General features: G+C 66.1%; 57 protein-coding genes and 2 pseudogenes (1 of these 59 only partly in view). 27 read left to right on the top strand and 32 right to left on the bottom strand.

Annotated features, from left to right (window positions below; translation table 11 throughout):
* Window positions 1-227: 227 nt before the first annotated feature.
* Window positions 228-962 carry an SDR family oxidoreductase gene (locus tag EYZ64_RS01570; protein ID WP_135451569.1) on the bottom strand — a complete coding sequence of 245 codons (735 nt, stop codon included), beginning with the start codon at window positions 960-962 and terminating at the stop codon, window positions 228-230.
* Window positions 963-979: 17 nt separating this feature from the next.
* Window positions 980-1756, bottom strand: a complete 777-nt coding sequence (locus EYZ64_RS01565) for an SDR family oxidoreductase (protein WP_135451568.1) — start codon at window positions 1754-1756, stop codon at window positions 980-982.
* A 156-nt stretch (window positions 1757-1912) separates the two neighbouring features.
* Here EYZ64_RS01565 and EYZ64_RS01560 point away from each other — a divergent pair, with 156 nt between their 5' ends.
* Window positions 1913-2797 carry a helix-turn-helix domain-containing protein gene (locus EYZ64_RS01560; RefSeq protein ID WP_135451567.1) on the top strand — a complete coding sequence of 295 codons (885 nt, stop codon included), beginning with the start codon at window positions 1913-1915 and terminating at the stop codon, window positions 2795-2797.
* Here EYZ64_RS01560 and EYZ64_RS01555 read toward each other — a convergent pair.
* A complete protein-coding gene (locus tag EYZ64_RS01555) occupies window positions 2786-3214 on the bottom strand; it encodes an ester cyclase (RefSeq protein WP_135451566.1) in 429 nt (142 codons plus the stop codon). The two genes, EYZ64_RS01560 and EYZ64_RS01555, sit on opposite strands and share 12 nt — an antisense overlap.
* A 56-nt stretch (window positions 3215-3270) precedes the next feature.
* On the opposite strand from EYZ64_RS01555, the gene EYZ64_RS01550 reads away from it, so the two are divergent.
* Window positions 3271-3765 carry a MarR family winged helix-turn-helix transcriptional regulator gene (locus tag EYZ64_RS01550; protein ID WP_286174558.1) on the top strand — a complete coding sequence of 165 codons (495 nt, stop codon included), beginning with the start codon at window positions 3271-3273 and terminating at the stop codon, window positions 3763-3765.
* Here the strand turns inward: EYZ64_RS01550 and EYZ64_RS01545 are convergent.
* From EYZ64_RS01545 to EYZ64_RS01530, 4 genes are all read right to left on the bottom strand, one after another.
* On the bottom strand, window positions 3756-4697 hold the full coding sequence (locus EYZ64_RS01545; RefSeq protein WP_135451565.1) for an NADP-dependent oxidoreductase: 942 nt from the start codon (window positions 4695-4697) through the stop codon (window positions 3756-3758). The genes EYZ64_RS01550 and EYZ64_RS01545 overlap by 10 nt on opposite strands.
* Complete coding sequence (locus EYZ64_RS01540) at window positions 4697-5245, bottom strand: NAD(P)-binding domain-containing protein (RefSeq protein WP_135451564.1); 549 nt, start codon at window positions 5243-5245, stop codon at window positions 4697-4699. The genes EYZ64_RS01545 and EYZ64_RS01540 overlap by 1 nt, the downstream gene beginning before the upstream one ends.
* Window positions 5246-5370: 125 nt before the next feature.
* Entirely contained in the window at window positions 5371-6303 is a 933-nt protein-coding gene (locus EYZ64_RS01535) for an NADP-dependent oxidoreductase (protein ID WP_210115444.1), read from the bottom strand.
* Between the two features lie 19 nt (window positions 6304-6322).
* On the bottom strand, window positions 6323-6658 hold the full coding sequence (locus tag EYZ64_RS01530) for a cupin domain-containing protein (RefSeq protein WP_502702921.1): 336 nt from the start codon (window positions 6656-6658) through the stop codon (window positions 6323-6325).
* 198 nt (window positions 6659-6856) lie between these two features.
* Between EYZ64_RS01530 and EYZ64_RS01525 the strand changes: the two are divergent.
* A pseudogene (locus EYZ64_RS01525) lies at window positions 6857-7555 on the top strand (LysR substrate-binding domain-containing protein); the annotation flags it as partial.
* Window positions 7556-7577: 22 nt separating this feature from the next.
* On the opposite strand, the gene EYZ64_RS01520 reads toward EYZ64_RS01525, so the two are convergent.
* From EYZ64_RS01520 to EYZ64_RS01510, 3 genes are all read right to left on the bottom strand, one after another.
* A complete protein-coding gene (locus EYZ64_RS01520; protein ID WP_135451562.1) occupies window positions 7578-8423 on the bottom strand; it encodes a patatin-like phospholipase family protein in 846 nt (281 codons plus the stop codon).
* A gap of 165 nt (window positions 8424-8588) precedes the next feature.
* Window positions 8589-9533, bottom strand: a complete 945-nt coding sequence (locus EYZ64_RS01515) for an SDR family NAD(P)-dependent oxidoreductase (RefSeq protein ID WP_135451561.1) — start codon at window positions 9531-9533, stop codon at window positions 8589-8591.
* A gap of 96 nt (window positions 9534-9629) precedes the next feature.
* Entirely contained in the window at window positions 9630-10310 is a 681-nt protein-coding gene (locus EYZ64_RS01510; protein ID WP_135451560.1) for an HD domain-containing protein, read from the bottom strand.
* Between the two features lie 130 nt (window positions 10311-10440).
* Between EYZ64_RS01510 and EYZ64_RS01505 the strand changes: the two genes are divergently transcribed.
* On the top strand, window positions 10441-11433 hold the full coding sequence (locus EYZ64_RS01505) for a GlxA family transcriptional regulator (RefSeq protein WP_135451559.1): 993 nt from the start codon (window positions 10441-10443) through the stop codon (window positions 11431-11433).
* A 44-nt stretch (window positions 11434-11477) separates the two neighbouring features.
* On the opposite strand, the pseudogene EYZ64_RS01500 reads toward EYZ64_RS01505, so the two are convergent.
* The 5 genes and pseudogenes from EYZ64_RS01500 to EYZ64_RS01480 form a co-directional block, all read right to left on the bottom strand.
* Window positions 11478-11669: pseudogene (locus EYZ64_RS01500) on the bottom strand (mycothiol transferase); the annotation flags it as partial.
* Between the two features lie 63 nt (window positions 11670-11732).
* Window positions 11733-12995: a formyl-CoA transferase gene (gene frc, locus EYZ64_RS01495; protein ID WP_135451558.1), complete on the bottom strand. Its 1263-nt coding sequence runs from the start codon at window positions 12993-12995 to the stop codon at window positions 11733-11735.
* A gap of 31 nt (window positions 12996-13026) precedes the next feature.
* Window positions 13027-14754 carry an oxalyl-CoA decarboxylase gene (gene oxc / locus EYZ64_RS01490; RefSeq protein ID WP_135451557.1) on the bottom strand — a complete coding sequence of 576 codons (1728 nt, stop codon included), beginning with the start codon at window positions 14752-14754 and terminating at the stop codon, window positions 13027-13029.
* 34 nt (window positions 14755-14788) lie between these two features.
* Complete coding sequence (locus EYZ64_RS01485; RefSeq protein ID WP_286174556.1) at window positions 14789-16351, bottom strand: FadD7 family fatty acid--CoA ligase; 1563 nt, start codon at window positions 16349-16351, stop codon at window positions 14789-14791.
* 62 nt (window positions 16352-16413) lie between these two features.
* Complete coding sequence (locus tag EYZ64_RS01480; protein WP_286174554.1) at window positions 16414-16647, bottom strand: hypothetical protein; 234 nt, start codon at window positions 16645-16647, stop codon at window positions 16414-16416.
* 231 nt (window positions 16648-16878) lie between these two features.
* Between EYZ64_RS01480 and EYZ64_RS01475 the strand changes: the two genes are divergently transcribed.
* Together EYZ64_RS01475 and EYZ64_RS01470 are read left to right on the top strand one after the other, a co-directional pair.
* Complete coding sequence (locus EYZ64_RS01475) at window positions 16879-17115, top strand: hypothetical protein (protein ID WP_135451555.1); 237 nt, start codon at window positions 16879-16881, stop codon at window positions 17113-17115.
* 137 nt (window positions 17116-17252) lie between these two features.
* The gene (locus EYZ64_RS01470; RefSeq protein ID WP_135451554.1) at window positions 17253-17516 is read left to right on the top strand and encodes a hypothetical protein; all 264 of its coding nucleotides are present in this window, start codon (window positions 17253-17255) and stop codon (window positions 17514-17516) included.
* Window positions 17517-17556: 40 nt separating this feature from the next.
* Here the strand turns inward: EYZ64_RS01470 and EYZ64_RS01465 are convergent, their stop codons facing one another.
* Together EYZ64_RS01465 and EYZ64_RS01460 are read right to left on the bottom strand one after the other, a co-directional pair.
* Window positions 17557-17943 carry a LytR/AlgR family response regulator transcription factor gene (locus tag EYZ64_RS01465; protein WP_135451553.1) on the bottom strand — a complete coding sequence of 129 codons (387 nt, stop codon included), beginning with the start codon at window positions 17941-17943 and terminating at the stop codon, window positions 17557-17559.
* Window positions 17944-18007: 64 nt separating this feature from the next.
* Window positions 18008-18709, bottom strand: a complete 702-nt coding sequence (locus EYZ64_RS01460) for a response regulator transcription factor (protein WP_135451552.1) — start codon at window positions 18707-18709, stop codon at window positions 18008-18010.
* Window positions 18710-18955: 246 nt separating this feature from the next.
* Between EYZ64_RS01460 and EYZ64_RS01455 the strand changes: the two genes are divergently transcribed.
* Together EYZ64_RS01455 and EYZ64_RS01450 are read left to right on the top strand one after the other, a co-directional pair.
* Window positions 18956-20521 carry a sensor histidine kinase gene (locus tag EYZ64_RS01455; RefSeq protein WP_135451551.1) on the top strand — a complete coding sequence of 522 codons (1566 nt, stop codon included), beginning with the start codon at window positions 18956-18958 and terminating at the stop codon, window positions 20519-20521.
* A gap of 105 nt (window positions 20522-20626) precedes the next feature.
* Complete coding sequence (locus EYZ64_RS01450) at window positions 20627-21418, top strand: YoaK family protein (RefSeq protein ID WP_135451550.1); 792 nt, start codon at window positions 20627-20629, stop codon at window positions 21416-21418.
* Between the two features lie 466 nt (window positions 21419-21884).
* On the opposite strand, the gene EYZ64_RS01440 is transcribed toward EYZ64_RS01450, so the two are convergent.
* Together EYZ64_RS01440 and EYZ64_RS01435 are read right to left on the bottom strand one after the other, a co-directional pair.
* A complete protein-coding gene (locus tag EYZ64_RS01440) occupies window positions 21885-23303 on the bottom strand; it encodes a WS/DGAT/MGAT family O-acyltransferase (protein WP_135451548.1) in 1419 nt (472 codons plus the stop codon).
* 26 nt (window positions 23304-23329) lie between these two features.
* Window positions 23330-24553 (bottom strand): alpha/beta hydrolase, encoded by a 1224-nt coding sequence (locus EYZ64_RS01435; RefSeq protein ID WP_135451547.1) that lies wholly within the window; start codon window positions 24551-24553, stop codon window positions 23330-23332.
* 125 nt (window positions 24554-24678) lie between these two features.
* On the opposite strand from EYZ64_RS01435, the gene EYZ64_RS01430 reads away from it, so the two are divergent.
* On the top strand, window positions 24679-26841 hold the full coding sequence (locus EYZ64_RS01430) for an acyl-CoA dehydrogenase family protein (protein ID WP_135451546.1): 2163 nt from the start codon (window positions 24679-24681) through the stop codon (window positions 26839-26841).
* A gap of 100 nt (window positions 26842-26941) precedes the next feature.
* On the opposite strand, the gene EYZ64_RS01425 is transcribed toward EYZ64_RS01430, so the two are convergent.
* Together EYZ64_RS01425 and EYZ64_RS01420 are read right to left on the bottom strand one after the other, a co-directional pair.
* Window positions 26942-27754 carry an SDR family oxidoreductase gene (locus tag EYZ64_RS01425; protein WP_286174552.1) on the bottom strand — a complete coding sequence of 271 codons (813 nt, stop codon included), beginning with the start codon at window positions 27752-27754 and terminating at the stop codon, window positions 26942-26944.
* Window positions 27709-28536, bottom strand: coding sequence for a MerR family transcriptional regulator (locus tag EYZ64_RS01420; protein WP_135451545.1), 828 nt, complete (start codon window positions 28534-28536; stop codon window positions 27709-27711). The genes EYZ64_RS01425 and EYZ64_RS01420 overlap by 46 nt, the downstream gene beginning before the upstream one ends.
* A gap of 89 nt (window positions 28537-28625) precedes the next feature.
* Between EYZ64_RS01420 and EYZ64_RS01415 the strand changes: the two genes are divergently transcribed.
* Together EYZ64_RS01415 and EYZ64_RS01410 are read left to right on the top strand one after the other, a co-directional pair.
* On the top strand, window positions 28626-28988 hold the full coding sequence (locus EYZ64_RS01415) for a nuclear transport factor 2 family protein (RefSeq protein WP_210115443.1): 363 nt from the start codon (window positions 28626-28628) through the stop codon (window positions 28986-28988).
* 132 nt (window positions 28989-29120) lie between these two features.
* Entirely contained in the window at window positions 29121-30017 is an 897-nt protein-coding gene (locus EYZ64_RS01410) for an alpha/beta hydrolase (protein WP_167857667.1), read from the top strand.
* Here EYZ64_RS01410 and EYZ64_RS01405 read toward each other — a convergent pair.
* Both EYZ64_RS01405 and EYZ64_RS01400 read right to left on the bottom strand, forming a co-directional pair.
* Window positions 29997-30242, bottom strand: coding sequence for a hypothetical protein (locus EYZ64_RS01405; RefSeq protein WP_135451543.1), 246 nt, complete (start codon window positions 30240-30242; stop codon window positions 29997-29999). The genes EYZ64_RS01410 and EYZ64_RS01405 overlap by 21 nt on opposite strands.
* 51 nt (window positions 30243-30293) lie before the next feature.
* Window positions 30294-31829, bottom strand: a complete 1536-nt coding sequence (locus EYZ64_RS01400) for an APC family permease (protein WP_135451542.1) — start codon at window positions 31827-31829, stop codon at window positions 30294-30296.
* Between the two features lie 184 nt (window positions 31830-32013).
* On the opposite strand from EYZ64_RS01400, the gene EYZ64_RS01395 reads away from it, so the two are divergent.
* From EYZ64_RS01395 to EYZ64_RS01340, 11 genes are all read left to right on the top strand, one after another.
* Complete coding sequence (locus EYZ64_RS01395) at window positions 32014-33294, top strand: class-III pyridoxal-phosphate-dependent aminotransferase (protein WP_065505053.1); 1281 nt, start codon at window positions 32014-32016, stop codon at window positions 33292-33294.
* On the top strand, window positions 33291-34838 hold the full coding sequence (locus tag EYZ64_RS01390) for an aldehyde dehydrogenase family protein (RefSeq protein WP_135451541.1): 1548 nt from the start codon (window positions 33291-33293) through the stop codon (window positions 34836-34838). The genes EYZ64_RS01395 and EYZ64_RS01390 overlap by 4 nt, the downstream gene beginning before the upstream one ends.
* A 4-nt stretch (window positions 34839-34842) precedes the next feature.
* Entirely contained in the window at window positions 34843-35448 is a 606-nt protein-coding gene (locus tag EYZ64_RS01385) for a BMC domain-containing protein (protein WP_064933762.1), read from the top strand.
* Window positions 35445-35957 carry a hypothetical protein gene (locus EYZ64_RS01380; RefSeq protein ID WP_064933760.1) on the top strand — a complete coding sequence of 171 codons (513 nt, stop codon included), beginning with the start codon at window positions 35445-35447 and terminating at the stop codon, window positions 35955-35957. The genes EYZ64_RS01385 and EYZ64_RS01380 overlap by 4 nt, the downstream gene beginning before the upstream one ends.
* Window positions 35954-36217, top strand: a complete 264-nt coding sequence (locus EYZ64_RS01375) for a EutN/CcmL family microcompartment protein (RefSeq protein ID WP_064933758.1) — start codon at window positions 35954-35956, stop codon at window positions 36215-36217. Before EYZ64_RS01380 ends, EYZ64_RS01375 begins: the two co-directional genes overlap by 4 nt.
* A gap of 12 nt (window positions 36218-36229) precedes the next feature.
* Window positions 36230-36511, top strand: coding sequence for a BMC domain-containing protein (locus EYZ64_RS01370; protein WP_044514625.1), 282 nt, complete (start codon window positions 36230-36232; stop codon window positions 36509-36511).
* 2 nt (window positions 36512-36513) lie between these two features.
* On the top strand, window positions 36514-37176 hold the full coding sequence (locus EYZ64_RS01365) for a microcompartment protein (RefSeq protein ID WP_135451540.1): 663 nt from the start codon (window positions 36514-36516) through the stop codon (window positions 37174-37176).
* Window positions 37177-37239: 63 nt separating this feature from the next.
* Window positions 37240-38235 (top strand): phosphotransferase enzyme family protein, encoded by a 996-nt coding sequence (locus EYZ64_RS01360; protein WP_167857666.1) that lies wholly within the window; start codon window positions 37240-37242, stop codon window positions 38233-38235.
* Between the two features lie 19 nt (window positions 38236-38254).
* A complete protein-coding gene (fabG, locus tag EYZ64_RS01355; protein WP_135451538.1) occupies window positions 38255-39034 on the top strand; it encodes a 3-oxoacyl-ACP reductase FabG in 780 nt (259 codons plus the stop codon).
* Window positions 39035-39083: 49 nt separating this feature from the next.
* Window positions 39084-39851, top strand: coding sequence for a GntR family transcriptional regulator (locus EYZ64_RS01350; protein WP_135451537.1), 768 nt, complete (start codon window positions 39084-39086; stop codon window positions 39849-39851).
* Between the two features lie 1346 nt (window positions 39852-41197).
* On the top strand, window positions 41198-41644 hold the full coding sequence (locus tag EYZ64_RS01340; protein ID WP_135451535.1) for a DoxX family protein: 447 nt from the start codon (window positions 41198-41200) through the stop codon (window positions 41642-41644).
* A gap of 60 nt (window positions 41645-41704) precedes the next feature.
* Here EYZ64_RS01340 and EYZ64_RS31915 read toward each other — a convergent pair whose 3' ends face one another.
* On the bottom strand, window positions 41705-41869 hold the full coding sequence (locus tag EYZ64_RS31915; protein WP_167857665.1) for a hypothetical protein: 165 nt from the start codon (window positions 41867-41869) through the stop codon (window positions 41705-41707).
* A gap of 34 nt (window positions 41870-41903) precedes the next feature.
* On the opposite strand from EYZ64_RS31915, the gene EYZ64_RS01335 reads away from it, so the two are divergent.
* Window positions 41904-42635 (top strand): Crp/Fnr family transcriptional regulator, encoded by a 732-nt coding sequence (locus EYZ64_RS01335; protein WP_135459720.1) that lies wholly within the window; start codon window positions 41904-41906, stop codon window positions 42633-42635.
* 8 nt (window positions 42636-42643) lie between these two features.
* Here EYZ64_RS01335 and EYZ64_RS01330 read toward each other — a convergent pair whose 3' ends face one another.
* Window positions 42644-43186, bottom strand: coding sequence for a MarR family winged helix-turn-helix transcriptional regulator (locus EYZ64_RS01330; protein ID WP_286174547.1), 543 nt, complete (start codon window positions 43184-43186; stop codon window positions 42644-42646).
* An 80-nt stretch (window positions 43187-43266) separates the two neighbouring features.
* Here EYZ64_RS01330 and EYZ64_RS01325 point away from each other — a divergent pair, with 80 nt between their 5' ends.
* A complete protein-coding gene (locus tag EYZ64_RS01325; RefSeq protein ID WP_135451534.1) occupies window positions 43267-43992 on the top strand; it encodes an SDR family NAD(P)-dependent oxidoreductase in 726 nt (241 codons plus the stop codon).
* Between the two features lie 35 nt (window positions 43993-44027).
* Here EYZ64_RS01325 and EYZ64_RS01320 read toward each other — a convergent pair whose 3' ends face one another.
* From EYZ64_RS01320 to EYZ64_RS01300, 5 genes are all read right to left on the bottom strand, one after another.
* Window positions 44028-45176 (bottom strand): MFS transporter, encoded by a 1149-nt coding sequence (locus EYZ64_RS01320; RefSeq protein WP_353653657.1) that lies wholly within the window; start codon window positions 45174-45176, stop codon window positions 44028-44030.
* Window positions 45173-46450, bottom strand: coding sequence for an amidohydrolase family protein (locus tag EYZ64_RS01315; protein ID WP_135451533.1), 1278 nt, complete (start codon window positions 46448-46450; stop codon window positions 45173-45175). Before EYZ64_RS01315 ends, EYZ64_RS01320 begins: the two co-directional genes overlap by 4 nt.
* Complete coding sequence (locus EYZ64_RS01310; RefSeq protein ID WP_135451532.1) at window positions 46444-47556, bottom strand: CoA transferase; 1113 nt, start codon at window positions 47554-47556, stop codon at window positions 46444-46446. The genes EYZ64_RS01315 and EYZ64_RS01310 overlap by 7 nt, the downstream gene beginning before the upstream one ends.
* Window positions 47556-48461 carry a hotdog family protein gene (locus tag EYZ64_RS01305; RefSeq protein ID WP_286175240.1) on the bottom strand — a complete coding sequence of 302 codons (906 nt, stop codon included), beginning with the start codon at window positions 48459-48461 and terminating at the stop codon, window positions 47556-47558. The genes EYZ64_RS01310 and EYZ64_RS01305 overlap by 1 nt, the downstream gene beginning before the upstream one ends.
* A gap of 115 nt (window positions 48462-48576) precedes the next feature.
* Window positions 48577-49143 (bottom strand): TetR/AcrR family transcriptional regulator, encoded by a 567-nt coding sequence (locus tag EYZ64_RS01300; RefSeq protein WP_135451530.1) that lies wholly within the window; start codon window positions 49141-49143, stop codon window positions 48577-48579.
* A 135-nt stretch (window positions 49144-49278) separates the two neighbouring features.
* Between EYZ64_RS01300 and EYZ64_RS01295 the strand changes: the two genes are divergently transcribed.
* Both EYZ64_RS01295 and EYZ64_RS01290 read left to right on the top strand, forming a co-directional pair.
* Window positions 49279-50532 carry an NADH:flavin oxidoreductase/NADH oxidase family protein gene (locus EYZ64_RS01295; RefSeq protein WP_135451529.1) on the top strand — a complete coding sequence of 418 codons (1254 nt, stop codon included), beginning with the start codon at window positions 49279-49281 and terminating at the stop codon, window positions 50530-50532.
* Window positions 50529-50957, top strand: coding sequence for a nitroreductase/quinone reductase family protein (locus EYZ64_RS01290; protein WP_135451528.1), 429 nt, complete (start codon window positions 50529-50531; stop codon window positions 50955-50957). The genes EYZ64_RS01295 and EYZ64_RS01290 overlap by 4 nt, the downstream gene beginning before the upstream one ends.
* Window positions 50958-50962: 5 nt before the next feature.
* Here the strand turns inward: EYZ64_RS01290 and EYZ64_RS01285 are convergent, their stop codons facing one another.
* Both EYZ64_RS01285 and fadD4 read right to left on the bottom strand, forming a co-directional pair.
* A complete protein-coding gene (locus EYZ64_RS01285; RefSeq protein WP_502703000.1) occupies window positions 50963-51856 on the bottom strand; it encodes an enoyl-CoA hydratase/isomerase family protein in 894 nt (297 codons plus the stop codon).
* A gap of 5 nt (window positions 51857-51861) precedes the next feature.
* Window positions 51862-53382, bottom strand: coding sequence for a fatty-acid--CoA ligase FadD4 (gene fadD4 / locus EYZ64_RS01280; protein WP_135451526.1), 1521 nt, complete (start codon window positions 53380-53382; stop codon window positions 51862-51864).
* Window positions 53383-53607: 225 nt separating this feature from the next.
* On the opposite strand from fadD4, the gene EYZ64_RS01275 reads away from it, so the two are divergent.
* Window positions 53608-55352, top strand: partial view of an ATP-binding protein gene (locus EYZ64_RS01275; protein ID WP_135451525.1) — the 5' portion only. The gene runs 907 nt beyond the window's last position; 1745 of the gene's 2652 nt are visible here — the first part of the coding sequence; it begins with the start codon at window positions 53608-53610; its stop codon lies beyond the right edge, outside the window.

The raw sequence follows: 55352 nt of genomic DNA, 5'->3' as shown, positions 1-55352 counted from the left end.
AAGGTGTCCTCGGGTGGGTGCAGCGTTGGAGCGGTGGAATCCCGGCCACCGCGAGGGCCAGACCGCAGCCTAAAGGCTCGGGCTTGACGACAGGAAATCGAGGTTCGCCGGACAGGCGAAATGGCGGCGCGGACGTACGGCCCGCGCCCAACTCCCCGCGCCACATGCTGCACACCACGGTGCTCGGCGACGAACCGATCCAATAGGAGCGCGCATAACCTGCACGTTCAATGCGTGCTGGCGGCCGGCCGCACGATGATCTCGTTGACGTCCACCGTCGGGGGTTGCCCGATCGCGAATGCGATGGCATCGGCGATAGCGGAGGCGGGAATGGCCAGGGCGCGGTAGGTACGCATGGCCTCACGGGCCGCCGAGTCTGAGATCGATTCGGCGAGTTCGGATTCGGTAACACCCGGGGAGATCACGCTGACCCTGATGGCCCCGGACTGTTCTTTGCGCAGCCCTTCGGAGATGGCCCAGACCGCGAACTTGGTCGCGGAGTAGACGGCCGCGGTCGGTTCCACTTCGTGGGCGCCGATGGAAGCCACATTGACAATGTGACCGCTGCCCTGGACCTGCATCACGGGCAGCGCCGCGCTGATGCCATGAAGTACACCGCGGATGTTCACATCGATCATCCGGTTCCACTCGTCGACCTTGTTTTCGGCCAGCGCCGACAGCGGCATGACGCCCGCGTTGTTGATCATGACGTCCACGCCGCCGTAGGTGCTGACCGCGCCACCGACGAACTGCTGAACGTCGGCGGCATCGGTGACATCCAGCCGGCGAGACGATGCGGTGCCTCCGGCGGTCTCGATACGCGCGGCCAGGGCGTCGAGCCGTTCGGTGCGGCGGGCGCCCAGGAAGAGCCGGTGACCGTCCTCGGCGAGGCGCAGTGCCGTGGCTTCGCCGATTCCGCTGCTGGCTCCGGTGATCAGGACTGTCTTCGGGTTGTTGGTCATGGTGGTGTTCTCTCGGGTCAGACGGCTTGCTGGGTGGGCAGGATGGTGATTTCGGTGAGGTTGACGTGCCGGGGTACCGAGGCGATGAAGGCGACCGTTTCGGCGACGTCGGCGGCACTGAGCACGTCGATGTCGTTGATGAGGTCGGCCATCAACCGGCTGGCGTCGGGGTCGGTCACATGGTCCGGCAGTTCGGTATCCACCATCCCCGGTTCGATGGTCGAGACGCGCACCATCTTGCGGCCGAGCTCGACGCGCAACAGCCGGGTCAGCTGGCTGATGTACGCCTTGGTCCCGGAGTAGACGGAGAACTTCTCCAGCACGCGGGTCGCCGCGATCGACGACGTGGTGATGAGGTCGGCCGGTTTGCCGTGAGCGGCTGAATCGATCAGCTGCGGGACGAATGCCCCGATGACATTCATGACGCCGGTGATGTTGAGGTCGATCTGACGTTGCCATTCATCGAACCTGACGTCTTCGACGGGCGAGATCAGTTGAACCCCAGCGTTATTGAATACCAGGTCGACCGGGCCGAACTGGTCGGCGATCTGTTGGGCAGCCGCGTTGACCGCCGTGCGATCGGTGACGTCGAGCGGCACCGCGAGTGCGGTGCCCCCGGCGTTCGTGATGCGCGCCGCCAGCGCGTCGAGCTTGTCTGCCCGGCGCGCCGCGATGGCCACCTTGGCGCCCAAAGACGCCAACCGAAATGCGGTGGCTTCGCCGATACCGCTGGAGGCTCCGGTGACGACGGCGACGCGGCCGGACAGCGGGGTGGCGGTGATGACTGTGGACATGTGCTTCGGTCCCTTCGGAAATGCGTGGATGTGTACATCCGAGACAACAGCTCCGAGGGTTGTTGTTGGGGGCACAGGCTGGCCCGAAGTACCGGGGGACAAGTTGGGCCACCATAAAGCACCGCCGACGGGTGCACGGCGCGGCAGACTGCTGATATGAGCGACCGGAGACCCACCGAGCTGGCGGAGTTCCTCAGCGCCCGACGCGCCCAGCTCAGCCCGCAAGATGTCGGCCTGGACGGGCCTGCCCAGCGACGCCGGGTACCGGGTCTGCGCCGCGAGGAGCTGGCCAGGCTCGCCGGCGTCAGTGTCGACTACTACACCCGCCTGGAGCAAGGCCGCAGCCGCAGCGCATCCGCCGATGTGCTCGACGCGTTGGCCGCTGCGCTGCGGCTCAACGACGCCGAACGCCAGCATCTTCATCTGATTGCCAAACCACAACCGGCGCAAAGGAAACGCCGATCGAGGCCACAATCGGTTGACCCGGCGACGCTGCGCCTATTGGAGCTTTTCGACCAGGTGTCATCTCCGGCGTTCGTACTGGGCCGGCGGCTGGATGTGCTGGCGCACAACCGTTTGGCGGGTGCGCTCATCACCGAGTTTCGTGAACTTCCTGCCCCATTGCGCAATCAGGCACGATTCGTGTTCTTCGACCCGCACGCGCGGGAGTTGTATGCGGACTGGGACGAGGTGGCCACCGATACCGTGGCGATGCTGCGCCTGGACGCCGGCCGCTACCCCGATGACGAGAAGCTGTCGGCGCTGGTCGGTGAGCTGTCCATCCGGTCGGTGGAATTCCGCAAGTGGTGGTCGAACCACAACGTGGAACGCCGCACCACCGGGACGAAGGCCTACCACCATCCGCTGGTCGGCGACCTCACCGTCAGATATCAGGCGCTCAATCCATCGGGCGACCCCGATCAGATCCTCATCGTGTACACGACCGAACCCGGATCACCCGACGAGACGTCGCTACGACTACTTGCCAACTGGCACGACGGTGAGCGTCACGTCCAGCCGGCCCCCCACTCAGGTCGGTAACTGCCCGAGCTGCTGCAGGACCGAATACAAGTTGGCTACACCCCAGTGGTCGCTGATCTTGCCGTCACGCACGCGCATGGCGTCGACCGTCTCGAACTGGATGCGCTTGCCGGTAGGGGCGATGCCGAGAAAGTCGCCATCATGGGTGCCGTGGTAGACCTTGTAGGTGGTGACGATGTCGCCGTCAGCGGTTTGCCAGTGGATCTCGGGACGAAAATCGCTGAACGCCCCCCGCAGCCGCTTGTAGAGCACCAGCACCCCGGCCTTGTCGGCAGTGGTGCCGGGTTGCGGCGTGTGGTCGACGAAATCATCGGCGAACAGTTCCTCGAAGAGGACGAAATCGCCTTGGCCCTGAACCTGTTCGGTGTTGCGGCGAACCACCGCCTTGATGGCCTCGGAAGTATCGGGATCGGTCATTGATGGCGGCCTTTCTGTTGCTGCTGATATGGGAAGTGCCCTGCTAGCGTGTTGCTGTGGTGAGAAGGTCAGGGTGGCTCACTAAACGAGAAGCACGGATCTGGCAGTCCTACCGAGATGTTCGGCGGGAGTTGCAGGCGGCGTTCCACCTCCAACTGTCGCGGCAGGAAGGCATCTCGGCGGCCGACTACGCCGTGATGGTGCCGTTGTCGGACGCCCCGGACGGGCAATTGCGGACCAAGGACCTCGGTATCGCCCTGGGATGGGACCGCAGTCGCACCTCGCATCAGGTCACGCGAATGGTCAAGCGGGGCTTGGTTGCTCGCGAACTCTACGCAGACGACGCTCGCGGTTCGATCGTTCGGCTCACACCCGCGGGCAAGGCTGCCATCGAACACGCCGCACCCAACCATGTGGCACTGGTCCGGCGACTGTTCTTCGACCCGATCTCCGACGACGAACTCGACACGTTGGGTGTGGTGCTGGACCGCATGCTGGTGGCGATCCGCCAATACACGACCGACGACACCGACACTGAGCGTCATATCTGACGGTCGCCCGGCCCGATCCGAAGAACGCGTTTGCCGCTCACGTGGCGGGTACCGACATCGCGGTAAGCCTGGCGGACCTGTTCGGTGGTGAGGTCGTAGACCGCCGCGATCGGCACCGTGATGTCGCCCGTCGCGACCAGGCCTGCGAGTTCTGCCCAGATATCCGGAGTGTCGGCCTCCTCCTGGGCTTCGGAATGCACCCCGAACCGCTCGACCGCTTCCTGATCGATGAGCGTGTTGATGCGTTCGGGTTCAACGCCGAGGCCAATGGCAAGCGAGACATTGCCCGACCCGAAAGTGTCGATGAAGCCGTCGACACCGTTGGGGGCCAACTCACGAAGCCGGTCGGGCAATCCCGACCCGTACCGGACGGGCACGATTCCCAGCGAGGACAGGAGGTCGACGTTGGCTTCCCCGCAGGTGCCGATGACCTCGGCGCCACGCAACCTGGCCAACTGGGCTGCGTAGATCCCGACACCGCCGGCCGCGGCGGACACCACCACGGTCTCACCCGGCTGCGGGTTTACCGCGGCGACCGATGCCCATGCCGTGGCACCGGCGCCGGCGATGGTCGCGGCCGCCTCCCAGGACAGCCCGGCAGGTTTGGGCGCGACTCGATCGACACCGAGCCCGACGTATTCGGCCTGCGCCTGCCGCGGCGCGAACCCGATGACCTCGTCACCGACCACGAATTCGTCAACCCCGTCGCCGATCTCGGCGATGAACCCGGCGAAATCGTTGCCCTGCCCTTCGGGGAAGTGGGCCGGCCAGATATCGGCGAACCGGCCCTCGCGAATACCGATCTCACCCGGGTTGGTGGCCGCGGTTACCACAGCCACCACCACCTGCCCCAGACCTGCGGTGGGACGGGGAACCTCGATCACCTCGAGGACATCTGGTCCGCCGTAACGAGCGAACCGCACCGCCCTCATCACAGCCGGCCCGGCTGCGCGTAGCGGTAGAAGAACGGCCCGGACGTGGCCGCCAACGCGCGAGTCAGGCCGGAGCTGTCCTCGAGGAGGCGCGCCCCGGGATCCAACGGGCCCACATACACCGGCTCAAAACCGGCATCGACGCTGAGTTGCTCGGCACAGGACCGGGCGCCGTCATCGGCGGCGTACAGGTTGCTCGGCGCCACCCGCTGCTCGCCGATCCGATCGTAGAGACTGGCGAAATTGGTCGAAAACGCCTTGGCGGTCGGACCACCGATGATCGACTGAATCTGATGCGACAACGACGGAAAGTCGCCGTGACGGTCGGTGTAGATGTTGCACGCATCGATGGTGAGTTGACCCGCCAGCCCGGCCACCGCACCCAGAGCCTCCGAAATCTGGGCTGCCGCAACCGCAACCACAACGACATCGGCATCGGCGGCATCGCCACCTTCCCGCCCGAAGGCGCGCACCTGGTGGCCGTGGGCACTCCACAACCGGGCCAGTCCCCCACCCACGTGCCCTCTGCCGATCACGGCGATCTCCACGGAATCGACAATACCCAGACTTCGCAAGATTGGTGACGTATCAGCAAAATGTTGCGCGTTGGCCTCTCCGTGGGCAGATACCGTGCTCAGTGACTTCTCGCGCGTCCGCACACTCCTGCGAGGACTCAGCCCATCGATGCCCCGTCAACCACCCTGATGATCGTCTTGCCCGCGACGCGTTGTGCCGGATCGAATGCTGACACCGCATCCGCGAGCGGAACTACCGCACCGACGGACGGCCGCAGTCGGCCCTTGCGGAGCTTGCGCTCCAGCGCGGCGAGTTGCGTGCGGTCGGGCTCGACGACGAAGAAGACCGCTCGAGCGTCGGCCGGCTGAACCCGCGGCGGTTCCGCGATGGTGACCAGGGTGCCGCCCGGCCGCACCAACTGCGCCGAGCGATCCAGGATCTCACCGCCGATGACGTCGAAGACCACGTCGACCTGGCCGACCTCCTCTGGCCACCCTCGCTCGAGATCCACGAACACGTCGGCACCCAGATCGAGCGCGACGTCCCGCTGCGCAGATCGCCCACTACCGATCACTCGGGCTCCGCATGCGCGCGCCAACTGCGCCGCGATCGATCCGACAGCGCCCGCGACACCGTGGATCAGCACGGTCTGCCCGGTCGCGAGGTGTCCGTGGTCGAACAATCCCTGCCAGGCCGTCAGGCCCGAGATCGGAAGTGCCGCCGCGACAGTGTGGTCGACATCGGCCGACAGCGGGACGAGATTGCGCGCCTCGACCGCGACATACTCGGCCAGCGTGCCGTTGCGGGCCCAGTCGGTGATCCCGAACACCCTCTGACCTATCGTCAGACCCGTTGTGCCATAGCCAAGTTCGACGACAGTTCCCGATACTTCGTGACCCGGGATGGTCGGCGTCCTGTCACGGCCGGCGCGATCCGTCCACGTCCCCGGCCAGTCAAGCTCGCCCGGGGTGAACGCCGCCGCGTGCACCCGGACGATAACGTCATTCTCGGCCGCGTGCGGATACGACACCTCGGACAGCGACAGTCCGGCGAACCCCGCCGCACGGTCGCTTGCAATCACAGCTTGCACGGTTGTCTCCTTTTCTCGGTCAACGACTCTTGGTTTGACGCGCGCTCGGGTGACGAAGATGGTCTCGGGCCTTGATCTCGTCGCGATCCAGCATGGTGATCATCTCGACGCCTGGCGCACAGATACTGACCGCCAGGAACACGCTGCGGTTGTGCTGCTCCAGATTCGCGACCTGATAGTGGACCACATCCCCGCCCGGTTCCCAAAATGGTTCGCCTGCAACAATTTTCCTGGGCGCCTCACCGTCCAGCTCGAACAGGATCGAACCCTCCAGGACGTAACCGAAAACCGGTCCGGAGCGGCGGTGCGGTTGCACCCCCTCGTCGGCGGGTGGGATCTCGACGATCTGCGTCATCGCATGTGCGCCATCGGGAATCCATGGCGGGGTGACGCACAGAAGATCGGTGACTGACGTTGCCTGCAGCCAGCATTGTTCATTTCCTTCGTTCGAACCATCGCCCTTCAATCAGACCAACGCAGGCCCATCAAGTCCAACGAACAATATTGATCATCTCTATCGCGAAACGCGATACTGCGACGATGGACCCGCCAAGTGGTCCAGACCGCACGGCTGGCCAAGGACGCGGTCAGCGCGTACCACGGGGAACTGACGGGCACAGTCGATCTCGGCTCACTGATCTCGTTCGGCACGCTCGACGTGCCGAAGGTACTCGGCGACTTCCACCGCGATTATCCGCTCGTCCGCATCAGGTTGCGGCAGAGCCAAATTGGTTCTGTGGCTTATCTTTCGGCGATCGCAGACGGATCGCTCGATCTGGCTCTGATATCAGCCCCCGACCGGTTCCCCGCCCGGGTTGAGATGCAATTGCTGTGTCAGGAGCCGATGGTGTTCGTCTGCCGCACCGATCATCCCCTCGCCCACCGCAACGCCGTCGAGGTCACCGAGCTCTGCGATGAGGACCTGATCGGCTTCCCGTCCGAGTTCGGGCTCAGACGTCTCGTCGATGCCGCGTTCGCTGCCGCAGGCGTGGCGGCGCGCGTGTCCCACGAGGTGGCCCTCGAGTATTCGATCGCCGGGCGCCTGGTCCGACACGGGCTGGGCACCATCGTCATGCCGGCCAGTGAAGCGGCCCACTATCCGGACCTGCGCGCCATCGAAATGCGACCGGCAATCGTGTGGGAGATCTACCTTGCTTCGGCCGAGCAGTCGCGGCTCGGACCCGCCAGCGCCAAGCTGGCGGAGTTTCTCCTCGCCGCCGCGCAGCCTGGTCAGCGCACGAGGTCACGCTAGTGTGGCGGGTCTGGCTTCCCCATCAATCCCGGTGCGGCTCGAGCAAGGCTGCTTGACCGGCACTGACGCGATCCTTCGACAGCCACTCGCGGGTTGAGTCGTGCGCTCTACGGACAAGTTCAGCGGAATGCGAGAAGTCGATCGGTGATATCCGTACCGGGCACAGGGGTGGGACGACCCGGATGTCGACGATGCCTTCGAAGCGCTCGATGTCGCTGGCCAGACGCTGATTGATTGCCAGGGTCAGGGCTTGCATCCCTATCGCCAATGCACCTCTTGGCGATTCGGGCATCGCGCATGAGTAGCCGGTCGGGAGAACCCAGACGGTGTCGGCGCCCAATGCGACCGCGTGTGACAGCGGAGTGTTGTTGACGACCCCACCATCGAAGAGGTCGCGGCCGTCGATCCGCACCGGCGGCAGAACGCCGGGAATCGCGGCGCTGGCCGCGATGGCGTCGATCGCACTTCCGGAGGACAGTAGGACGTCCTGTCCTGACAGGACGTCGGTTGCCACCACATGCAGGGGTATCGGGGCGTCTTCCAGCCGGCGAAAACCCAAGTTGTCCTTGATCAGCCGCCGCAGCCCGGTGTCGGGTACCAGATTCCGTCCCCGCCCGAGAAATGCCAGGAACCCCACTGGCAGGCTCGTCGGGAACACCTCGTTGCGTGTCAGGGACCGCCACACTTCCGCGAGTCGTCTGATGCCGGCCACATCAGGCCAGGAGGCTATCCAGCCGCCGTTCAGTGCGCCGACCGAGGTGCCGACGATCAGCTCCGGCCTAACACCAGCCTCAGCCAATCCCAGCAACATGCCGACCTGAATCGACCCGAGGCTGCCACCACCGGAAAGCACGAACGCCGTTGTCATGATCGGTGTCCCTTCAACCGAACGCCTGGTGCCGTGCCAACACAGCCCCGAACGGATTATCCGACCCACGGGGGTCGTTGAGTGGGGAGTTCGTTGGCATTGCAGGCACGCCGGCGGAGCCAGTCACCGCGGGCAATTCCAGCATCGGCCTCTACTCAGCGCCGATCAGCCGGTCAGCTGCTCGGAGACCCGCCAGAGCCGATCGGCATTCTCCGGGTCGAGGGCGTACGGAGCCACGCCGCCGGTGTGGGTGCCGCGTTCGGTGACTTGCGGCGCCTCCGCACAGTCCTCGTAGTAGCGGCCGGTCACGCCCTCGACGTCAGGACTGGCCGCCAGGTACACAGTGGTGGCCGCACCTTGCTCGATCGTCTTCACCGGCGGCAGTGCAAGCACCGTCTCCCGCCCCAAGTTGGCGAGGTCGTCGGCGCCCATGTGGCGGGCGAGCGCAGTGGTGGCGATGTTTCCGGGCATCAGCGCATTCGCGACGATCCCGTCGGCGGCCCAGCGCTGCGCGGCGCCGACCGCGAACAACACATTGGCCGATTTCGACTGCCCGTACGACGTCCATTGATCGTAGGGACGGAACCGGTAGTGCAGATCGTCGAACACGACCGGTGAGAACAGATGACCGATCGATGCGACCGACACCACCCGGGCACCGCCGGCCGCCGCGAGCGACCGGTATAGCCCCGTGGCGAGCGTGAAATGACCGAGATGGTTGGTGGCGAACTGCATTTCGTAGCCATCTGCTGTCAAGGTGAGTTGCGGCAGCGCCATCACGCCCGCGTTGTTGACCAATATGTGCAACGGCCCACTCCACGCCTGAACAAACGCGGACACCGAACCCGGGTCGGCCAGATCGAGTGGTGCGACGTGCACTTCGCCTGCGCCCACGGGCAGATCCCGCGCGAGCTGGTCCGCAACGGAATGTCCGGCATCGACATTGCGAACCGCCAGCGTCACCTCGGCACCCGTGGACGCCAGCGCGCGGGCGGTCTCGATCCCGATTCCCGAACTGGCACCGGTCACCACGGCCCGCTTCGACCGCAGATCGACACCCCGCACAATCTCGGCGGCCGTGGTCTCGGCACCGTACGCGCGCTCCGGCATGGCGTGCCCCATTTCTTCGGTCAACGGCGATACCACCACGATCCGCCCGCACGCGCCGGATATCCAGACCCTCCTCCGACGGAGGGCCTCCGACTGCTAGCGAGTGTGGCGAGCTGAGCGGGGTCGGTCGTTCCAGCCGGCCGCGCTCACGGCATCCAGCCAGGTGACCGGGCGTGCTTCCGGGTAGACGATGGCATGCAGGTGGGCCGGAAAAGTCAAGGGCGGCCCTTTCAGTGGGTTCGCCTCGATCTGTCCTGCGATGGCCTCGGCGAGCGTATGGCCGAGGTCGTAGCGGGGCCATTTCGCGTGCACCGCTTCAGCGAAATCCACTGATATCAAATGCTTGTCAGTCCCGATAATGTCCGCTGCGATACCCATCTGGGCGACGCCGTGAACGGCACCGAACCGGTGCGCCAGGCCGGCGCTGGTGTGCAGCGCGATCGCCTGCCAAGCAGTCGTGACGCGCGCTTCCGGGAGGCCGTGGTCCCGAAGGAAGCGGGCCGCCGCGTCGGCACCGTCTACTTCGAAACGCTGGTCCCCGTTGGCATACTCGGTGACGCCGAGATCGTGCAACATACAACTGAGGAACACCAGTTCGTCGTCATAGTCGACGCCGGGCCGCAAACCCTTGGCCTTGGCGACTTCGCGGCCGAAAAGGTAGCTCCTCAAACAGTGGTTGGCCACGAATTCCGGCGATACCTCGAAGACGAACCGTTGTGCAGCGCTGGCGATCTCCGATCCCGGCAGGTCGAGGCGCTCAATCAGATCAGATGACATGCCATTCTCCCGACGCTGGTCCTGAAATTGCCGAAGACACCGATACGCAATGCCCTGCCACAACACTGCAGCAATCTGAGGTGCCGACAACAGTGGCCAGATAGCCATATATCGCTAAGATCTAGCCACAATGATCGTCGCGGTGCTGGCGTTGGACCAGGTCATGGGCTACGAACTGATGATCCCTGGCCTGGTCTTCGGCGTGGCCAATGCGGCTGCGGCGGAACGAGCAGCAGTGTCCGGCGAGGATGCCCCGGAGTGCCCACCTGAATACGAGGTACGGGTGTGCGGGCAGCGCGCCTTCATCAGCACCGTGGCCGACTTGGGCCAGGTCGAGATCCGCACCCCGTATGGGCTGGATGCACTGACGAACGCCGACCTCGTCATCGTGCCGGGGACACATCGCTTTCTGGAACCTCCTGAACCGCAGGCTGTTTCCGCGATACGCGCCGCGGCCGGCAATGGCGCGCGGGTCGCGTCGATGTGCGTCGGCGCCTTCACGCTCGCAGCAACCGGACTGTTGGACCACAGGCGAGCGACCACGCACTGGCAGTGGGCCGACGAGTTCGCCGCGCGGTATCCCGCTGTTGACGTCGACGCTAACGTGCTGTTCGTCGACGAGGGTCCCGTCCTGACATCGGCCGGCGTCGCATCAGGCCTGGACCTGTGCCTGCACCTCATCCGCCAGCATGCCGGCGCCGACCTGGCGGCGCGCACCGCCCGTCGCGTGGTGATACCCGCATGGCGCGACGGCGGCCAGGCACAGTACATCGAGCACGCCAGCCCCGCCGACCCCAACCACCCGCTTCAGCCGACGATCACCTGGATGGAGGAGAACGCGCTGTCCCCACTGGACCTGCACGCGATCGCCACCCACGCAACGGTCAGTGTTCGGACCCTCAACCGCCAGTTCCGCGACCATTTCGGGACAACACCGTTGGCGTTGCTGACCAGGATGCGGGTGGACCGGGCCCGCCGCCTGCTGGAATCCACCGGGATGACCGTCGACCGGGTCGCCGACCAGTCGGGGTTCGGGTCCTACGCCTCGCTGCGCTATCACTTCCAGCGCGCGGTCGGTGTTTCACCACAGACATACCGGCAGAGCTACGCCGCACGGCACTGACTTGTTGCCACCAGCACCCCGGCGAACCCCAGGCCGAAACGAGTTCAGACACCGACCGTGCCGTCGATGCGTTCTCGGATCAAGTCGGCATGCCCACAATGGCGCGCGTACTCGGCAATCATGTGGGTGTAGATCCAGCGCAAACTCACCGCACCGTCCATGAACGGGCTTGTCTCATCAAGGGCACGTGCCGCGCAATTGGCGCGGGCGCACCTGATTTCTTCCTGCCAGATCTCCGCACCCCGCCGATGCTGCCACCACACCCCGACACCCACGAAACGGGTGGTCTGGTCGCGGGCTCAGCGCACAACGGCGGTGCGGTGCAGTGTGGCGATGCTGTCGGCGTCATACCCGAGTTCGGCGAGAACATCGTCAGTGTGCTCGCCGAGTAGCGGCGATCCTGTGATCTCCGGTGAGAACGTCGAGAATTTGATGGGGCTGCCGACGGTGAGGTAGATCCCGCGTTCCTTGTGTGCCACCTCGACGACACTGCCGCCCTCGCGAAGGGCTGGGTCACGCGCGATCTCGTACATGCTCAGCACGGGCGCACACGGCACCTCGTACTCGCGCAAGATGGCGACGGCCTCATATTTGGTCTTGTCTGCGAGCCACTGCTCGATCTCGTCGAAGATCTCGAACATGTGGGATTCCCGGGCCTGAGCGGTGCAGTACGCCGGGTCCCCAATCCACTCCGGCCGCCCGACCGCCTGACACGTGCGCTCCCAGTTCTGCTCCTGGATGGTGAAGTAGATGTAGGCGTTGGGATCCGCCTCCCATCCCTTGCACTTGAGCACCCAGCCGGGTTGGCCGCCCCCGCCGGCGTTGCCGCCCCGCGGTACTGCTTCGTCGAATGTGCCGTTCGGATACTGCGGATACTCCTCCAGATACCCCACGCGCTCCAGGCGCTGTTGATCACGCAGCTTCACCCGACACAAGTTGAGCACCGCATCCTGCATCGATACCGAGACCTTTTGCCCCACACCGGTCTTCTCACGGGCGATGAGCGCGGTGAGTATCCCGATGAGTAAGTGCATTCCAGTGTTGCTGTCCCCGATGGCAGCGGCGCTGACCGTCGGCGGACCGTCCCCGAAACCCGTCGTCGACGCCGCACCGCCTGCACATTGCGCGACGTTCTCATACACCTTGAGATCAGCCCACGGTGATTGCTCGCTGAATCCTTTGACAGAGCCGAAAACCAGCCGTGGGTTGACTTCGTGCATGTGCTCCCAGCTCAGGCCCATCCGGTCCATCGCACCCGGGGCGAAGTTCTCCACGAGCACGTCTGCACCGCGAATGAGCTTGTCCATCACTTCCCGGCCCTCAGAGGTCTTGGTGTCGATCGCCAAGGAACGCTTGTTGCTGTTGAGCATCGTGAAGTACAGCGCGTCGACATCGGGGATGTCGCGCAACTGGTGTCGTGTGATGTCACCGCCCGCCAGGCGCTCCACCTTCAGAACGTCGGCGCCGAACCACGCCAGCATCTGCGTGCACGCCGGACCGGCCTGCACACCGGTGAAGTCGATGACCTTGATTCCTGCGAGCGGGAGAGTTGTGTCGGTCATGATCTTGCCTTTCAGGTTGGAATCGGGCGTCTCAGCGCCCGGCGACCTTCGGATTCAGGTGGGTGAGGTGACCGCTTTCAGTGCCTGCGGCGGGGTCGATGACGCAGTCGATCAGCGCGGGGCGACCCGAGGCCAACGCCTCGGCGAGCGCAGCCGTGAGCTCGGCAGGCGTGGTAACGGAATACCCTGTGCCGCCGAATGCTTCGATCAGAAGCTCATGTCGGGCAGTCGGCGTCAAGGCCGTCGGCGCCGGATCGCTCGATGAGGTGTTGACATCATCGCCCTTGTAGACGCCGCCGTTGTTGAACACGACCACCACGATCGGCAGCCCATACCGGCAGATGGTTTCAAGCTCCATGCCGGAAAACCCGAGGGCGCTGTCACCTTCGATGGCCACGACCGGACTCCCGGTTTCGACGGCCGCCCCGATGGCGTAGCCCATGCCGATCCCCATGACTCCCCAGGTGCCGCTGTCCAGGCGGTGACGCGGCACCTGCATGTCGATCACGTTGCGCGCGAGGTCCAATGTGTTCGCGCCTTCGTTGACGACATAGGCCTGGGGGTATGCGCGCAACACGCAGCGGATTGCACGAAGCGCACCATAGAACTGCATTGGATGCGGATCCGCCGACAACCGCGCCGACATCTTCGCCGCGTTCTGGTCCGACCGGGCACGCAACTCGTCACGCCACGGCGTCGGGACCGTGAGGCAGTCGTCGTTGCGTGTCACCAACGCGTCCATCACCGAACCGACGTCACCGACCAACGGCGCTGCGATCGGCTGGTTGCTGTCGAGCTCGGTGGCCTCGATGTCCACCTGGATGAACTTCGCGTCGGGGTTCCACTGCGGCGCCTCGCCGTGACCGAGCAGCCAATTCAGCCGGGCTCCCACCAACATGACGACGTCAGCTTCACGTAAGGCCAGAGAACGAGCTGCAGCGACCGCTTGGGGGTGGTCGTCGGGCAACAGACCCTTGGCCATCGACATCGGTAAGAACGGCAGTCCGGTGCGCTCGATGAATCGCCGAATCTGCTTGTCGGCCTGCGCATATGCGGCCCCCTTGCCCAACACGACCAGCGGTCGCCTTGCGCCGGCCAACAGGAGCAGAGCCCGATCGACTGCCTCCGGTGCGGGCAGTTGCCGCGGTGCCGGGTCAACGATCCGCCAGAGCGATGCCGCACCGTGCCGGGCGTCGATGACTTCACCGAGCACTGCGGCCGGGATGTCCAGATAGACGCCCCCGGGCCGGCCCGACACCGCTGTCCGTATCGCCCGCGCGATGCCACGACCGATGTCTTCGGCTCGATCCACCCGATAGGCGGCCTTCGCGAACCGCTCGGCCGCGGCCATCTGGTCGATCTCCTCGTAGTCCCCTCGTTTGAGATCAACCAAGTGACGCTCACTGGATCCCGAAATCTGCACGACGGGAAAGCAGTTCGTCGTTGCGTTGGCCAGCGCGACCAGACCGTTGAGGAACCCCGGTCCGGATACGGTCAGGCACACGCCAGGCCGACCGGTGATGAATCCTGTGGCCGATGCCGCGTGGACGGCATCGCTTTCGTGGCGGAATCCGATGTAGCGCAGGCCTGACGCTTGTGCGATGCGGGCCAGATCAGTGATCGGGATACCGACCAGCCCGTAGACGGTCCGAACGTCGTTGAGCTTCAGTGCATCGACGACCAGATGGCAGCCATCGGTGCGGTCCTGGTGAACGAGTGGCCGGGTATCGACGGCATCGCGTGAATGCGTGAGTGTCATGCTGATATCTCCTCGTGTGGACGCGATTCCGTGGCTATTTCGCGCCGGTCGGCAAGTAGGCGCGAAGATTCGTGCGATCGACCGAGCCCTTGGCTGTGAGTGGTATTCGGTCGGCAAAGGTAATGCGCTCAGGCATTTCGAAAGGCGCGAGGCGATCTCGACAGAAAGAGTTCAAATCGGCCATGTCCAGCTCAGAACCCTTGTGCCGGACGATGATCGCGCCGACACGTTCACCGTAGAGCGGGTCGGCGATCCCGATCACCGCCGCCTGGGCGACACCCGGGTATGACATCAGGACTTCTTCGACGTGCTCGGGCGAGATCTTCTCACCGCCTCTGTTGATGAGCTCCTTGATCCTCCCCTGTATTGCGAGGTTCCCGTGGCCGTCAACCGTCCCGAGGTCACCACTGCGCACCCATCCGTCCACGAACGTTTCCGCAGTAGCTTCGGCATTGCCGAGGTATCCGCGGACAACGGCCGGACCACGCACCCAGATTTCGCCGGTGGCTCCAGGCGGACATGGCGCCCCAAAGCCATCGGCAATCCGCACCGACGAACTCGTCGGTGTGCCAACGGTGTAAAGCCTGGCGGACTCACCAGCCGAGGGCAGGACGCTGCTGGCTTGGTGTGTGGTCTCGGTCATTCCATATGCCATGAGCACTGGCGCGTTGAACATGGCCTCCATTCGTCGCACCGTGGCCGCTGCGAGCGGCGCACTGCAGCTGCGCAGGAAGCGCCATCGACCTCGGTCGCCGCCACGCGGCTCGGCAGATGCCCGCTCAAGCAGAATCTGGTGGATCGTCGGCACCGCCGTGTACCACGTGGCACCCACTGCTGCGGCGTCATCGGCAAAGGTGCCCGCCGAGAACCTCCCCCGTGCCGGCAACGCCACCGCGCCACCGCTTGCCAATGTGGCCAGCAGAGTGGCGACCAGGCCGTGGCCATGAAACAGGGGCATCACCGCGACGGTCGCGTCGGTGCGGCCCAGTTGGTAGGCGGTGACGATTCCCGCAACCGACGCCGCGAGGTTGGCGTGGGTCCAAGGCACGAGTTTCGGTGTTCCCGTGGTACCCGAGGTGAACATGATCAATGCGTCGCGATCGGTGAGACCAGGCGCCGACGCGGCCACCATGCGCGCCGAATCGGTTGTCACCAGACGCATCTCAGGCTTCTCGTCGACGGCGCCCCCTGCGCCTATCTGCACAAGCCATTGTGGGCAGCCGCCCGTGGCGCCGTCGACCGGCCGCTGCTTGTCGGTCAAGATGGCACGAGCGCCGATCCGGTCTGCGCGTGCCTGCGTCTCGTTCCATGGCAGAGCCGGATCAAGCGGTGCAACAACAAGACCGGCACGCACCGCCCCAATGAGAGCGACCACGAACTCGATGCTGTTGGTCGATTGCAGCGCGATCACGTCGCCGGGCTCCAGTCCACCATGAAGCAAGTCAATGCAATGTGCAACAACCAGTTCCGCAAGATCACCGTAGGTGATGCGATTGCGTTCGGCGCCGACAACCAAAGCCCCCGCCGTCGGCGCAATCTCGGTGGGTTCGTCGATGATGTGGCCCAGGTGCCACGATGACGCGTCGTGGTCGGCCAACGGTTCACAGCAGACAGTTCTCATTTCAGCCCTCGGGTAGACATGACTTCGGCGCGGCGCGATTACGTGCCGCCGCCTGCGTAGGGGTAGTAGTCGACCTGCGGCGGTGCGTCATAGATCTGCGCGTCACCTGGCGACTGGCATTCGTTCTGAGTGCCGCCCAAGGTCAGGCACGACTGCGCGGTCTGGGCCGGATCCTTGCTTGGAGCCGCTTCTGCCGTAGGCACAACGGCTACCGCCACCGCGGTCGCCCCGGCCGCCAACAACAGTGCGGTGTGGGTCATCGTGCCCTTCATGGCGGTGCTCCTTCGATGTTCGTCTGCAGATCCACCATGGCCGTTCCGCAGGCCGGCGTCGTCACGGCTAACACCCAATGTCGTTCCAGCCAGCTGGAATCTCTGCCCGCCGGCGGACAGCCTCTTCCGGGCAGCCGCAACGACAGCTGGGCGCCAGCGGTGGCGACAGCGACCGGTAGGTGTCGGCAACCTGACAGCGGGGGTCCGAAATGCCGAACAAGGAGTCGAGCCATGAGCATCAAACAGATCGCACTCACACCGCTTTTGGCGGCGGCCGCTGCCGCGGTTGCTATCTCAGCGGCACCGACCGCTGCCGCCGCGCCAACCCGTCATGCCACTGGATCCCAGCAGTCCTGCGCCGCGAGCGGGCCCGGAACCGTGTGCCAGTCACCCGGCAACGTCCAGATCAACGACTCCCCACCTCCGGTTCAGTTCTATCCCTATGGCGGCGAGGCATTTCTGCTCTGAGACGCCACTCAACGCTCCTGGGTAAACGCAGATTGCGGCTAGCGGGGGTGCAATTGGGGGGCCAACGGTGACGACGGGGGTTCACCGACGCGACATCCTGAACATGAGACACGCTCAGCCATTCGAAGGAGCACACCATGAAGTTCACGATCACCCGCACCGCGCCGATGTTGCTCGCCGGGTTTACCGCTGTAGCGATCGTTGGCGCACCGGCCGCCTCAGCCGCAGTCAGTCAGTCCTGCGGCGCCAGCGGGGGAGGAACCATCTGCGAGTCGCCCGGAAACGTCCAGATCAACGACTCGCCCGGCGGGGTCCAGTTCTATCCCTACGGCGGCGAGGCGTTCCTACTGGGCGGCTATGGCGGCTATCACGGCGGCGGCGATCACGGAGGACACCGGTAGAGCACCGGATCGCCCGGCCTTTCGGCGCGTCTGGCCGCTATCAGTGTCCACTCGCCGAGCGATGGAGAACTCTGCGAATGGAGTCCGGGGACAGGTCTGACTTCGGCACGAACGCAAGGGCCGGACTCGTCGCGATGATGTCGGCGAACTCTTGTCCCGAATGAGTCGAGGTCAGGATCACCTGCGTCGAGGACGGCCCGCCCGCGAGCTCCTCAGCCAAATCGAATCCGCTTTCGTCTCCCAGATTGATGTCCACGACGGTCACGTCCGGCCGCAACCGGGCGACACAACTCAGGGCCTCCGCGATCGTCGACGCGACGCCGACCACCGCGACACCGTGATAGCCGAGGAAGTTGGCGGCGGCGTCGAGAAAGCCGGCGTTGTCATCGACGATGACGCAGCGCAATGGCTCAACTTCGGACTGCATCACAACAGCCTGACTCAGAGACACTCAGAATGCATTGCAGATAGCGGTAACTCGACAGGTGCGCTCAACGCGCCTCCAGATAAGTGATCACCGCTCGCACCCGACGGTGATCTTCGTCGGTCTCGGGGAGATTGAGCTTCAACAGGATTGATCGCACATGCTTTTCCACTGTCCCCTCGGTCACCCACAGGTTTCGTGCGATGCCCGCGTTGGAGCGCCCCTCTGCCATCAAAGCCAGCACCTCATGCTCACGTGGACTCAGCACCCCCAACGGATCATCCCGCCGACGTGTCGATACCAGTTCCTGGACGAGGCTGGGGTCGAGCACCGCGCCGCCCTTGGTGATCCTCACCAGACCGTCGATGAACTCCTCAACATCCGTGACGCGGCTCTTGAGCAGGTAGCCGATCTTGTGCCCGCTGGCCAACAGATCCATTGCGTGTTCGACGTCGACATGCGCCGACAAGACCAGAATCGCCGTGTCGGGCAGTTCCTCGCGGATGGTCCGGGCAGCGGCAAGACCTTCGGTGGTCCCGGTCGGCGGCATACGGATATCGACGACGACCACGTCGGGACGCCACGTCCGCACCTGTGAAAGCAGCTCTACGCCATCACCTGCCTGCGCGACCACGTCGAAGCCCGACCTGGTCAGCAGGCTGGCCAGGCCCTCGCGCAACAACACGTCATCATCGGCGACGATCACACGTGGGCCGTCTGCCGTCGAACCTCCGGCACTGTCGCGACTATTTCCCGTGTCCACCTGCATGCCAATCGCGTCCCTCCGGCCAACGGTTACGCACAATCGTGCACCCCCGAGCCCCCGATAGCACCCGGCGAAGCCCATTCTCCTGCTACCCGGTATATCCGCACTGAGGCTGACACCCACGACAGTTTGACGTTAACCCCGCATCACCACCAGATACCGGAGAACACTATTGCTTTCAGGGAGCAAGCCGATTCGGGCAGGAGCCCCCTCGCCGTTGGCGCGTGGGCGAAGCGAGGTATGCGTGCGATGACACCGAACGAGTGGCCGATCGATCGGATCCTGGCGTGGGCCGGGCAGAAGCGGCCACGCCTCGCGACGATCCTGGCGCGCCCCAGCCCACCGCTGTGGCTGGGAATCATCGTTGCCACGGCATTGATCGCAGCCGAGACCGTCCTCGTACAGTTGCTCGGTCATATCGGACCTCGCATGACCTTCGGCGCGGTGTACCTGCTCGGCGTACTTGTGATCTCATTCGCCTGGGGAATCGGTCTCGCAGTGGCAACCACGCTTGTCAGTGCGGTGGTCTATCTGGAAATCCACCTCGTCCCCGGCGATGGGCTACTACCGGACGAACTGCCGAACCTTGTTGCACTTGCGGTGTTCGTGCCCATCGCATTATTGGCGAATGTCTTGGGCGCCCAGGCTCGGCTGCGTGCCATCGAAGCCCAGCGAGCCGCAGATCGGGTCAGCGAGTTGGCGCGGCGGCAGGCTGCCCTGCGCCGGATTGCCACACTGGTCGCCCAAGGTGTCTCACCAAACGAGATCTTCGCCGCAGTCGCCGACGAGGTGGCCAATGCGTTGGAGGTGGGTAACGCCACCCTGTTCCGCTACCTCGACTCCGACATGGGCGAGATCGTGGCCGCCCACACTGAGGGCCCGACGAGAATGCCGATCGGCGCACGGCTGCCCCTGGCGGGCGACAACATCGCGGCGCTCGTGCAACGCACAGGCGCGGTCGCCCGAATGAACACCCATGAAGGCGCCGCTGGTTCGCTGGCCGAGCTGATCCGGGATCTCGGTCTCGTCTCCGGAGTCGGGGCACCGATCGTCGTCGACGGTCGGCTGTGGGGAGCTGCGATCGTCGGATTCTCGCGACCCGAACCTCCGCGGGCCGACACCGAGGAGCGCCTGACGGATTTCGCCGAGTTGGTCGCCACGGCGGTCGCCAATGCCGAAGCACATGGTGAGCTGATCGCCTCACGCGCCCGCATCGTGGCTGCCGGCGACGAGGCGAGGCGGCGCATCGAGCGCGACCTGCATGACGGCGCACAACAGCGCCTTGTCGCGCTGGGACTGCAGATTCGGTCACTTCAGGCCTCGCTGCCGCCGGGGAGTGACGTAGTCAACCAGCTCGGCGCCGTCAGTGACGGACTCGTTGCGGCGAGTGACGAGCTGCGGCAGATTTCACACGGCATCCATCCGGCGGTGTTGTCTCACGGGGGTCTGCGCCCCGCCTTGCGGGCCCTTCGCCGCAGTTCGGTTACACCGGTTGAGCTCAGTGTCGACGTCGGGCAACGCCTACCCGAATCTGTTGAGGTGGCAGCCTATTACGTGGTCGCAGAAGCGCTGACGAACGCGGCCAAACACGCCTGCGCATCGCAGGTCACCGTCACCGTCGACACCGATGACCAGCAGTTGCGCCTGTCGGTGGCCGATGATGGGGTGGGCGGCGCTACTCTCGGCCGTGGATCCGGTCTCATCGGACTCAAAGACCGGGTGGAGGCTCTGGGCGGCCATCTCGACATCTCCAGCCCGGATCACGCCGGAACCACACTTTCCGCGCAGATTCCGTACACCACCGTCCGACGGTGAGCGTGTTTTCCTGCCTCCCGGTATCGGACCATTCCCACTACCCTGCCTCGAAGAGGTGGGCCTAGCTGCGAGGACATCAGTCCACCGCGGGCGCATCATCCAGGAATGACGCTCACCGCACGCCATGGACCCTCAACCCACGACTCGTTGAATCAACTGTCCAACAAGATAATTCGAGTGATCCCTGCAGGCACTGCCAGCTTGGGTGAATGGCGCGGGTGCTCGATACGAGACCTGTTGCTGATCGCGTTGACATTCGCGTCGGGGACGGTCGACGCCATCAGCTACTTCGGCCTGGGCAAGATCTTCTCGGCCTTCATGACGGGCAATCTCGTGTTCCTCGGATTCGGAATCGCGGACATCGGCGGCCCGGATGTACCGGTCGCCATCGCACTGGTGGCATTTGCCGTCGGATCGTTTGTCGGCCTGCGATTCGCGGCAGGCCGCCCCGGCGAAGCGGGACTCTGGCCGCACCGGATGTCTACGCTGCTGGCGCTCGTTGCCATGTCTGAGGCTGTGTTTCTCATCATCTGGCGCGCGAATTCCGGACACCCGTCACCGCACGCCACCTATGTGCTCATCATGCTGTCGGCCCTGGCCATGGGGGTTCAGACGGCAGCAGTTCGATCGCTCGGCGTTCTGGGGGTTTTCACCACGGCAGGGACCTTCACCCTGGTCGCGCTCACGGGGGTGGTCGCCGGGACCCGGGCACGGTCCGAGCTACCCCGATTGGCCGGCGTCCTGATCGGTCTGATCGCGGGCGCCATGGCCGGTGGATTGCTCTTTGAACATGCCCGCAGTTGCGCACCCGTGCTACCGCTCGTGGTTACCGTCCTCGTGATCGCTGCGGGCAAGGTGTTTGCGGCCCACCTGACATCAGATGCCTCGGCTGGCTAGGACTGTTCGATTGGTGACGCCTTGACGACTGTTCCGGGCTGGTGCGATTGGGCTTGGCGCTCCGCGGAGCCATCGTCGGCTCGGCACAATTTCCAGCTACCGGGAAGCACCAACGGATGCCAGCGGTGACGACATGGCCTTGTTGCGGTGCAACTCTGGAAATTGCAAAGAACGCTGGCACTTTCGAAGGAGTGCGGAGATGAAGACCTCATTGAGATGCCTCACGTCTGCCCTTGCGGCCGGCACGACCGCCATAGCTATTGCTGCCGCTGCCCCCGCAGCTGCAGCGGAGCCGGCTCCGGCGGCCACGGGCGCCACTGTCCTCGCGGCCGGCTGGCACGGCGGCGGGCATGGCGGCGGCTGGCATGGCGGCGGCTGGCACGGTGACCGAGGCGGGGGCCCCGGCTGGTGGCCGTGGGGCTGGTACCGATAGCGGAATCTGCCGAAGAGCAGCCGAGCCCCTCCGCTACTGCGGCATCGCCGACTCGACGACCGTCAGCTTGTCGGAAAGTCCTGCCACCCTGCGGATCTCGCGGAACTCCTCGATCATCCCGTCGGTGACCTCGTGAGGATCGTCGACGGTGGCATCGTCGGAGAGCACCGAGATGTTGAGTTGGTCGACATAGCTCCACACCGTGATGTTGAGCCCGCTGCCGGTGGTGATCGGCCCCACCGAATAGATCTCGGTGACCGTGGCACCGCCGACCTTGCCGCGTTCCCGTGGACCCGGCACGTTGGAGATGTTGAGGTTGAGCACCTTGTTCTGACCGTCCTGATGGGACAGCCACTTGAACATCGCCTCCACCGGGGCCGGCGGCATGTACGCAGCCCAGCGGGCGATCAGTTCGGGACCGATCAGCTGATGGCTTTCCTTGGCCAGGGCGGCAGCGTCGTGCGCCTGGCGCACCCGCTCAGCGGTATCGGCGACGTCCACCGGCAGCGCCACCAGCACGCCGCTGAACCGATTGCCCGAGATGCGATCCGGTGAGAAGTCGAAACTCATCGGCACCGACGCCAGCAGCGGATGGTCGGCCTTGCCGTCGTACTTGAGCGACAACGTACGCAGTGCTCCCGACGACATCGCCAGCACCAGGTCGTTGATCGTCACCCCGAGCTTCTTGCTCGTCTCCTTGACATCGGCCAATGCCAGTGTGGCCGTGGCGAAGAGTCGCTTTTCATCGAGGATGTGGTTCATGAAGCTGGGCGGCGGTGTGAAGGGCCGGGTCAGCTCGGGCGACAACTTGCGGCTGCTGCGTCGAACCCGCCCGAACCCCTTGGCCGTGTAACGCATGGTCCCGGGCAACCGGCCGAGCTGGCGCATGTGATCGGCGAATGCCGAGCGCACCAGTTCGGTCTTGGTGGGCGCAGGATCGGTGACATACGACTCGTCGTCGGGACCCGGGCCGTCGCGCAGGTCCATCCCGCGGGCCAGCAGATTCGCCGAGGCGACCCCGTCGGCCAGCGCGTGGTGAATCTTGCCGACCACCGCGATACGCCCGTTGGCCAGGCCCTCGACGAAGTACATCTCCCACAACGGCCGGCTGCGGTCCAACGAGGTACTGCCGATCTGGCCGATGGCCTCGTCGAGTTCGCGGCGCCCGCCCGGGGCGCGTACCCGCCACGGCCGGACGTGGTACTCCAGGTCGACGTCGCAGTTCTCCCGCCACATCGGGTGATGGAACTTGAACGGTATGTCGACGAGCTGATAGCGGAACGGGTCCAGCTTGTGCAGCCGTCCGCGGATCACCTCCCGGAATTCGTCGATTCCGAAGGTCCGGTCCCCCATGTCGTCGAGCGCGATGACCGCGATCTTCAACGTGTGCATGTGCACGTTGGGTGTCTCTGTATAAAGCAGGAACGCGTCCCACCCACTCAACCGCTTCACGGTGTCCTCCCCAGGTGTGGAAACGTCTATATGACTGCTTTAGCCTCGCCCATCGCCCGGTTTCGGTGAATTTGGCTGAGGAACAAGCCGATTGCGGTGGCCATCGCCCCGGTTCTGGCCCCGTCGGTCATGTCGAAGGCGTGTCCGGCGCCGGGCAGCTCAATGTAGCTCACCACTGCCCGCGAGACGGCCTTGAGCTTGTCGACGAAACTGCGGGCCTGCGCCACTGGGATGACGCTGTCACCGGTGCCGTGGATGACCAGGAACGGTGGCGCGTCGGGATGGACCCGGGCGATCGGTGAGGCCTCCCGGAAGATCTCCGGATGGCGATCGATCTTGCGGCCCACCACGATCCGTTCGAGGAAGTCGACGAACCGGACCCGCTCCTCGGTGGAGCGGTCCTCCCAGTCGTAGCGCCCGTAGATGCCCACCACGGCGTCGACTGAAGTGTCGGCCCCGTCGGGCAGATTCCCCTGCAGGTCCGGGTCGTTGGGGGTGAGGCCGGCAAGTGCGGCGAGGTGACCACCGGCCGAGCAGCCCGCGACGGCGACGAAGTTGCGGTCGCCACCGAACTTGTCGACATTGGCCCGCGCCCAGGCGATTGCGGCCTTGACGTCGGTGATGTGCCGGGGCCAGCGGTGATGCGGCGCCACCCGGTAGTCGATCGACAGACATACCCAACCCTGCTGGGCCAGATGTGACATCAGCGCGTAGCCCTGCAGGATCCGGCCGCCGTGCACCCAGCCACCGCCCGGCACGAACAGCAGCACCGGCGCCGGCTCGGAGGGCAGGTGCTTGGGCCGCCACACATCGAGCAACTGGGCCGGGTCGTCGCCGTAGCGGACCGAAGTGCGGTACACGTCGCGCCGGTATTCCATGGTGTGCCACAAGGGCGGCATGTTGTCCGGGGCCGGCCAGTCGATCGCCAGGTCAGCGGGCGAGACCACCCCGCGCAGCGCCTCCTGCGCGACAGCGTTGGTCTGCTCCCGCTCCGCCTTGCGGAGCTCGCTGTCGTCCGGGGCGAACCAGGACTTCGCCGAGGAAGAGACGAATTCAGGCAGGTGGCGGAATCCCCACACACTCATCGCAGTGAGGGCGCCGAGCGGTTCCAGGTGCTTACCCACGACTGGTAGCGAAGTTGATGCCACGCTCAGCGCCAGCATGTGGTCGGCAGGCTTGGCATGCAGCAACCATCGAGCTCGATCAGCGAGCGTCGGTGCGGGGTACCGGTTATCCGGTCGTGCCGTCATTGCGCGAGCGTACCCCGCAGCGGATTGACGGACGGGACAACTTCGCCGACTTGTTCACCCCGCCGCTCAAATGTGACCTGCATCACGTCGACGTACCCGTGGCACCCCCGTTAGCTTCGCTAAACATGACTAAGTCTGCGCTGGCCATCACCGAAGAGCACCAGGATCTCGCCGACGCGGCGTTGGGCCAGCTGAACCGGCTCGACAGCCGCGCGGCCGCCCGCGCCACGCTTGAGAACGCCGGCACCTACCCCGATGAGATCTGGTCTGCCGGTGCCGAACTCGGCTGGAACGGGCTGGCCATCTCCGAGGAATACGGCGGTTCCGGCTTCGGCCTGCCCGAACTTGCGGTGGTTGCCGAGGTCGCCGGCCGAGAACTGTCCCCGGGCCCGTTCCTGCCGACCGTGTCAGCCTCCGTGGTCATCGACCGCTACGCCCCGGATACCGTTCGGGCCGAACTACTTCCGGGCCTGGCCAGCGGGGCCACCGTGGCAGCCCTGGGGCTCGCCGGCTCGGTGAGCGTCGGCGCCGATGGACTTCTCGGCGGGCAGGCGCGCGCCGTACTCGGCGCTCCCGACGCCCAGGTACTCGTGCTGGCCGCCGGTGACGACGTCGTCGTCCTGGATGCCACAGCCGACGGAATCACCGTCACCGCAGAGGATTCCCTCGACACCACCCGCAGCATCGGCGCGGTGGATCTACGGGCGGTGGCCGTCGACGAAAGCCGGATCCTGCGTGGTGCCGCGCGGGCCGCCCGGACGGTGTTCCGCATCCTCGGTTCCGCGGAAGCGGTCGGGGTTTCCTGGGCGGCGCTCGACATGGCCGTCGAATACGCGAAGGTGCGCGAGCAGTTCGGGCGCACCATCGGCACCTTCCAGGCCGTCAAGCACCACGCGGCCAACATGCTCGTCGACGCCGAACAGACCACCGCGGCGGTCTGGGACGCCGCCCGCGCAGACAACCTCGACGGCGCCTGGTTCGCCGCCGCGGTGGCCACGGCCCACGCCATCCGGGCCCAGATCTTCTGTGCGCAGACCAACGTTCAACTCCACGGCGGAATCGCGTTCACCTGGGAGCACGACGCACACCTCTACCTGCGCCGCGCCCGCACGCTGGCCGCGGTACTCGGTGACGGCGCCGATCCCCTGGTCGACGTCGTCGACGGGCAACGCAGCGGACTGGCACACGGGGCGTCGTTCGCGCTACCGGAAGAGGCCGAGCAGTACCGGCAAGACGCGCGCGACGCCGCGGCCGCGGTCCGCGCCCTGCCCGAGGACAAACGCCGCGACTACCTGGTGGACTCCGGCTACCTGGTGCCGCACTGGCCCAAGCCGTGGGGCCGGGCCGCGAATGTGTTGGAACAGTTGGTGATCGAAGAGGAATTCACGGACGTCGAACGGGCCGACATGGGCATCACCGGCTGGGTCACCCTGACCATCGCCCAGGCCGGTACCGACGATCAGCGCGAGCGCTGGGTGGAGCCCGTGCTGCGCGGGCAGGTCATGTGGTGCCAGCTGTTCTCCGAGCCGGGCGCGGGTTCGGACGCGGCCGCGGTGCGCACCGCGGCCAAGAAGGTCGACGGCGGATGGCGGGTCACCGGCCAGAAGGTGTGGACCAGCCTCGCCCAACATTGCCAGTGGGGCCTGGCCACGGTGCGCACAGATCCCGACGCACCCAAGCACGCCGGTGTCACCATGATGGCGATCGACATGAAATCCCCTGGGGTGACGGTGAATCCGTTGCGCGGCCTGACCGGTGACGCACATTTCAACGAGGTGTTCTTCGACGATGTCTTCGTTCCGGACACCGATGTGGTCGGCGACGTGAACCGGGGTTGGCTGGTCGCCCGGGCCACCCTCGGCAACGAGCGCATCTCGATCGGCGGCGGTTCGGCGGCGCCGACCGGATTCGACGCCGACGAACTGGTGGCCCTGATCGACGCGGATCCCGACGGGGCCCGCTACGTACGCCGCGCCGGTGAGGTGATCGCCGTCGGCCACACCCTCCGTCTGCTGAATCTGCGCCGGGTCAGCCGGGCCATCGCCGGGACCGAGCCCGGTCCCGAGGGCAACGTCACCAAGCTGCTGGTGGCCGAGCATTCCCAGCATCTGACCGAACTGGGCATGGACCTGGTCGGCTCTGCCGGGGTCACCGGCCAGACACCGAAACTGACCCGGGCCTATCTCGGCAACCGGGCCATGACGATCGCCGGCGGAACGTCGGAGATCACCCGCAACACCATTGCCGAACGCATCCTCGGCCTGCCCCGCGACCCGCTGCTCAAGTAGGTTCCCCGAGCACCGCGAGCGTGCGTGTTTGCGCCTCGACACACCGTGTCAGGACGACACATTGCGCGCGTTCGCGATACGGCTGCTCAGTTGCGACGGCCTACACCGTCGGCACAGTGCCGCCGTCGACCACCACATCGGCACCCACGATCGAGGATGCGGCGTCGGACACCAGGAACCCGACCACCTCGGCGACTTCGGCAGGCCGGGCCGGCCTCCCCAGCGGAATACCACCGAGCGCGGACATCAACGATTCGAGTGCCTCCTCGCGGGATCCGTCGGCGGCTGTGGCGATGCGATCGATCAACGCCTCGGCTGCCGTGGTCTGAATGAATCCCGGGGATACGGTATTGACCCGAATACCCTTGGGCGCCAACTCATTGGCCAGCCCCTTGCTATAGGCCCGCAGGGCAGCCTTTGCCGCGGCATACCCCAGGGTGCCGTCGTACAGCGGCATCCGACTCTGAATCGACCCGATATGCACCACCGCGCCCGAGGCGGCTTCGATCATCATCGGCAGCAGTGCCCGGTCGAGCCGAACCGCCGCCAACAGGTTCAGGTTGAGCTCGTCGGCCCAGTCCTGATCGCATAGCGCCGCGAAACCTCCGGGTGGCGCCCCGGAGCCGCCCGCTGTGTGCACCAGGATCTGGGCACCGCCATTCCGGCGAACATGAGAAGCCAGATCGGCGACATCGGTCACCGAGGTGAGGTCCGCGGCGACGAAATCATCTGCTGCCAGGACGCCGTCGCCGTGGTGACGCGCCACTGCGGTCACGTGCGCACCGGCAGCCCGCAGCCGGGCGACGATCGCCGCACCGGCACCCTTGGTGCCGCCGGTGACCACCGCGCGCCGCCCCTGCAACGTGCTCATGCGTCGGCCCGAAATACCGGCCAGCACAATGTGGTCAGCCATTCCGTGGAATCGTCTGTGTCCCAAGCGAATCGCTCGTAGTACTCACGCAGCGGGCCCTCGACACTGATTTCGTGGCGGTTCGCGTACTCGCCGAGAGCGCTGTAGGCCAGGTCGACGTCGTCATGCGATCCGCGGTGACGCATGACCGCGAGCTCGGCCGCCGGGATGACGACGTCCTGCACGCGCCCGGCCGGCCGCACACCGCGTTCGACGGGAATGAACACGGTTGCGGTGCCGTGATCGTGGGCGAAGATGTCGAAGTCGAACAGAGCCGCGGGCGCACCGGCAGCCCCCGAGTTCGCATTTGCGGCGACCGTTGCCCGTAGTTCACCCATGGCGCCATGCCACCAAGGCAACAGATCGTCGCGGTCGACGGTCGCGGTGATCGCTGCGGCCGAGGTCGCCGCGACACTGATGTGCTCGATAGCCGCGGCTGCTGAATTCCCCCCGGGACGTTCGAGGATCGCGCGCAGGGATTCGACGGCGCCGCGGGTCTCGGCTAGTTGGTCCTCCAACCGTTGCAGGTGACCGCTGATCAGCCTGTTGCGGTCGGCGGGGGCGGACGCCAGCACCGCTCGCACATCGGCAATGGGCATGCCCAGCTGACGGAGCCGGCGCACCACCTGCGCCGTCGGCACCTGGTCGGCGACGTAGTACCGGTACCCGGTGCTCGAATCGATACGGTCCGGCTCGAGCAGTCCGACCTCGTGATAGTGCCGCAGCGTCTTGACCGACAGCTGCGTCATTCGGGAGAAATCTCCGATGGACAGATCGATCGTCATGAGGTCAGTGTGAAGGCTCCCCCAGGGGGAGACTCAAGGTTCGGTGTCGGCCTTGACCCTCCGCTTACCGACGGGTCGATGCTGTCGGCATGTCCATTGAACAGATGTGTGAAATACCCGCCGCGGCGCGCCGTTACGTCGACGCCGTCAATGCCTTCGATGTCGAAGCGGTCCTGGCCGCTCTCACTCCTGACGCGCTGGTCCACGACAACCAGCGCGAGTTCACCACTCCAGACGCCATCCGCGCCTGGGTGCGCGACGAGATCGTTGGTGATCGAGTCACCATGCAGGTCATCGAGGTGGTGGAGCGGTCCGGGGTAACGGTGCTGCGAGCCCGTTATGACGGCGACTACGACAAGACAAATCTGCCCGAGGAGTTGATCCTCACCAACTACATCGTGACCCGCGAGGACCTGATCGCCGCGTTGTTCACCGTGTTCAACAAGTCCTGACGAACCCGGCACGGCGACATCGAATTGCCCGTCGTGACCCTTCACGACGTTAGTGCCAGGCAATATCGACGTCTTACCAGCGGTCTGGCGGTTTTTTCCACACCACCGAGATCACCGGGTAGAACTGTGGGGGTGACGACCGCCACCCCGCCCAGCTTCCATCCGGACCTCGAACGCATCGCCCGCTTCATCCCACGTCAGCTGGTGACCAGGCGTTCCCTGCCGCTGCTGCAGCGTCTGACGGCGTTGCAGAACCGGCAGACACCCGAGGACGTCGAGGTGCTCACGTTGAGCTCCGGTGTCGGGGTGCGCCTGTTCCGGCCGACCGGGGTGGCCGAACCGACGCCGGCCCTGTTGTGGATCCACGGTGGCGGCTACGTGCTGGGCAGCCCGGCGCAGGACGATGCCCTGTGCCGCCGCTTCGCCAGGGAACTCGGCGCCACGGTGGCGGCCGTCAAGTACCGACTGGCGCCGCAGAACCCCTACCCGGCCGGGTTGGAGGACTGCTACGAGGCGCTGAAATGGCTCGCGGCACTGCCCGCAGTCGATTCGTCACGGGTCGCGGTCGCCGGTGCCAGCGCAGGCGGTGGGTTGGCCGCCGCCCTCGCCCTGCTTGCCCGCGATCGCGGCGAGGTATCGCTGGCCGCACAGATACTCGTCTACCCGATGCTCGACGACAGGTCGGTGGGCCCGGAGTTGGAGAATCCCGGCCACCGGCTGTGGACCCAGGGCAGCAACAAGTTCGGCTGGTCGGCCTACCTCGGCGGAGCCGATCCGGCCGTCGCCGTGCCGGGCCGCCGCGTCGATCTAGCCGGGCTGCCGCCGGCCTGGATCGGTGTCGGAACCCTGGACCTTTTCCACGACGAGGACATGGCCTACGCCGAACGCCTGCGCGCCGCCGGGGTCCAATGCCAGGTGGAAGAGGTGTACGGAGCGTTCCACGGGTTTGACCAGATCGCGGCGAAAACACCGGTGGCCCAAGCCTTCATGGCCAGCCAGTGTGCGAATCTACGCGCCGCGTTTGGCTGATTCACGCTGGTGCCGCAGATACCGGCAGGCGCGTTCCAACAGGCAGCGGTCGGCGACCGACAGGCCCTTGGCCCTGGGGACCAGACCCGAGACGATCCTGGCGAACCGAACACACAACTGCTCGGCGGTCATGCCGAACTCCAGCCAGACGTCGTCCTCGCGCGGACCCCCATAGGGAGCCCACGCGAGGACGAACTTCAAGAGCACGCGTTCGAAGGAGTCCATCTACCGGCCTGGTCGCTGATCAGTCGCGGATGACGTGCGCCTCGAACAGCTTCAGTCGCGGACAACGTTGTCCTCGAACACGATCCGTCCGATCAACTCGTAGCGGCGCGGATCGCGCAGCTTGAAGTAGGTGGCCATGCCCGCGCCCAGGACGAAGATTCCCACCACGATCCACGGCGTCAGCTTGAACAGCAGCGCGCCGGAAGCCGTCCCGGCAGCTGCATCTTTGTGCTCCCACAGCAGGTACACGACGTAGAGCATGCCGATCCCGCCGAGACCGGGGGCGACCAGCGTCTTGAACCAGTGCTTGGACACCGGGTGGTTCTTGCGGATGTGGAAGTAGCTGATTACCGAGAAGGCGCACAGCGACTGCACGATCAGGATCGCCATCGTGCCCAGGATCGCCAGCAGCGTGTACATGTGCACATAGGGGTCCATGCCGGCGAACAAGAAGGACAGGATAATCACCAACGTGATGCCGCTCTGCACGAACGAGGCGATGTGCGGCGATCCGTGGGTGGGATGCGTGGCGCCCAAGGTCTTCTGCAGGTTCTTGGACAGACCTTCACGTCCGAGTGCGTACAGATACCGCGAGGCGCAGTTATGGAACGCCATCCCGCAGGCGAATGACCCGCTGACCAGCAGCACGTTGAACACCGTGATCGCCCACTCGCCATAGGCATCGCGCACCGGGCCGAAGAAGATCTCGGAGGACGTCGAGGAATCCTGCGCGAGTTCCACGGCCCGCTCCGGGCCGGTGCCCGCGATGGCCATCCAGGACACGAAGACGTAGAACAGGCCGACGCCGACGACACTCAGCATGGTGGCCCGGGGGATGATCTTCTTCGGGTTGCGCGACTCCTCGCCGTACATGGCGGTCGATTCGAACCCGACCCACGACCAGAAAGCGAAGAACAGACCCAAACCTGCACTGGCACCGGCGATTCCAGCAGCGGGCGAGAACGCACCGATGGGGTTGACGATCTCGGCCGCCGCGAAACCCTGTGGACCGCCGCCCTTGAACAGCACCGCCACCGCACCGAGCGCCAGCATGACGATCTCGGTCACCAGGAACACGCCGAGCACCTTGGCGGTCAGGTTGACGTCGAAGTAGGTCAGGATCGCGTTGACCGCCAGCATCAGCAGCGCCGGGATTATCCAGTGAATATGGACGCCCAGCTGGGATTGCATGAAGTTCTGGAAGAAGAACGAGAAGATCCCGATCAGCGAGGCCTCGAACACCACATAGGCCATGGTGATCAGTCCACCGCTGGCCATCCCGACGATGCGGCCGAGGCCGTGGGAGATGTAGCCGTAGAAGGCGCCGGTGGTGGTGATGTGCTTGGCCATGGTCGCGTAGCCCACGGCGAAGAGGCCGAGGACGATGGTCGCCACGATGTAGCCGGCGGGCGCGTGAGAACCATTTCCGAAGCCGACAGCGATCGGAACGTTGCCGACCATTGCGGTGATCGGTGCGGCAGTCGCTACCGCCATGAAGATCACGCCGACGGTGCCGACGGCGTTGCGTTTCAGTCGTTGGACATCTTGAGCTGCAGTTTCGCTCTGAGCGACAACTTGATCGGTCATCTAGCGGGATACCTTCCAGGTAACAGTGGATGCTCGATGTGGCCTGGGCCACAGTGCGAACCTAAGGCATATTGGCACGACCAAAACCGGTTGGCAAGCGTTATCGGCAACCATTGACATAAATGGTTGCGACCGTTTACGGTGAGGGCCATCACAGCTACCGCATAGCTGAAGAGGGAGCCGCATGTACGACTACGGCACGTTCACGTTCGAATCCAAAGCCGAAGTGCTGGATAAGGCGAAGACGTTCTGGAATCCAGACAAGACACAGTTCTGGACTGATACCGGTGTCGATCTGGTGATCGACCGCCGCGAGGGATATTTCCTGTGGGATATGGGCGGCCGCCGCCTGATCGATCTGCACCTCAACGGTGGCACCTACAACCTCGGGCACCGCAATCCCGAAGTGATGCAGGCGATCACCGAGGGCATGGAGCATTTCGACGTCGGCAACCACCACTTCCCGTCGGTAGCCCGCACCGCCCTGGCACAGCGCCTGGTCGAGACCGCACCGGCGTCGATCACGAAGGTGGCGTACGGGTCCGGCGGCGGTGAGGCGATCGACATCGCGCTCAAGAGCGCCCGGCACGCCACCAAACGCCGCAAGATCGTCTCGATCGTCAAGGCCTACCACGGCCACACCGGCCTGGCCGTGGCCACCGGCGACGACCGGTTCGCCAAGTTCTTCCTGGCCGACCAGCCCGACGAGTTCCTCCAGGTGCCGTTCAACGACATCGAGGCGATGGAACGGGTGCTGGCCCCCGGCGATGTCGCCGCGGTGATCATGGAGACCATCCCGGCCACCTACGGATTCCCGCTTCCCGCACCGGGTTACCTGGAAGCCGTCAAGGCCATCACCGAGAAGCACGGCACCCTGTACATCGCCGATGAGGTGCAGACCGGCCTCATGCGCACCGGTGAGCTGTGGTGCATCACCAAACACGGCATCGAGCCCGACATCCTGGTGACCGGCAAGGGTCTGTCCGGTGGCATGTACCCGATCACCGCGGCCCTGCTCAGCGATCGCGCCGCGAAGTGGCTCGATGAGGACGGCTTCGGCCACATCTCCACCTTCGGCGGCGCCGAGCTGGGCTGCGTCGCCGCGCTCAAGACGCTCGAGATCTCCACCCGGCCTGAAGTGCGCTCAATGGTGCACTACATCGCCGACATCTTCGACCACGGGCTGCAGCGCATCCAGGCCGACCATCCGGACTGGTTCGTCGGCATCCGGCAGAACGGTGTGGTGATCGGTCTGGAGTTCGACCATCCCGAAGGCGCCAAGTTCGTGATGCGCGAACTCTACGAGAACGGAGTGTGGGCGATCTTCTCGACGCTGGATCCCCGTGTCCTGCAGTTCAAACCGGGTCTCCTGCTCTCGCGCGAACTCTGCGAGGACGTCCTGGACCGCCTCGCCGTCGCGGTGGCCAGGGCCGAGACCGTCGTGAGAGGACGTAAAGCATCATGACCAGTACCGCACAGGCCGGCCACATGCTGGAACGGGCCGGTTGGGCCGCGGCAGCGTACGCCGACTACGACGCGGCGGCGGTGAACAACATCGTCAACGCGGTGGCCGACGCCGCCTACGCGGCAGCCGAACGGTTCGCCGCCGAGGCCGTGGCCGAGACCGGGATGGGCGTGGTGGCCGACAAGGTCACCAAGAACCGGGCCTGCTCACGCGGGATCGTCGACTACTACCGAGGCGAGGACTATGTATCGCCGCGCGTCGACGAGGCCCGCAAGATCATCGAGCTGCCCCGGCCCGCGGGCGTGGTGCTGGCGTTGACGCCGACCACCAATCCCGTTGCCACGGTGTACTTCAAGGTGATCCTGGCCCTGATGACCCGCAACGCCGTCGTCGTCGCCCCGCACCCGCGGGCCAAGCAATGCTCGGCCGATGCGGCCCGGCTGCTTGCCGAGGCCGCGGTGGCGGCCGGCGCCCCCGACGGCATCGTCCAGGTGGTCGAGGAACCGTCCATCCCGCTGGTACAGGCGCTGATGGCCGACGAGCGCACCGATGTCATCGTGGCGACCGGGGGCACCGGCGTCGTTCGTGCGGCGTACTCGTCCGGCAACCCCGCACTCGGTGTCGGGCCGGGCAATGTCCCAGTGTTCGTCGAAGCCAGCGCGGACATCAACGCCGCGGCCAAGCGCATCGTGGACAGCAAGGCGTTCGACAATTCGGTGCTGTGCACCAACGAATCCGTCCTGATCGCCGAGGACGCGATCGCGAGCAAGCTCAACGGTGCACTGACCCGCGCCGGCGCGCACATCCTCGATGAGGACGGCGCACGGCGCCTGCGGGCCTACATGTTCACCGACGGGCACCTCAACACCGACGTGGTGGGCCGCGATGCCGCCTGGATCGCGGGGCAGGCCGGGCTGCGGGTCACCGCCAAGACCCGGGTGCTGATCGCGCCGTTCAACGACGTGATCTCCGAGGAGATGCTGGCCCACGAGAAGCTGTCCCCGGTGCTCGGCATGACCACCGCGGCCGACGCCGCGCGTGGTATCCGCGCCGCCCGGGCGGTGGTGCGGATCGGCGGGGCCGGTCACTCGGCGGCGATCCACAGCGAGAATCCCTCGGTGATCACCGATTTCGCCGCTCAGGTACCGGTGCTGCGGGTGTCGGTCAACGTGGGCAACAGCACCGGCAGTTCCGGGCTGGACACCAACCTGGCGCCGTCGATGACCATCGGCACCGGGTTCGTCGGGCGCAGCTCGATCGGGGAGAACCTGCAACCGCAGAACCTGATCAACTGGGCCCGCATCGCCTACAACAGCGATTCCGCTGTGCCCATGGGCAATTTCGCGGGTATCAATCCGTGGCACTCACCGGCCGGACCGGTGCCGGAGTATCCGCGCGCCTCCAATGACCGTCACGGTGCGCCTGTCACGCCCCGCCGGCCGTACCCGACTGCCAACCGGTCGTCGGATCTCGGACTGGACGCACTGCGGGCCGAACTGCGTGCGCTGGTCGCCGAAGAACTCGCACAACTGATCAAGAGGTAGGGCTGTGGCTGAACTTCGTTCCTTCATCTTCATCGACCGGCTGCAACCGCAGACCATGTCGTATCTGGGCACCTGGATCAAAGGTGCTCTTCCCCGTGCCAACCAGGCCGCCCAGATCATCGAGGTGGCACCCGGCCTCGACATCGAGGGCGTCACCGATGTCGCGCTCAAGCATGCCGAGGTCAAGGCTGGAATCCTGGTGGTAGAGCGGCAATTCGGCTACCTGGAGTTCCACGGTGAGACCGGTGCGGTCAAGGCTGCCGCCGACGCCGCGCTGGATGAGCTCGGTGGTCATACCGGAAGCGCCGTGCGGCCGAACGTGCTGGCCTCACGCATCATCTCCAGCGTCGACCACCAGCACGCATTCCTGATCAACCGCAACAAGATCGGTTCGATGGTGCTGCCGGGTGAATCGCTGTTCGTGCTCGAGGTGGCCCCGGCGTCCTACGCCATCCTGGCCACCAACGAGGCCGAGAAAGCCGCGGACATCAAGGTGGTCGATTTCCGGATGATCGGCGCCACGGGCCGCGTCTACCTGTCCGGTACCGAAGCCGACGTGCGTACGGCGGCCGAGGCAGCCCAGGACGCACTGGCGAGGGCCACCGCGTGAGCATCAACCGGGACGAACTGCGCGCCCTCGTGCGCGACGTGGTGCGAGAGGCGGTCCGGGATGTCGGAGCCGCCACCAAGACTCCGGGGCCGGTGGCTGTCCCCCCACCACCGGCCCCGGCTCCACCGGCACCGCCGACGGTCGCCGACCAGTTCGGTGTGGACCCCACCGGGCCCCGCGCTGTCGACGGCAAGAACCGCACCGAGACCGTGCAGTTGAGCAACGACCGAGACCTCGACAGTTTCGTCCGGAAGCTGTTGCGGCTCTTCGAAAGCCCGAAGACCAGGGCCGACCTCAAAGCGGGCCGGCTCAGCTTCCGGCTGGCGGGGTCGACCCGGTCGTCAGGCGGTGGTGCCATTCACCGCATCGAAACCGGCGCGGTGACCGAACGGCATATCGCCGACATGGCCGGCGGCACGCTCGTGCTCGGCCGCAAGGCGGTGCTCACCCCGCTGGCCCGGGAGAAGGCCCGCACCCTGGGCATCACGATTGAGAAGGAGCGCAAATGATCTCAGCGGTTGTCACCGGCAACGTGTGGTCGACCCGTCGGATCGACGGCATCCCGCCCGGCGCGTTCCTCGAGGTCGAGATCGACGGCACCGGGTCGAAGCTGATCGCCTTCGACGTCCTCGGCAGCGGAGTGGGCGAACGGGTCCTCGTGGCCCAGGGCTCCGTGGCCTCGGGCTGGTTCACCGGCACCCCACCGCCGGTTGACGCACTCATCATCGGATCCATCGACGCAAAACCCGACACCAACCCCAAGAAATAAGGAGAAACACCTATGTCCAGCAACGCAATCGGACTGATCGAGACCAAGGGCTACGTGGCTGCGCTGGCCGCTGCCGACGCCATGGTCAAGGCCGCCAACGTCACCATCACCGATCGCCAGCAGGTCGGCGACGGTCTGGTCGCCGTGATCGTCACCGGCGAGGTGGGCGCCGTCAAGGCCGCCACCGAGGCCGGCGCCGAGACCGCGTCCCAGGTGGGCGAACTGGTGAGCGTGCACGTCATCCCGCGTCCGCACAACGAGCTCGGCGCGCACTTCGCGGTCGCCAGCAAGTAGCCATGCCGACCGAAGCAGAGGAGAGCACGCGGATTCGCACCCAGATCCGCGTCTACCTGTTGGTGGAGGATCTGCAGCGCCAGTTCGCCGCCTACCTCGGAACGCCGACCCGGGCCCGGGGTTACCCCCCATACGAGGGTGAGCACGCGCTGATCGTCGAGGTGTCCCCCGCCTTGGCGATCGAGCGGGTGATCGACCTGGCCCTACGTGAGGTCCCCGGCATCCAGCCCGGAATCCTCTACGTGGAACGCCAATTCGGTGTTCTCGAGATCCACTCGGCCAACCTGGAAGATGTGCGGCGGGCCGGCGAGGCGATCCTGGCCGGCACCGGCAATAAGGCATCAGACCAGCTGCGGCCGCGGGTGCTCTACCACGACATCATCGAGAACATCACCGATCAGCACGCAGTGATCCTGAACCGCAATCGGCAGGCATCGATGATCCTGCCGGGGCAGTCTCTGCTGGTGTACGAGATGACCCCGGCGCTGTTCGCCGCGGTCGCGGCCAATGAGGCAGAGCGGGCAGCACCTGGGCTTACTGTGGTTGACGTGCAGATGATCGGTGCCGCTGGGAGGCTGTACATCGGCGGCAGCACCGCTGATGTGACCGTGGCGCGGGACCGGATCACGGCGGTGCTCGATGGTATTGAAGGACGGGATCACTGATGAGCGCCTGCGCGAAGAAGAGATTGCACTGATGAGCGCTCGCGCGAAGAGGAGAAGGCGCTGATGGTTATCACCGACGAGATCGATGTCGCCCAACTGGCGTTACGCCAGTACGACATCGGGGCGGACGCGACGTTGCGGTTGCTGAACCTGTCCGAGAATGCCACCTATCTCGTCGAGGACGCCGGCACCCAGTCCATCCTGCGGGTGCACCGGCAGAACTACCACCAGCCCCACGAGATCGAGTCGGAACTGGACTGGCTGGCAGCACTGCGGGCCGACAGCGATGTCACGGTCCCGTCAGTGCTGCCCACCCGGGACGGACGTCGCCTGGTAACCGTCAACGCCGACGGAACCGATCGCCACGCCGTGCATTTCGGCATGGTCGCCGGGGCCGAACCCGACGAGGGCACGCTGACCCTCGATGATTTCCATACGCTGGGCCGGATCACCGCTGCGCTGCACGACCATTCACAGCGGTGGGAGCGTCCGGCCGGGTTCGGCCGGTTCTCCTGGGACTGGGAGCACAGCTTGGGCGCGGCTCCCCGTTGGGGGCGCTGGCACGATGCCGAAGGCGTCGGCACGGCCGAGCAGCAGGTGCTGGAGCGCGCCCAGGCGCTGCTGCACGATCGGCTGCACGCCTACGGCACCGGCCCCGATGTCTACGGTCTGATCCACGCTGACCTGCGGCTGGCCAATCTGCTGGTCGACCCCAACCCGGCGGGAACTGCCAAGATCACGGTCATCGACTTCGATGACTGCGGATTCGGTTGGTATTTCTATGATTTCGGCACCGCGGTGTCGTTCATCGAAGATGATCCGGCACTGCCGGAATGGCAGGACGCCTGGGTGCGCGGCTACCGCACGCGACGCGACCTGCCCACCTCGGACGAGGACATGCTGGCGTCGTTCGTGCTGCTGCGCAGGCTGCTTCTGCTGGCCTGGATGGGCAGCCACAGCCACTCCAGGGAATCGGCCACCAAGGCCATCAGTTACGCCGCGGGTAGCTGTGAACTCGCCGAGCGCTACCTGCGCTCCAACGGACTCACCCTGACCTGACTCTCAAAGGAACCCAACAATGTTCGCATCGCTTCAGGGCCGCTCGGCCATCGTCACCGGCGGCAGCAAGGGCATCGGCCGCGGCATCGCCCAGACCTTCGCCAACGCCGGCGTGGACGTCCTCATCACCGGACGCAACCAGGCTGACCTCGACGAGGCCGTCGCCGCGCTCACCGACGCCCCGGGGCGGGTCAGCGCCCTTCGCGCGGATGTGACCAGCCCCGAAGACGCTCGGCAGGTGGTCAGCGCGGCCGTCGAGCGGCACGGCGGGCTGGACATCGTCTGCGCCAATGCCGGCATCTTCCCGTCCGGGCGCCTGGAGGATCTCACCCCCGACGACATCGACCAGGTCCTTGCGGTGAACTTCAAGGGCACCGTGTACATCGTGCAGGCCGCACTCGCGGCGCTGACCGCCAGTGGCCACGGACGCGTCGTCATCACGTCGTCGATCACGGGCCCGATCACCGGTTACCCCGGCTGGTCGCACTACGGCGCGTCGAAGGCCGCCCAGCTGGGCTTCCTGCGCACCGCCGCGATGGAGCTGGCCCCGAAGAAGATCACCATCAACGCCGTGCTGCCCGGCAACATCATCACCGAGGGCCTTGTCGAAATGGGCCAGGACTACATGGACCAAATGGCCTCGGCGGTGCCTGCCGGCCGACTCGGATCGGTCGCTGACATCGGTAACGCGGCGCTGTTCTTCGCCACGGACGAAGCCGCGTACGTCACCGGACAGTCGCTGGTCGTCGACGGCGGACAGATTCTTCCCGAATCTCACATGGCGATCGCTGAACTCTAGTTCAACCTGGATAGAATTGGCTGGACCAATACACGGGCAGGGGGCCGGGGTGGCAGTTCACAGCGAGGAGTTGCGCAGGCGAATCGTCGGCGATATCAACGCGGGCACCCCGGGCGCCAAGCTCGGCAGTGAGCGCGACCTGGCCGAACGCTACGGCACCAGCCGCTCCAGCCTGCGCCAGGTGCTGGCCGCGCTGGAGGAAGCCGGGCTGGTGCACCGGGTGATCGGCCGGGCCGGTGGCATCTTCATCAGCCACGGGCAGGTCGAGCGCCACCTCTCCGACGTGGTCGGCGTACCTGCCTTCCTGGCCAATCAGGGGTACGTCGCCGGCACGCGGGTGCTCTCGACGCGCATCACCACCCCCGACGACGCCACCAAGACCGCCCTGCGGCTGGGCCCCGGCGACTACGTCATCGAGATCCAACGCGTCCGACTGGCCGACGGCTCCCCCATCTCGCTCGAACACGCACAGTTTCCCGCTGACGCCTTTCCCGGTCTGCTCGACCAGCAGCTGGGCGGCTCGCTCTACGAAATCCTGGAATCCCGATACGGTTTGGTCACCGGCCGGGCCGACGAGCGCATCGAAGCGGTCAGCGCCACCAGTAGTGAAGCCACCCTGCTGGGCATCAAGCCCAAGGCGGCCCTGCTGCTGATCACCCGCGTCACCTATGACCAGAACGGTTCCCCGTGCGAGTTCTCCCGCGACCTGTTCCGGGGGGACCGCACGGCACTGGCCGTGACGGCGAAGGGCAGCGGCATCGCCACCCACGCCGACGCCAACACCGCCTCGGTCACGCTGCAGCGCCAGGCCGGCTGACCCGGGGCAGCCGCGTCGGTCACGCCTTTGACGAAGTCGCCCATATAGCCGATGGCCTGCCACACGCCGCATGCGTACCGGCCTGCCGTTGCGTCGCCAATTCCGAGTCTGCGAACAGTAATTCGTCTGCACCGACTTTGATCATCACCGGTGGCATGCTGGAGAGGTCCGCGGTAGTCGGATCGATCAGCGCGTCAACGCGGCATTGACTTCGACGCATGCGCCGGGCGAACGCCGACAACGCTGCCCCGGCGAACATCGACACCGAGTGATGTTGCGATGACACAGTTTTCGCACCGGAAGCGGGAGCCATATTGCGGGCCAACGACTTCAGCGCGCTCCCGAAGGCCAGGTATCCCCCGGACATGTCGATCATTTCCTGTTCTCACACAACGAACACCCGCCCGAGCGCGTACCGAAACGGTGGCCGCCACCGACGAACGCGAGCTTGCCACCCGCACGATCGAACCGTTACCCCCGGCACGCGGCACGATCCGCCGACTGTTCGTCAGGCCATTGGCGCGCACCGCAAAGTCGGCGGCGTCGTTCCCATGCGCCTGAAACCAATCGCGCCACAGAGCGCGCAGCACCGTTGCGCGTACCCCGGTCGTGTACTGGGGCATTGGCGTCGACGCGTGACCACAGATGCGACGGTTGAACCGAGCGAGTCACTTGATCGTTTAGTAGGACAGCAGCGCGGCTAACGCGAACATGCCGGGCCGGCCGATGAGCGAAGGAACAGGCGCGCGCCAGGTTTGTCAGCGTGATGTCAATCCAGCGGTGAATTTGGGCGCGGGACGACAACGATGATTCTTGGACGAACATGCTCACTGGGTGAATGGTTTGTCCGTGCAGGACGGAAGGCACGAAGATGAGGAAGGTTGCTTTCACGACGATTGCAGCCGCCGGTCTGGTCGCTGCGACTTTCGGGCTGGCTTCGCCGGCCGCAGCGGCACCGTCCGGCGTCGGAACAGCGCAGGACACGATAGATTCACTGCGGGCACAGGGCTATGCGGTCATCGTTCACAAGGTCGGCGACGCTCCGCTGAGCCAATGCACGGTCGGTACGGCAAAGCCCGGCCACACGTACTCCAGGACGGACAGCGGAGCTCCCGGCGCCAAAAACGACTTGGCCACAACAGTCGTGGCGAAGACGATCGATATTTACCTCAGTTGCTGAGAACCCCGCTCGACGACGTTCTGATCAAGCGTCTGACATAACGATCTGGTGGCGTCCGCCGACGAGGAAGGTCGTCCTCGGAACCTCGACTCCCTCGAAGTACCTTCCCCCGATGGGCTGCTCGCCTACGCGCTGATCGTCCTGAGAAGGAAGAAAGGCGGTCCTCATGATCCAGAACCTGCAAACCCGCCTGAATGCCTACTCACCTGCCGTCCTGAGTGTGTTCCGCATCGTGTTCGGACTGATGTTCACCCTCAACGGAACCGTGAAGTTGTTCGGATGGCCAGTCGGCCCTTCGGTAGCGGTCGGCGACTTCCCGTTCTGGTGGGCCGGGCTGAACGAGCTGGTCACCGGCCTGCTCATCGTGGTCGGGTTGTTTATCCCTATCGCCGCGCTGATCGCTTCCGGTGAGATGGCCGTCGCCTACTTCTGGCTGCATCAGCCCAACGCGCTGTGGCCGATCGACCCACAGAATGGCGGCGAGTTCGCGATCCTGTACTGCTTCGGATTCCTGCTTTTGGTGTTCACCGGACCGGGCGCCTTCGCGCTGGATGCCATCCGCGGCCGCGCACGCCGACAACCCCGCACCGATGTCAGGTCAGTTCAGCCCTGAGTGCCAACTTCGCCACACCGTCCACGGTCTCGGCAGTCGCGTCGTGGGCGGAGTGAACATTCACTGACCCTTGAGCCCCTGGCGCAGATCGGCGTTGATGCGCGGGTCGTTGCACATGACGCAGAACGCCACCACCCTTCGGCGTCGAGAAGGCAGCGCTGCGACGGTTGTGCCGGTGGCACCATTGTCGGCACGATGACATTCGTCCGTGTGGATTGTCAGCACGATGACACCCTCGAAGGAGGACCGAAGGGGAAAGATGCCCGACAACCACGGATCGATCCGACACGCGATACAGACGCTCGCCGGCGGCGAGAGCCCACCCGACCTGCCGATCCGCTACGCCGCCTGGGTCGCCCGATGCGTGGGCCGAGGCCCAGCGGCGCCGCTGCTCCGCGAGGATGTCGCTGCCCTGGCAGGAACCCTTGTGGCCAAGCAGTTCGCCTCCGGTGCAGTGTTGTTCGCCGCCGGACAAGAACCCACCGGAGTCTGGATCGTGCGTCAAGGCCAGATCGAACTGGCCGTCGGTTCCGGCCGCCGCCGGGTCGTCGTCGACGTGATGCGCCCCGGCGACGTAGACGGCGATATCGCCCTGCTGCTCGATATGCCGATCGCCTACACCGCGCGCGCCATCGGTGACTGCACGTGCCTGTATCTGGACCGCCCCACGTTCGATCGGTTGCTGACCAGCCACCCCAACATCGCCCGCCGCTGGCTGTCTTCGGTCGCCCAGCGGGTGTCGGCCGGGCAGAGCCGATTGGTTGCGATGCTCGGTCGCCCCCTCCCAGCCCAGGTTGCCCAGATACTGCTCGACGAAGCCATCGACGGCTCGGTCCCGCTCACTCAACGCACCCTTGCCGCCATGCTCGGCGTACAGCGTCCGTCGCTGAACAAGATCCTCAAAGACTTCGAACGGCACGGTCTGATCGCCACCCGCTACGGCGGAATAGACCTTGCCGATATCGACGGCCTCAGAGCCAAAGCCACCTGATCAGCGCGTCAGCTGCTGTCGCCGACCTGACCGATCTTCTGCTTGTCTAGCTTGAGGTCGAGACCGTCGAGCAGCTGGCGCAGCAGGCGTGCGAGCTGTTGCTGCTCACCCACATCAAGATGGGCGACGAGTTCGGCTTCGCGCCCAAGCACCCGATCGACGAGCTCTTCGACAAGCGCATGACCGGCCGCGGTGAGTTCCACATCGACCTTGCGGGACCCGTCGCCGCGCGTGGTGCGGACGACCAGACCGTCGCGTTCAGCCCGGCCGACGCGCTGGGAAATCGCTCCGGCCGTGATCATCGTGGCGTCCGCGAGCTCCCGTGTCGTGAGCCGGTACGGTGCGCCGGCGCGGCGCAATACCGACAGCAGGTCAAGAACGGCGGTGTCCGCCCCGGCGGCGGCCAGCGTACGTCGCCGGTCCTCGCCGAGGAGTTTGGCGGCATGCCAGATGCGCGTGACGATGCCGATCGACCCGACTTCGGTGCCTGGACGTTCCTGGGCCCATGCCAATGCGATCGCATCGACGGAATCATCCGGATCAAGCGACATCATCACCTCGTTTAGCTCTAAACGATCTGTTACGTTTAGGTCTAAACAAACTACCTCGCACTGTGGATCAAGGAGTGATAATGGGACGTCTCGTCGTGGTTACCGGTGGAGGGACCGGAATCGGTAAGGCCATCGCGCAACGCTTCGCCGCCTGCGGAGATTCGGTCATCATCACTGGCCGGCGCCGCGATGCGCTCGACCAGGCGGCGGCCGAATTGCCGGGAGACATCACAGTCTCGTGTTTCGACGCCACCGATCTCGATTCGGTCGAAGCGTTCGCCGCATCCCTCGACAGCATCGACGTACTGGTCAACAACGCCGGCGGCAACCGCGATTTCGACGCTGGCACCTCCGACCAGTCCCTGCGCACAGTCGCCGACACATGGCTGTCGAACTTCACGGCCAACGTGCTCTCGGCAGTCGTGATGACGACCGCGTGCCTGGACAAGTTCTCCGACGGCGGTTCGGTGGTCACCATCGGTTCGATCGCCGCCGACCAAGGCTCGGGCTCCTATGGCGCGGCGAAAGCGGCGGTCGCCTCATGGAACGTCGACCTGTCGCGCCAGCTGGGATCATGCGGTGTCACCGCCAACGTGGTGTCACCCGGCTACATCGCAGACACCGAGTTCTTCCGCGACAAGCTCTCGGGGCAACGCCGGGCCGAGCTGATCGCGGCCACCGCGACCGGACGGGCAGGCACACCAGGAGATATTGCGGACACCGTGGCGTTCCTCGCCTCACCTGGAGCGCGCCACATCACCGGCCAGGTGATCGCGGTCAACGGCGGAGCTCGAACCACCCGGTGAACCGGCAGGCCGTTTCCCGGGCCATACGTAGCGCGTCAAGCAGCGGCGCCCGGTTCTGATCCATGCCTATCTTGGCGGGGGAACACCCAGATCAGCCCGACGCCCACACACGCGGCCGTCATCACGGCGAACGCCGTCGGGAACGAGAACGAGGTGGCCAGCGCCCCGACCGCCAGGGACCCCAGACCGGTGCCCGCGTCGAATCCGACATTCCAGGCCACGCTGACCGCGCCGCGGGCATGCTCGCCGGTCGCGGCAAAGGCCTGCACGAGGGTGAGATTCTGGAGCGCGCCGTAGGCAGTACCGAGCAGGCCACAGCCGAGAATCACCAACGACCCGCCGATACCGATACCCAAGGCGATCACCGCCAGACCGACCGCGCCGACACCCAGCATCGGGGCGATGAATCCGGCCGCGCCATGGCGGTCGGCAATCCCTCCTACCAGCCACCGGGCCAACGCCGCCATGCCGGTCATGGCCAACAACGCCCCGAGCGCAGTTGTCGCACCACCCAATTGGGGAGCGAAGGTGAGAATCGCACCGCCGGCCGCTGTGATCACCACGAGCGCAGAGATCGGACCGACCAGCCCGCCGATGCCGTCGAGCCGGTCCGAACGCGGTTCGTCTACCAACGTCGGTGCCGGGCGGGTGAACGCCAGCGGCACCGCCAGCAGGGGGACAGCGGCCAGCGCGAACACCAGTTGGTACCCGACGTTCTCGGCCAGCCACGGCGCCAGCGGGGTCAACACGAACTGCGGTGCCGCGATGGACAGCCCGTACGCGCCGATCGCACGGCCCCGGCGTTCCTGGGGGATCAGCGCGGCAATACCCCTGATGCTGCAGACCGTGAGGATGCCGAAGCCCAATCCCCGCAACGCCGCCAGAAGCAGTACCTGCCACAGCGAACCGGTCAGCGAGTGCAGCACAGCGGGTATCCCCAGCAGTACGAGCCCGAGTGCCTGCGCGACGGCCCAACCGGCCCTCCGCAACAGCCGCCCGACCAACAGTTGGGCGATGACGGTGAACAGCATCAGCACGCTGTTGACCGCACCGGCCCCCAGGTTGTCGGCGCCGATGTGCACCGCCCACATCGGGGCGACCGGCAGCAGCAAGGAGAACCCGGCGAAACCCAATCCGGCGCATGCCAACAACGCGGGCATGCCCGGTACCCGCCACACACTCACCGTTCGAACACCACCAAACCCCCGACGATGGTGGCGGCCACCAGATCCGCATCGAGCGCGTCGACCACCCGCTGCGGGGAATCGGTCAGCAGGCACAGGTCACCTGGCTCGCCGGGTGCGATACGCCGTGGCCTGGCCGGGTTTTCCGCGCTGCCCAGAAACAGCGCCAGTGCACGCCGGCCCGATATCCGCTCGCGCGGGTTGAGCACCACCCCATGCGGGGTGCGCCGGTGCACCGCCGCACGCATCGCGGCCCACGGGTCTGCGGCGCCGAACGGTGCGTCGGTGGACAATGCGATCGGCACGCCCGCAGCCACCAGCGTTGCCAGCCGCCAGAGCTGATCCTGGTCGGCGGCAGGCACATCCGTGCGGTACTGGTCGCCGCGCTCGGCCACGAAGTTGGGCTGGGTCACCACGGTGATCCCGAGCGCGACGAGGTCATCGATACAGTCCTGCGGCACCATCGCAGCGTGCTCGATACGGTCGGCGGGATGGCTGCCCGCGGCGCCCAGCGCGGCGATCGTGACGACGAGTTGGGCTGCGGTCACACAGTGCACGGCCACCGGCTCACCGGCCCGGTGCCGCTGCGAGATCCAGGCCGTCAACGCATCCAGGTCGAGCCCGTCATCGTGCAGGATGCGCTTGCCCGGCGCGAGGTAGTGCACACGTTGGCACAGGCCGGTAGGCCGATCACCGGGCTGCAGGTCAGGCGTGGCATCGGTGACACCGGTGACGCCGTAGCGGGCCAGCCGGGCGCTGAACTGCGCGACCGCCGCCGGCCTCCGTTCCAGGGCCTCCGACCACGTCGGGTCCGCGCTGCGCAGCCGCCCGTCGGGATGATCATCCCGACCCAGCGCCGCCAGCCCTGGCGAATTCACCGTCCACAACACGCCGCTGCGGTGTTGCACGCGCACCGGGGCATCGGGGATCAACCGGTCCAGAGCGTGCCGGTCCAGCGGACCGGCCACCGTTTCGTGGTAACCGACAGCGCGGATCCAGCCGTCACTGCCCGCGACCGCGGCCCTCAACGCTCTGGTCAGCGCGGCCTCGTCGGCCACCTCGGCGGGGCCGACCCGAACCGAATCCTGCTCGGCTGCAGCCGAGTACACGTGCAGGTGGTGATCGTGCAGTCCGGGAATCACAGTGCCGAACGCGGCGTCGCGTACCTGTTCACCGAGCTCGGGCGGCAGTGATTCCGCGACGGCTTCGATGGTGTCACCGACCCGGATGTCGACCACCGTCCCGTCGAGCAGCGTCGCACGACGAATCAGCATGGAGCATCGGTCCGTTCGGCCACCAACCGGCGAACCACTTCGTTGTCGGCTCCGAGTTCCCGCCCGGGCAGACCCGCGGCGGGCCGTAGCGGGATCACGTCGGTCTCATCGCCGTTGCAGGAGCGGTATCCGGCGGCCACGGCCGCCATCGAGAATTCGATCAGCTCGCCGCCGCCGCGTTCCCGCGAGGACGCCACGGCAGCCGCGGCGTGGAGTCCGGTGAGCGGGTCGGCGATGGCGTCACCACTGAAGACCGGTGCGCCCTCGCGGTATCCGACCAGGCCACCCGACACCGCGGCATCGTCGCCGAACGCCACCCAGCCGGCCTTCGCCCCCGCGGTGCCGTGCCCGGTGATGCGCAGCCAGATCTGGCCGGGCCGGGCTGCGGCGATGTCGGGCCCCAGCCCGCGCCGGCTCAATGCGGCCGGCCGCGAGGCCTCGATGACCACATCGGCCACGTGGACAAGCGCAGCCAGCTCCCGCGGATCATCGAAATCTACTGCGTACGAGAGCTTTCCACGGTTCATCCAATCGAAGAACTCCGGCGCCCCGGCACGGGTCCCGTCCGGACGGCTCCGGCTCTCCACCTTGACCACGGTGGCCCCGGCACGGGCCAGCAACTGTCCGCACAGAGGCCCGGCCCACATCGAGGACAGGTCGGCCACCAGCATTTCGGCCATCGGACCGGTCCGGCCAGGTCCGAGAGAGCTGACCACCGGCGACGCGGGCGCGGTTTCATCCAGCACGGCGACCGGCAGTCCGAGCAGGCGGGCGCGGTCGGCCACCTCCGCAGCGGAGTTCACCGCCGCCCAGGACCGGATCGCCTGCCACGGGTCAGGTTTCACCGAATCCTGCTGCAGCAGTGCGGGAACAGCGGCTACGTCATCGGGGCGCGACAGGGTCAGCGCACACCATCCGTCGCGGGTGGCCAGCAGCCTCGTCGCACCACCCGCCGAGACCTGCCCCCGGGGTGCGATGTCCAACAGTGCGGCGCGGCCGGTCAGCAGTTCGGTGGCATCGACCGGCACGCCGGTGCGCGCCGTGAAGTCGTCGGCGACCGTCTGGGCCTGCCTCAGCAGGGCCCGCGGAATCGCCAACGGTGTCATCAGAACTGCAGCGCGCTGAACCGCCAGTCCAGCACCTGGCGGTCGTCGCCACCGTCGGGTCCGCCGGCCGCGTACACCAGCGAACGGAGTTTGAGCTCCCCGGCCTCGGCCGATTCCACGTGCAGCTCGCTGAACAGCGTGTCACCCTCGTGCACCGGGCCGGTGTGATCGCAGGATTCCCAACCCAACACGGTGACCAGGTTCGGCAGCAACCGGTTGGCCTGAGCCAAGGCCAGCCCGATGGTGTGCCCGCCGTACACCAGACGTTTGCCCCCGGCGCGCCAATCATGATGGGTGGCAGCGATGTTCAGTGTCAGCCGAGCCAGTTCCGGAGCGCTGCTGACCACGTCGGCGGTACTGTGCAGCACCGTACCGGCCAGCGCCGGGGCGAAATGCGCTCCGGGCACCCGGGTCCGGAAAGCGTCCGGATCCCAGCCGGCGGTGGGGTTCGGTGCGGTGGCGCCGGCTCCGATCGCCGACAGATCGTCGGCATGCCCGGTGTCGATGTCGTCGCTGGACAGCGGCAGCATCGCGCAACGGTAGAAATCGAGTACCTTGCGGTCCTTCTGATCGACGGTCGTCATCCGCAGGGCTGCCAGGCCGGTGGCCGCGCGTCCGGGCTTGGCCGAATTCTGTTTGAGGCCAACCACTTCGGTGCGGGTATAGAGGGTGTCCCCGATCACCGGGCAGCGGTAGAACGCCAGGCCCCGGTAGAACAGGTTCGCCTTCACCCGTTGCGTCACCAAGGTGCTCTGCCCGATCGCCACATCGCATACCAACGCGGGGTGCGCCAGCGGACCAGGCTCCCCGATCACCGCGGTGGCGAGCTCGGCGTCCAGCGCCAACCGCAGCCGGTCACCGAGGATCGCCTGATGCGTGGCAGCCGCACCGGCGGTCAGCGTCATCGACGGCGCGGTGCCGAATACCTGACCAACCGCCAGGTCATCGAAATACGGGCCACCAGTCACAACTGGCACTGTAGACCAGCCACCAGAATCCGTTGCAAGCTAAAGCAGTAGATCAGGCGCCTGGCAGGTACAGCCTGGTGAGTTCGACGAGATGCCGGCCGACATCGTCGAGGGCATCAGTCTTCTGAGCCGCAATCGCCATGATGATGGCACCTTCGATAGCTGCGATCGACATGTTCGCCAGGGAACGAGCCGCATCCGCGTCCGCACCGGCCCGGACCAACCGCTCGGCCAGTATCGCCTGCCAGTCCTGGATAGTTTCGGCAGCCACCTCTGCGGCCCTGGGTGCCTCACAGCGACCGAGGACGGCCGCGACGATCGGGCAGCCGGCCTGCAACTCTGTCTCCGCCAGTTGCAGTTTCCACTGGTCGATGAATGCCCGCACCGCTTCGGCAGGGTCGCGTCCGTCGTCAGTCGCGCGGATCAACGTCGTCAGCGTCTGCCCGGCAACCCGGGTCGCCTCCGCGACGAGTTCCTCCTTGCCGCCCGGGAAGTTCAGGTAAATGGTCCGCCGGGAGACGCCGCTGTCCTCAAGCAGTGCACTGACGCCGGTTCCAGCGACACCTCTGCGCCGCAACAACCCGGTCACACTCGTGATCAAGGTGTCTCGTGCTGACATCGCGCTCGTCGCCTCCGTACTCTTCAGCACCCCCACCACATACTAGACCAATCAGTCTACCCACACGTTGCACTAGACCGATCGGTGTACTACCGTCGCGAAGGCATCCCCCGGCGCCATTTCGAGGAGACGGCCATGCCAGACATTCACAACCCGTTGCCGCTTGCCAGTGGCCAGGTCCTGCGCAACCGGCTGATGAAGTCGGCGCTCAGCGAAGGCCTGGGCGATGCCCATCATGGTCCGGACCATCGGCTGATCGAGCTGTACCGGCGCTGGGGAACGGGCGGGTACGGGCTCGTGATCACCGGGAACGTGATGGTCGACCACGATCATCTGGGCGAGCCGGGCAACGTCGTCATCGAAGACGACCGCCACCTCGACGGACTGTCCCGATGGGCCAAGGCCACCAAGGACGGCGGCGGGCTCATCTGGATGCAGGTGAACCACCCTGGAAGACAAGCCAATCCGCTGGCCACCCGGTCTCAGCCGGTCGCGCCGTCACCAATCCGGATGAACGTGCCCGGGTGGCAGGCGCCGCGCGCCCTCACCGACGACGAGATCGAGGCCACCGTCGACAGGTACGCGCGGACGGCGGCGATCGCCGATGCAGCCGGCTTCGATGGAGTCCAGATACACGGTGCGCACGGGTATCTCGTCGCCCAGTTCCTGTCACCACGGACCAATCAGCGAACCGACCGCTGGGGCGGCGATGCGGAGCGCCGGATGCGCTTCGTACTCGAGGTGGTGCGGCGGACGCGCGCGGCCGTCAGCCCCGGCTTTGCCGTTGCCATCAAACTCAACTCCGCCGACTTCCAGCGCGGCGGTTTCACCGAGGAAGAGTCGCGCGCCGTCATCGCCGCGCTGAGCGCCGAAGATATCGACTTGATCGAAATCAGCGGTGGCACATACGAATCCCCCGCGATGGAAGGCAGGCCCGTGGTGCAGTCGGCCTCCACGAAGGCGCGTGAGGCGTACTTCATCGAGTACGCACTGGCGGCCCGGGAGGTCTCCGGAGCCGTGCCGCTGGCCGTGACCGGTGGTTTCCGCACCCAGGCAGCGATGAGCGAGGCCGTCCGGTCGGGAGCCACCGACGTGGTCGGGCTGGGCAGGCCCACGACCGTCAACCCAGCGGCCGCCGACAGCCTCCTGGAGGCACGCCAGGCGCGCCTCCGAGTTCCGGACATCTCGCCTCGGCTGCCCGCGCGGCTCGCGAACACCGCCCGCGCCAAGACCTTTCTCAGCGCGCTGGAACTGCAGTGGCATGCCACCCAGTTGCACCGGCTGGGCGCGGGCCGCGAACCGGACCCGACGATCGGCCCGTTGACCACCGCACTGCGGCTGCTGAAGGGCAACGGGCTCGACGCCTTCCGCGCAAGGAGGAACTCATGACCGGCACTCAACCCGACAAGACCCTGAGCAAGTTCCGCAGGGAGCGGGCGCTCGGGCGCTATCTACTGAACCCCACCATCACCGTGTTGGGGAAGCTGGGCGTGCGCACCGCCCTGGCCTCCGAATTGGAGACCACCGGGCGAAAGACCGGCCAGTTGCGGAGGGTGCCCGTCTCCGCCCAGTTCGACGCCACGGGTGCCTGGGTGATCTGCCAGCACGGAACCCGATCGGGCTGGGGCAGCAATATCGCCGCGAACCCGAACGTCCGTCTGCGGCAAGGGAACCGATGGCGTACCGGGATCGCACAGTTCCGGCCCGACGACCACGTCGTCGCGCGGGGCCGCAAGTTCGGGTCGATCGGTGCGCGCGTCGTCAAGGCCCTGGAGACCAATCCGGTCTCGGTGCGCATCGACTTCAGCGACTGACGCTCTCACCGATCCACGGGCACACTGACCACCTCATCTACCAGGCCCCAGGCCAGCGCCGTGGCCGCGTCGACGGTGCGCCCGGACAGCACGAGATACGCCGTGCGCCACCGGCCGATGCGACGCGTGATGCTCACCGTGCCGCCCGCCCCGGGAATCAACCCCAGCGCCAGCTCCGGCAGGCCGATCGTGGCATCCGGATCGCAGCTGACCCACCCGCAGTAGCAGGCCATCTCCAGGCCGCTGCCCAGCACCTGGCCGTGCACCTCGGCGCGGCAGCGTCGCCCCAGCCTTTGGGTGATGTCATCGAGCACCAGGGCCGGGCTGTGCCTGGTACGGGCCAGATGCGCGCTGGCCGGGTCGGCGAACGAGCCGAACTCGGCCAGATCGCCGCCGCTGCAGAATGATCGGCCGTTGCCGCCGAGCACCACTTCGTCCACGGATGGATCCAGCCGGGCCACCTCGAGGGCCTCCAGAAGTGCGCCGCGGGCGTCGGTCGAGAACGCGTTGTGCCGCCGGGGCCGGTTGAACCGGACGTGCAGGGTGTTCCCCTCACGATGAGCCTGCACCGGATCGGGCAGCTGCGGCGCGGTGGCCGGTCCCCGTTCGGCCAGCCACCGGCCGAACTCCGGTCCCGACTGCAACGTCGAATACGCCAGCGACTCGGTGATGACCCCGGCCCGGGTCGGCCCGGCCGGGTCGAGGGACCGCAACACATCGTCACAGACCGCGGCCGCCTGCGGCCACGTCCGACACCGTTCGGTGAGTTCGTCCAGAGCCTGCTCGACCGAGTCCACGGTGACCACCCGCCGGTCGTCACAGGGGCGTTCGGTCAGCGTGAACGTCGCGGCATCGGTCGGGGTGTCGACCCCGACACGGATGCCGGCGGGCAGCTCCAGGACGGTCACGAGTACTTGTTTATCAGCCCCTGCTTGTAGAGCTTGCCGGTATCGGTGCGGGGCAACTCGGCCTCGAACGAGATCGTCCGCGGGCATTTGTAGTGCGTCAGACGCTCGCGCAGCCAGGAGAGGAGCTCCTCGGCGAATTCCGGGGTGGCGTCGGCCGGGTCCACGGTCTGCACCACGCCCTTGACGCTCTGTCCCATCTCGTCGTCCGGGATGCCGAACACCGCGGCATCCATCACCTTCGGGTGGACGACGAGCATGTTCTCGGCTTCCTGCGGGTAGATGTTCACCCCGCCCGAGATGATCATGTGGTGGCGCCGGTCGGTGAGGTACAGGTAGCCGTCCTCGTCGACATACCCGATGTCCCCCACCGTCTTCCAACCGTGCGAGTCACGCGAGGAGGCGGTCTTCTCGGCGTCGTTGAGGTACTCGAAATCGGCCCCGCCCTCGAAGTAGATCTCGCCGGCCTGACCTGGTGGGACTTCGTTGCCGTCCTCATCGAGGATGTGGACGAGACCGTTCATCGGCTTGCCGACCGAACCCGGGTGGGTCAACCAGTCCTCGGCGAAGATCACCGTGGCACCGATGGCCTCCGAGGACGCGTAGTACTCGTCAACGATCGGCCCCCACCAGTCGATCATCTGCTTCTTGATCTCGACCGGACACGGGGCGGCGGCGTGCATCACGCGTCGCAGGCTGGACATATCGTACGAATTCCGCACGTCCTCAGGGAGTTTCAGCATCCGGGTGAACATCACCGGAACGAACTGGCCCTGGGTGACGCCGTACTTCTGGATCGCGTCGAGCGCGCCTTCGGCGTCGAACCTCTCCAGCACCACCGTGGTGACGCCGGCAGCGTGGGTCTGCATGGACCACACCGAGGGCGCGGTGTGATACAGCGGCGCGGGGCTCAGATACACCGAATCCGGCTGCATCCAGAAGCTCACCAACGCCGACATCATGCCGGGGGTCTCCGACGGCGGCACGTGCGGCAGATCCCGCTTGATGCCCTTGGGCCGGCCCGTCGTGCCCGACGAGTACTGCAGCAGATCCCCGTCCAGCTCGTCATCGATCGGGGTGGCAGGCAGGTCGGCGACAGCTTCCGGGTAACGCTGCCAGCCGTCGAGCTCGCCGTCGGCGATCAGCAGGGTGTCCGGCAGGCCGTTGGGGAGCTCCGCCTCCAGACCGCTCAGGATGTCCTTGAGCACCGCGGAGCCGACGATGGCCTTGGCTCCGCTGTTGTCGATGATGTACGCCGCCTCGGCCGCGGTCAGATGCGTATTGATCGGCACGTAGTACAGGCCGCTGCGGCGCGCGGCCCACATCACGGCGTGGATGTGCTCGTTGTTCTCCATGAGGATCGCGACCACGTCGCCCTCTTCCAGCCCGTGCCGGCGGAAGTAATGGGCCAGGCGATTCGCGCGAGCTTCGAGCTCACCGAACGTGACGACGGTGCCCGACGGATGGAGGATGATCGCCGGCTTCTCGGGGTTGGCCTCGGCATGCTCGCGGATCTGCATGAGGGCACTGTAACCGGCGCCACTTGACAGGTGTCAAGACGGGCGCGGTTACACCCTCCGAAATCGCCGTGAACAGGTGATTGACTACAGAAACACCGAGGCCACCCGCACCACCAATCCCGAGTCCAGCCGCGCCCGCCGGACCTACGATGTCCAAACGCCCAGCGGATCGAGCGTGGGGAGCGCCGATGCGATTCATCGAAGCGCGCTGAGAACGGCGTCGACATGCCAGCAGGCATCGCCACCTTTCTGTTCACCGACATCGAAGGTTCCACCCGACGGTGGGAAGCTGACGCTGACGGCATGCGAGCCGCCCTGGCGGTGCATGACGAGGTGCTGCGCCGCGCGATAGCCGAGCAGGCCGGCACACTTTTCAAGCACACCGGCGACGGCGTCTGTGCGGCGTTCGCCTCGCCGTCCGCCGCCGTCGAAGCGGCGGTGAGCGCACAGCGGGAGCTGGGGCTGCCGGTGCGGATGGGCCTGGCCACCGGGGAAGCCGAACACCGCGACGACGACTATTTCGGCGCCGTCCTCAACCGGGCGTCCCGAATCATGGCGTCCGGGCACGGCGGACAGATCCTGCTCGACGGGGTGACGGCGGGCCTGTTGAGCGGCGTCGACCTGATTTCGTTGGGGTCGAGACGGTTACGCGACATCGCCAAACCCGTTGACCTCTACCAGGTCCACGCCGCGGGCCTGCGCACCGAATTCCCGCCGCTGAACACCACCACTTCCGGACCGGGGAATCTGCGGGCTCCGACCACGAGCCTCATCGGACGCGAGGCTGATCTGACCGAGTTGGACACGGTGCTGAAATCCCATCGCCTGGTGACGTTGACCGGTGTCGGCGGGGTCGGCAAGACCCGGCTGGCACTGGAGGTCGCCTCCCGCTCGCTCGACGCATTTCCGGACGGCGCGTTCGTGATCGAACTGGCCGCGGTCGGTGATCCGACCGCGGTCCCGGACTCGGTCGCGGCCATTCTCGGAATCACCCAGCAAGCCGGGTTGACCGTCACCGAGAGCATTGCCGCGGCCCTCCAAGGACGCTCCCGCATCCTGGTTTTCGACAACTGCGAACACGTCCTGAACGCGGCCGCCGATCTGATCGAGTCGATCCTCGCCCAGTCGTCGGCGGTCACGGTCCTTGCCACCAGCCGCGAAGGGCTGAGGCTCAACGACGAGCAGCTGTGGCCGGTGGCATCGCTGGACATCCGCGACGGCCCGGGTTCCGCGGCCGCGGCACTGTTCATCGATCGAGCTCAGGCGGTCTCGCCCCGCGCCTCATTCGCCTCGCCGGTCGACTCCGCCGCGGTAGTGGAAATCTGCCGTCGCCTGGACGGAATTCCACTGGCGATCGAACTCGCGGCGTCACGCATGGTGTCGATGACGGCTTCCGAGATCCGCGATCGGCTGGACGACCGTTTCCGGCTGCTCGTGGGCTCGCGTCGGGGGCTGGAACGGCACCAGACGCTGAGCCACGCCGTGCAATGGTCCTACGACCTGCTCGACCGCGATGAAAAGTCCGTATTGACAAGGCTTTCGGTGTTCAACGGGGGATTCAACCTGGCTGCGGCGTGCGCCGTCGCCGGCTCCGACGACGAACTGGGGACGCTGGATCTGCTCGACGCCCTCGTCCGGAAGTCGCTCCTGGTGGCAGACCCCACAACATCGCACACTCGCTTCTCGATGCTGGAGACCATCCGTCAATTCGCGGAGGAGCAGCTCGTCGGCTCGGGCGATTCGGAAGCGGTACGCACAGCACACGCACACTACTTCGCGGGCCTGCAGTCCGAAGTGCTCGCGTTGTGGGACAGCCCGAGGCAACGCGAGGCCTACGAATGGTTCTCAACCGAATTGCCCAACCTGCGGACAGCGTTTCGATGGGCCGCCGACAACGGCGATCTCGACGCGGCTGCCGCAGTCGCGGTGAATGCCATCTACTTCGGATATTTCCTCGAACAGTGGGAACC

The organism is Mycobacterium sp. DL99 (genome assembly GCF_004762045.1).
Taxonomy (GTDB): Bacteria; Actinomycetota; Actinomycetes; order Mycobacteriales; family Mycobacteriaceae; genus Mycobacterium.
The sequence above is the reverse complement of the archived record's forward strand: the minus strand, read 5'-3'. Positions and strand labels throughout refer to the sequence as shown.

Excerpts from the sequence above, each read along its gene's own strand:
- EYZ64_RS01505 (WP_135451559.1), top strand. The coding sequence starts at position 10,441 with ATGATCGTCGCGGTGCTGGCGTTGGACCAGGTCATGGGCTACGAACTG.
- EYZ64_RS01475 (WP_135451555.1), top strand. The coding sequence starts at position 16,879 with ATGAGCATCAAACAGATCGCACTCACACCGCTTTTGGCGGCGGCCGCT.
- EYZ64_RS01570 (WP_135451569.1), bottom strand. The coding sequence starts at position 962 with ATGACCAACAACCCGAAGACAGTCCTGATCACCGGAGCCAGCAGCGGA.
- EYZ64_RS01365 (WP_135451540.1), top strand. The coding sequence starts at position 36,514 with ATGCCGACCGAAGCAGAGGAGAGCACGCGGATTCGCACCCAGATCCGC.
- frc (WP_135451558.1), bottom strand. The coding sequence starts at position 12,995 with ATGACCGACACAACTCTCCCGCTCGCAGGAATCAAGGTCATCGACTTC.
- EYZ64_RS01340 (WP_135451535.1), top strand. The coding sequence starts at position 41,198 with ATGATCCAGAACCTGCAAACCCGCCTGAATGCCTACTCACCTGCCGTC.
- EYZ64_RS01435 (WP_135451547.1), bottom strand. The coding sequence starts at position 24,553 with ATGACGGCACGACCGGATAACCGGTACCCCGCACCGACGCTCGCTGAT.
- EYZ64_RS01455 (WP_135451551.1), top strand. The coding sequence starts at position 18,956 with ATGACACCGAACGAGTGGCCGATCGATCGGATCCTGGCGTGGGCCGGG.
- EYZ64_RS01405 (WP_135451543.1), bottom strand. The coding sequence starts at position 30,242 with ATGGACTCCTTCGAACGCGTGCTCTTGAAGTTCGTCCTCGCGTGGGCT.
- EYZ64_RS01560 (WP_135451567.1), top strand. The coding sequence starts at position 1,913 with ATGAGCGACCGGAGACCCACCGAGCTGGCGGAGTTCCTCAGCGCCCGA.
- EYZ64_RS01290 (WP_135451528.1), top strand. The coding sequence starts at position 50,529 with ATGACCGGCACTCAACCCGACAAGACCCTGAGCAAGTTCCGCAGGGAG.
- EYZ64_RS01425 (WP_286174552.1), bottom strand. The coding sequence starts at position 27,754 with ATGGCTGACCACATTGTGCTGGCCGGTATTTCGGGCCGACGCATGAGC.
- EYZ64_RS01470 (WP_135451554.1), top strand. The coding sequence starts at position 17,253 with ATGAAGTTCACGATCACCCGCACCGCGCCGATGTTGCTCGCCGGGTTT.
- EYZ64_RS01460 (WP_135451552.1), bottom strand. The coding sequence starts at position 18,709 with ATGCAGGTGGACACGGGAAATAGTCGCGACAGTGCCGGAGGTTCGACG.
- EYZ64_RS01430 (WP_135451546.1), top strand. The coding sequence starts at position 24,679 with ATGACTAAGTCTGCGCTGGCCATCACCGAAGAGCACCAGGATCTCGCC.
- EYZ64_RS01390 (WP_135451541.1), top strand. The coding sequence starts at position 33,291 with ATGACCAGTACCGCACAGGCCGGCCACATGCTGGAACGGGCCGGTTGG.
- EYZ64_RS01360 (WP_167857666.1), top strand. The coding sequence starts at position 37,240 with ATGGTTATCACCGACGAGATCGATGTCGCCCAACTGGCGTTACGCCAG.
- EYZ64_RS01520 (WP_135451562.1), bottom strand. The coding sequence starts at position 8,423 with ATGACAACGGCGTTCGTGCTTTCCGGTGGTGGCAGCCTCGGGTCGATT.
- fadD4 (WP_135451526.1), bottom strand. The coding sequence starts at position 53,382 with ATGCAGATCCGCGAGCATGCCGAGGCCAACCCCGAGAAGCCGGCGATC.
- EYZ64_RS01465 (WP_135451553.1), bottom strand. The coding sequence starts at position 17,943 with ATGCAGTCCGAAGTTGAGCCATTGCGCTGCGTCATCGTCGATGACAAC.
- EYZ64_RS01415 (WP_210115443.1), top strand. The coding sequence starts at position 28,626 with ATGTCCATTGAACAGATGTGTGAAATACCCGCCGCGGCGCGCCGTTAC.
- EYZ64_RS01450 (WP_135451550.1), top strand. The coding sequence starts at position 20,627 with ATGACGCTCACCGCACGCCATGGACCCTCAACCCACGACTCGTTGAAT.
- EYZ64_RS01300 (WP_135451530.1), bottom strand. The coding sequence starts at position 49,143 with ATGTCAGCACGAGACACCTTGATCACGAGTGTGACCGGGTTGTTGCGG.
- EYZ64_RS01400 (WP_135451542.1), bottom strand. The coding sequence starts at position 31,829 with ATGACCGATCAAGTTGTCGCTCAGAGCGAAACTGCAGCTCAAGATGTC.
- EYZ64_RS01370 (WP_044514625.1), top strand. The coding sequence starts at position 36,230 with ATGTCCAGCAACGCAATCGGACTGATCGAGACCAAGGGCTACGTGGCT.
- fabG (WP_135451538.1), top strand. The coding sequence starts at position 38,255 with ATGTTCGCATCGCTTCAGGGCCGCTCGGCCATCGTCACCGGCGGCAGC.
- EYZ64_RS01325 (WP_135451534.1), top strand. The coding sequence starts at position 43,267 with ATGGGACGTCTCGTCGTGGTTACCGGTGGAGGGACCGGAATCGGTAAG.
- EYZ64_RS01565 (WP_135451568.1), bottom strand. The coding sequence starts at position 1,756 with ATGTCCACAGTCATCACCGCCACCCCGCTGTCCGGCCGCGTCGCCGTC.
- EYZ64_RS01480 (WP_286174554.1), bottom strand. The coding sequence starts at position 16,647 with ATGAAGGGCACGATGACCCACACCGCACTGTTGTTGGCGGCCGGGGCG.
- EYZ64_RS01330 (WP_286174547.1), bottom strand. The coding sequence starts at position 43,186 with ATGTCGCTTGATCCGGATGATTCCGTCGATGCGATCGCATTGGCATGG.
- EYZ64_RS01555 (WP_135451566.1), bottom strand. The coding sequence starts at position 3,214 with ATGACCGATCCCGATACTTCCGAGGCCATCAAGGCGGTGGTTCGCCGC.
- EYZ64_RS01515 (WP_135451561.1), bottom strand. The coding sequence starts at position 9,533 with ATGCCGGAGCGCGCGTACGGTGCCGAGACCACGGCCGCCGAGATTGTG.
- EYZ64_RS01335 (WP_135459720.1), top strand. The coding sequence starts at position 41,904 with ATGCCCGACAACCACGGATCGATCCGACACGCGATACAGACGCTCGCC.
- EYZ64_RS01295 (WP_135451529.1), top strand. The coding sequence starts at position 49,279 with ATGCCAGACATTCACAACCCGTTGCCGCTTGCCAGTGGCCAGGTCCTG.
- EYZ64_RS01310 (WP_135451532.1), bottom strand. The coding sequence starts at position 47,556 with ATGACACCGTTGGCGATTCCGCGGGCCCTGCTGAGGCAGGCCCAGACG.
- EYZ64_RS01315 (WP_135451533.1), bottom strand. The coding sequence starts at position 46,450 with ATGCTGATTCGTCGTGCGACGCTGCTCGACGGGACGGTGGTCGACATC.
- oxc (WP_135451557.1), bottom strand. The coding sequence starts at position 14,754 with ATGACACTCACGCATTCACGCGATGCCGTCGATACCCGGCCACTCGTT.
- EYZ64_RS01545 (WP_135451565.1), bottom strand. The coding sequence starts at position 4,697 with ATGAGGGCGGTGCGGTTCGCTCGTTACGGCGGACCAGATGTCCTCGAG.
- EYZ64_RS01305 (WP_286175240.1), bottom strand. The coding sequence starts at position 48,461 with ATGACGCTGACCGCCGGTGCGGCTGCCACGCATCAGGCGATCCTCGGT.
- EYZ64_RS01530 (WP_502702921.1), bottom strand. The coding sequence starts at position 6,658 with ATGACGCAGATCGTCGAGATCCCACCCGCCGACGAGGGGGTGCAACCG.
- EYZ64_RS01510 (WP_135451560.1), bottom strand. The coding sequence starts at position 10,310 with ATGTCATCTGATCTGATTGAGCGCCTCGACCTGCCGGGATCGGAGATC.
- EYZ64_RS01375 (WP_064933758.1), top strand. The coding sequence starts at position 35,954 with ATGATCTCAGCGGTTGTCACCGGCAACGTGTGGTCGACCCGTCGGATC.
- EYZ64_RS01420 (WP_135451545.1), bottom strand. The coding sequence starts at position 28,536 with ATGACGATCGATCTGTCCATCGGAGATTTCTCCCGAATGACGCAGCTG.
- EYZ64_RS01395 (WP_065505053.1), top strand. The coding sequence starts at position 32,014 with ATGTACGACTACGGCACGTTCACGTTCGAATCCAAAGCCGAAGTGCTG.